Annotated in this window: 54 protein-coding genes (2 of these 54 running past the window's edge); 30 read left to right on the forward strand and 24 right to left on the reverse strand. The window is 57.1% G+C overall.

The window, feature by feature from the left end; genetic code table 11:
* Positions 1–907: the beginning of a cation-transporting P-type ATPase gene (locus tag KB892_RS18850; protein ID WP_004152949.1), read on the reverse strand. Its footprint begins 1,817 nt before the window's first position; the window shows 907 of its 2,724 coding nt (coding positions 1–907); its start codon is at positions 905–907; its stop codon lies beyond the left edge, outside the window.
* Positions 908–1,409: 502 nt separating this feature from the next.
* On the opposite strand from KB892_RS18850, the gene KB892_RS18855 reads away from it, so the two are divergent.
* Positions 1,410–1,658, forward strand: coding sequence for a DUF1158 domain-containing protein (locus KB892_RS18855; RefSeq protein ID WP_002893037.1), 249 nt, complete (start codon positions 1,410–1,412; stop codon positions 1,656–1,658).
* A gap of 17 nt (positions 1,659–1,675) precedes the next feature.
* On the opposite strand, the gene KB892_RS18860 is transcribed toward KB892_RS18855, so the two are convergent.
* Both KB892_RS18860 and KB892_RS18865 read right to left on the reverse strand, forming a co-directional pair.
* Positions 1,676–2,017 carry a RamA family antibiotic efflux transcriptional regulator gene (locus KB892_RS18860; RefSeq protein WP_002893035.1) on the reverse strand — a complete coding sequence of 114 codons (342 nt, stop codon included), beginning with the start codon at positions 2,015–2,017 and terminating at the stop codon, positions 1,676–1,678.
* Between the two features lie 30 nt (positions 2,018–2,047).
* A complete protein-coding gene (locus tag KB892_RS18865; RefSeq protein WP_004217548.1) occupies positions 2,048–3,163 on the reverse strand; it encodes an MBL fold metallo-hydrolase in 1,116 nt (371 codons plus the stop codon).
* Between the two features lie 179 nt (positions 3,164–3,342).
* Here KB892_RS18865 and KB892_RS18870 point away from each other — a divergent pair, with 179 nt between their 5' ends.
* The 9 genes from KB892_RS18870 to KB892_RS18910 all read left to right on the forward strand — a co-directional run bounded on the left by KB892_RS18870 (position 3,343) and on the right by KB892_RS18910 (position 9,955).
* Complete coding sequence (locus tag KB892_RS18870; protein WP_002893026.1) at positions 3,343–3,927, forward strand: TetR/AcrR family transcriptional regulator; 585 nt, start codon at positions 3,343–3,345, stop codon at positions 3,925–3,927.
* Positions 3,924–4,292 carry an MmcQ/YjbR family DNA-binding protein gene (locus KB892_RS18875; RefSeq protein WP_002893024.1) on the forward strand — a complete coding sequence of 123 codons (369 nt, stop codon included), beginning with the start codon at positions 3,924–3,926 and terminating at the stop codon, positions 4,290–4,292. The genes KB892_RS18870 and KB892_RS18875 overlap by 4 nt, the downstream gene beginning before the upstream one ends.
* Positions 4,293–4,411: 119 nt before the next feature.
* Complete coding sequence (gene nfsB / locus KB892_RS18880) at positions 4,412–5,065, forward strand: oxygen-insensitive NAD(P)H nitroreductase (protein WP_002893020.1); 654 nt, start codon at positions 4,412–4,414, stop codon at positions 5,063–5,065.
* A gap of 247 nt (positions 5,066–5,312) precedes the next feature.
* On the forward strand, positions 5,313–5,747 hold the full coding sequence (locus KB892_RS18885; RefSeq protein WP_002893017.1) for a PTS sugar transporter subunit IIA: 435 nt from the start codon (positions 5,313–5,315) through the stop codon (positions 5,745–5,747).
* Entirely contained in the window at positions 5,740–6,210 is a 471-nt protein-coding gene (locus KB892_RS18890) for a PTS sugar transporter subunit IIB (protein ID WP_002893014.1), read from the forward strand. The genes KB892_RS18885 and KB892_RS18890 overlap by 8 nt, the downstream gene beginning before the upstream one ends.
* Positions 6,211–6,224: 14 nt before the next feature.
* Positions 6,225–6,968: a PTS mannose/fructose/sorbose/N-acetylgalactosamine transporter subunit IIC gene (locus tag KB892_RS18895; RefSeq protein ID WP_002893012.1), complete on the forward strand. Its 744-nt coding sequence runs from the start codon at positions 6,225–6,227 to the stop codon at positions 6,966–6,968.
* 2 nt (positions 6,969–6,970) lie between these two features.
* On the forward strand, positions 6,971–7,825 hold the full coding sequence (locus KB892_RS18900) for a PTS system mannose/fructose/sorbose family transporter subunit IID (RefSeq protein ID WP_002893008.1): 855 nt from the start codon (positions 6,971–6,973) through the stop codon (positions 7,823–7,825).
* Between the two features lie 17 nt (positions 7,826–7,842).
* A complete protein-coding gene (locus tag KB892_RS18905) occupies positions 7,843–8,904 on the forward strand; it encodes an SIS domain-containing protein (protein ID WP_002893005.1) in 1,062 nt (353 codons plus the stop codon).
* A gap of 64 nt (positions 8,905–8,968) precedes the next feature.
* Positions 8,969–9,955: an SIS domain-containing protein gene (locus KB892_RS18910; protein ID WP_002893003.1), complete on the forward strand. Its 987-nt coding sequence runs from the start codon at positions 8,969–8,971 to the stop codon at positions 9,953–9,955.
* A 52-nt stretch (positions 9,956–10,007) separates the two neighbouring features.
* On the opposite strand, the gene KB892_RS18915 is transcribed toward KB892_RS18910, so the two are convergent.
* The 3 genes from KB892_RS18915 to KB892_RS18925 all read right to left on the reverse strand — a co-directional run bounded on the left by KB892_RS18915 (position 10,008) and on the right by KB892_RS18925 (position 15,400).
* Positions 10,008–12,737: a sigma 54-interacting transcriptional regulator gene (locus KB892_RS18915; protein WP_002893000.1), complete on the reverse strand. Its 2,730-nt coding sequence runs from the start codon at positions 12,735–12,737 to the stop codon at positions 10,008–10,010.
* A 96-nt stretch (positions 12,738–12,833) separates the two neighbouring features.
* Positions 12,834–13,868: a DUF2157 domain-containing protein gene (locus KB892_RS18920; RefSeq protein WP_002892998.1), complete on the reverse strand. Its 1,035-nt coding sequence runs from the start codon at positions 13,866–13,868 to the stop codon at positions 12,834–12,836.
* A 665-nt stretch (positions 13,869–14,533) separates the two neighbouring features.
* Positions 14,534–15,400, reverse strand: a complete 867-nt coding sequence (locus KB892_RS18925; protein WP_004151823.1) for a helix-turn-helix transcriptional regulator — start codon at positions 15,398–15,400, stop codon at positions 14,534–14,536.
* A 108-nt stretch (positions 15,401–15,508) separates the two neighbouring features.
* On the opposite strand from KB892_RS18925, the gene KB892_RS18930 reads away from it, so the two are divergent.
* Together KB892_RS18930 and KB892_RS18935 are read left to right on the forward strand one after the other, a co-directional pair.
* Positions 15,509–16,936, forward strand: a complete 1,428-nt coding sequence (locus tag KB892_RS18930; protein ID WP_062955048.1) for an MFS transporter — start codon at positions 15,509–15,511, stop codon at positions 16,934–16,936.
* 70 nt (positions 16,937–17,006) lie between these two features.
* Positions 17,007–18,251 carry a mechanosensitive ion channel family protein gene (locus tag KB892_RS18935; protein WP_002892943.1) on the forward strand — a complete coding sequence of 415 codons (1,245 nt, stop codon included), beginning with the start codon at positions 17,007–17,009 and terminating at the stop codon, positions 18,249–18,251.
* A gap of 3 nt (positions 18,252–18,254) precedes the next feature.
* Here the strand turns inward: KB892_RS18935 and KB892_RS18940 are convergent, their stop codons facing one another.
* On the reverse strand, positions 18,255–19,235 hold the full coding sequence (locus tag KB892_RS18940) for a LacI family DNA-binding transcriptional regulator (RefSeq protein WP_002892939.1): 981 nt from the start codon (positions 19,233–19,235) through the stop codon (positions 18,255–18,257).
* A 261-nt stretch (positions 19,236–19,496) separates the two neighbouring features.
* On the opposite strand from KB892_RS18940, the gene KB892_RS18945 reads away from it, so the two are divergent.
* From KB892_RS18945 to KB892_RS18975, 7 genes are all read left to right on the forward strand, one after another.
* Positions 19,497–19,895 carry an NUDIX hydrolase gene (locus KB892_RS18945; RefSeq protein WP_002892937.1) on the forward strand — a complete coding sequence of 133 codons (399 nt, stop codon included), beginning with the start codon at positions 19,497–19,499 and terminating at the stop codon, positions 19,893–19,895.
* 680 nt (positions 19,896–20,575) lie between these two features.
* On the forward strand, positions 20,576–21,193 hold the full coding sequence (locus tag KB892_RS18950) for a LuxR C-terminal-related transcriptional regulator (protein ID WP_004151821.1): 618 nt from the start codon (positions 20,576–20,578) through the stop codon (positions 21,191–21,193).
* A gap of 70 nt (positions 21,194–21,263) precedes the next feature.
* Entirely contained in the window at positions 21,264–21,842 is a 579-nt protein-coding gene (ecpA, locus tag KB892_RS18955) for a common pilus major fimbrillin subunit EcpA (RefSeq protein ID WP_004151820.1), read from the forward strand.
* A gap of 64 nt (positions 21,843–21,906) precedes the next feature.
* Positions 21,907–22,584, forward strand: a complete 678-nt coding sequence (locus KB892_RS18960; RefSeq protein WP_004152948.1) for an EcpB family pilus assembly chaperone — start codon at positions 21,907–21,909, stop codon at positions 22,582–22,584.
* Between the two features lie 8 nt (positions 22,585–22,592).
* Positions 22,593–25,130: a TcfC E-set like domain-containing protein gene (locus tag KB892_RS18965; RefSeq protein ID WP_004153314.1), complete on the forward strand. Its 2,538-nt coding sequence runs from the start codon at positions 22,593–22,595 to the stop codon at positions 25,128–25,130.
* Positions 25,120–26,739, forward strand: a complete 1,620-nt coding sequence (locus KB892_RS18970; protein WP_004151817.1) for a hypothetical protein — start codon at positions 25,120–25,122, stop codon at positions 26,737–26,739. The genes KB892_RS18965 and KB892_RS18970 overlap by 11 nt, the downstream gene beginning before the upstream one ends.
* Positions 26,736–27,419: a hypothetical protein gene (locus tag KB892_RS18975; RefSeq protein WP_004153315.1), complete on the forward strand. Its 684-nt coding sequence runs from the start codon at positions 26,736–26,738 to the stop codon at positions 27,417–27,419. Before KB892_RS18970 ends, KB892_RS18975 begins: the two co-directional genes overlap by 4 nt.
* A 6-nt stretch (positions 27,420–27,425) precedes the next feature.
* Here the strand turns inward: KB892_RS18975 and KB892_RS18980 are convergent, their stop codons facing one another.
* The gene (locus KB892_RS18980; RefSeq protein ID WP_004228166.1) at positions 27,426–28,121 is read right to left on the reverse strand and encodes a helix-turn-helix transcriptional regulator; all 696 of its coding nucleotides are present in this window, start codon (positions 28,119–28,121) and stop codon (positions 27,426–27,428) included.
* Positions 28,122–28,784: 663 nt separating this feature from the next.
* Between KB892_RS18980 and KB892_RS18985 the strand changes: the two genes are divergently transcribed.
* Positions 28,785–29,201, forward strand: coding sequence for an Exc2 family lipoprotein (locus tag KB892_RS18985; RefSeq protein WP_004151814.1), 417 nt, complete (start codon positions 28,785–28,787; stop codon positions 29,199–29,201).
* A 19-nt stretch (positions 29,202–29,220) separates the two neighbouring features.
* Here the strand turns inward: KB892_RS18985 and KB892_RS18990 are convergent, their stop codons facing one another.
* From KB892_RS18990 to KB892_RS19020, 7 genes are all read right to left on the reverse strand, one after another.
* Complete coding sequence (locus KB892_RS18990) at positions 29,221–30,372, reverse strand: Gfo/Idh/MocA family protein (protein ID WP_004151813.1); 1,152 nt, start codon at positions 30,370–30,372, stop codon at positions 29,221–29,223.
* Between the two features lies 1 nt (position 30,373).
* Positions 30,374–31,396, reverse strand: a complete 1,023-nt coding sequence (locus KB892_RS18995) for a sugar phosphate isomerase/epimerase family protein (RefSeq protein ID WP_004151812.1) — start codon at positions 31,394–31,396, stop codon at positions 30,374–30,376.
* A 16-nt stretch (positions 31,397–31,412) separates the two neighbouring features.
* Positions 31,413–32,618 (reverse strand): MFS transporter, encoded by a 1,206-nt coding sequence (locus KB892_RS19000; RefSeq protein ID WP_004198867.1) that lies wholly within the window; start codon positions 32,616–32,618, stop codon positions 31,413–31,415.
* 188 nt (positions 32,619–32,806) lie between these two features.
* Positions 32,807–34,183, reverse strand: a complete 1,377-nt coding sequence (pheP, locus tag KB892_RS19005; RefSeq protein WP_004151811.1) for a phenylalanine transporter — start codon at positions 34,181–34,183, stop codon at positions 32,807–32,809.
* A 107-nt stretch (positions 34,184–34,290) separates the two neighbouring features.
* Complete coding sequence (locus KB892_RS19010) at positions 34,291–36,489, reverse strand: TonB-dependent receptor (protein ID WP_002892882.1); 2,199 nt, start codon at positions 36,487–36,489, stop codon at positions 34,291–34,293.
* A gap of 59 nt (positions 36,490–36,548) precedes the next feature.
* Positions 36,549–37,631: a YncE family protein gene (locus KB892_RS19015; RefSeq protein ID WP_004147457.1), complete on the reverse strand. Its 1,083-nt coding sequence runs from the start codon at positions 37,629–37,631 to the stop codon at positions 36,549–36,551.
* A 395-nt stretch (positions 37,632–38,026) separates the two neighbouring features.
* Complete coding sequence (locus KB892_RS19020) at positions 38,027–39,511, reverse strand: aldehyde dehydrogenase family protein (RefSeq protein WP_004151810.1); 1,485 nt, start codon at positions 39,509–39,511, stop codon at positions 38,027–38,029.
* 158 nt (positions 39,512–39,669) lie between these two features.
* On the opposite strand from KB892_RS19020, the gene KB892_RS19025 reads away from it, so the two are divergent.
* The 4 genes from KB892_RS19025 to KB892_RS19040 all read left to right on the forward strand — a co-directional run bounded on the left by KB892_RS19025 (position 39,670) and on the right by KB892_RS19040 (position 43,793).
* Positions 39,670–40,971 (forward strand): NAD(P)/FAD-dependent oxidoreductase, encoded by a 1,302-nt coding sequence (locus KB892_RS19025; protein WP_002892826.1) that lies wholly within the window; start codon positions 39,670–39,672, stop codon positions 40,969–40,971.
* A gap of 13 nt (positions 40,972–40,984) precedes the next feature.
* Entirely contained in the window at positions 40,985–41,350 is a 366-nt protein-coding gene (locus tag KB892_RS19030; protein WP_002892824.1) for a cupin domain-containing protein, read from the forward strand.
* A 372-nt stretch (positions 41,351–41,722) separates the two neighbouring features.
* Positions 41,723–43,222, forward strand: a complete 1,500-nt coding sequence (locus KB892_RS19035) for an APC family permease (protein WP_002892820.1) — start codon at positions 41,723–41,725, stop codon at positions 43,220–43,222.
* On the forward strand, positions 43,200–43,793 hold the full coding sequence (locus KB892_RS19040) for a DUF3156 family protein (protein ID WP_002892818.1): 594 nt from the start codon (positions 43,200–43,202) through the stop codon (positions 43,791–43,793). Before KB892_RS19035 ends, KB892_RS19040 begins: the two co-directional genes overlap by 23 nt.
* A gap of 6 nt (positions 43,794–43,799) precedes the next feature.
* On the opposite strand, the gene KB892_RS19045 is transcribed toward KB892_RS19040, so the two are convergent.
* The 3 genes from KB892_RS19045 to KB892_RS19055 form a co-directional block, all read right to left on the reverse strand.
* Positions 43,800–44,915 (reverse strand): class II histone deacetylase, encoded by a 1,116-nt coding sequence (locus KB892_RS19045; RefSeq protein WP_004151809.1) that lies wholly within the window; start codon positions 44,913–44,915, stop codon positions 43,800–43,802.
* 16 nt (positions 44,916–44,931) lie between these two features.
* Complete coding sequence (locus KB892_RS19050) at positions 44,932–46,104, reverse strand: MFS transporter (protein WP_004151808.1); 1,173 nt, start codon at positions 46,102–46,104, stop codon at positions 44,932–44,934.
* A 117-nt stretch (positions 46,105–46,221) separates the two neighbouring features.
* The gene (locus KB892_RS19055) at positions 46,222–46,905 is read right to left on the reverse strand and encodes a helix-turn-helix transcriptional regulator (protein ID WP_002892774.1); all 684 of its coding nucleotides are present in this window, start codon (positions 46,903–46,905) and stop codon (positions 46,222–46,224) included.
* Between the two features lie 425 nt (positions 46,906–47,330).
* On the opposite strand from KB892_RS19055, the gene KB892_RS19060 reads away from it, so the two are divergent.
* The 4 genes from KB892_RS19060 (at position 47,331) to KB892_RS19075 (ending at position 51,977) form a co-directional block, all read left to right on the forward strand.
* A complete protein-coding gene (locus KB892_RS19060; protein WP_002892766.1) occupies positions 47,331–48,518 on the forward strand; it encodes an anaerobic sulfatase maturase in 1,188 nt (395 codons plus the stop codon).
* A gap of 44 nt (positions 48,519–48,562) precedes the next feature.
* Positions 48,563–50,296 (forward strand): arylsulfatase, encoded by a 1,734-nt coding sequence (locus KB892_RS19065; protein ID WP_002892764.1) that lies wholly within the window; start codon positions 48,563–48,565, stop codon positions 50,294–50,296.
* An 87-nt stretch (positions 50,297–50,383) separates the two neighbouring features.
* Positions 50,384–51,160 (forward strand): SDR family NAD(P)-dependent oxidoreductase, encoded by a 777-nt coding sequence (locus KB892_RS19070; protein WP_004151807.1) that lies wholly within the window; start codon positions 50,384–50,386, stop codon positions 51,158–51,160.
* A gap of 25 nt (positions 51,161–51,185) precedes the next feature.
* On the forward strand, positions 51,186–51,977 hold the full coding sequence (locus tag KB892_RS19075) for a MoaF C-terminal domain-containing protein (RefSeq protein ID WP_004151806.1): 792 nt from the start codon (positions 51,186–51,188) through the stop codon (positions 51,975–51,977).
* Between the two features lie 668 nt (positions 51,978–52,645).
* Here KB892_RS19075 and KB892_RS19080 read toward each other — a convergent pair.
* The 4 genes from KB892_RS19080 to KB892_RS19095 form a co-directional block, all read right to left on the reverse strand.
* Positions 52,646–53,599 carry an aldo/keto reductase gene (locus KB892_RS19080; protein ID WP_004147443.1) on the reverse strand — a complete coding sequence of 318 codons (954 nt, stop codon included), beginning with the start codon at positions 53,597–53,599 and terminating at the stop codon, positions 52,646–52,648.
* 128 nt (positions 53,600–53,727) lie between these two features.
* Positions 53,728–54,504 carry an ABC transporter substrate-binding protein gene (locus KB892_RS19085; protein WP_002892707.1) on the reverse strand — a complete coding sequence of 259 codons (777 nt, stop codon included), beginning with the start codon at positions 54,502–54,504 and terminating at the stop codon, positions 53,728–53,730.
* A 19-nt stretch (positions 54,505–54,523) separates the two neighbouring features.
* Complete coding sequence (locus KB892_RS19090) at positions 54,524–55,702, reverse strand: M20 aminoacylase family protein (protein WP_002892704.1); 1,179 nt, start codon at positions 55,700–55,702, stop codon at positions 54,524–54,526.
* A 215-nt stretch (positions 55,703–55,917) separates the two neighbouring features.
* Complete coding sequence (locus tag KB892_RS19095) at positions 55,918–56,055, reverse strand: hypothetical protein (RefSeq protein ID WP_004217907.1); 138 nt, start codon at positions 56,053–56,055, stop codon at positions 55,918–55,920.
* On the opposite strand from KB892_RS19095, the gene KB892_RS19100 reads away from it, so the two are divergent.
* Positions 56,018–56,143 carry a hypothetical protein gene (locus KB892_RS19100; protein WP_002892703.1) on the forward strand — a complete coding sequence of 42 codons (126 nt, stop codon included), beginning with the start codon at positions 56,018–56,020 and terminating at the stop codon, positions 56,141–56,143. The two genes, KB892_RS19095 and KB892_RS19100, sit on opposite strands and share 38 nt — an antisense overlap.
* Before the next feature lie 64 nt (positions 56,144–56,207).
* On the opposite strand, the gene KB892_RS19105 is transcribed toward KB892_RS19100, so the two are convergent.
* A complete protein-coding gene (locus tag KB892_RS19105; protein ID WP_002892701.1) occupies positions 56,208–56,663 on the reverse strand; it encodes an RcnB family protein in 456 nt (151 codons plus the stop codon).
* Positions 56,664–56,831: 168 nt separating this feature from the next.
* Complete coding sequence (locus KB892_RS19110) at positions 56,832–57,221, reverse strand: hypothetical protein (RefSeq protein ID WP_002892699.1); 390 nt, start codon at positions 57,219–57,221, stop codon at positions 56,832–56,834.
* Positions 57,222–57,492: 271 nt separating this feature from the next.
* Here KB892_RS19110 and KB892_RS19115 point away from each other — a divergent pair, with 271 nt between their 5' ends.
* Positions 57,493–57,671, forward strand: partial view of an ABC transporter substrate-binding protein gene (locus KB892_RS19115; RefSeq protein ID WP_004151804.1) — the beginning only. 940 nt of this gene lie beyond the right edge of the window; only the first 179 of its 1,119 coding nucleotides appear in the window; its start codon is at positions 57,493–57,495; its stop codon lies beyond the right edge, outside the window.

Genomic DNA, 57,671 nt, shown 5'->3' on the forward strand with positions numbered 1-57,671 from the left:
GTCCTTCCGGTACCGCGGCTACCGCCAGGCTAATCAGCGACAGCAGCAGCTCGCCCATCGGGATATCCCGCAGCGCGAGGCTGAAAATAAACAGCGCCACCATCATGGCGAGAATAATGGCGAAAATCGCTTTGCCGAGCTTATCCATCTGCACCAGCAGCGGGGTACGGTGCTTCTCAATACCCGCCATCATCTGGTTGATATGGCCGAGTTCGGTCTGCGCGCCGGTGGCGGTCACCACGCCGACGCCGCCGCCGGCGCTGACGGTGGTCCCGGAGAAGACCATGTTCACCCGGTCGCCCAGCGGCAGATCGCCCTCCAGCGCGTCGGTGATTTTATCCACCACCGTCGACTCGCCGGTGAGGATCGCCTCTTCCACCCGCAGGTTGTGGGTTTCAATCAGGCGCATATCCGCCGGCACGCGGTCGCCGGCGCGCAGGATAACGATATCCCCCGGAACCAGGTCGCGCGTCGGGATAGTCTCATGCTTGCCGTTACGCTGGACGCGGGCATCGCTGGAGAGCATGTTGCGGATCCCCTGCAGCGATTTTTCGGCGTTGCTCTCCTGAATATGGCCGATCAGGGCGTTAATCACCGTCACGCCGAGGATCACCAGGGTATCGACCCAGTGACCCATGATGGCGGTCAGCGCCGCGGCGGCCAGCAGCACGTAAATCAGTACGTCGTTAAAGTGGGCGAGAAAGCGCAGCCAGCCCGGTTTGCCTTTCTTTTCCGGCAGCGCATTCGGCCCACAGGTATTCAGGCGCTCGGCGGCGTCTGCGGAACTTAACCCAGCGGCCTGGCTTTTGGTCTGCGCCAGCACTGCGTCAACGGTCTGCTGCCAGACCTGCCGTGGCGCGGTGTCGCCCGAGGGCGTCGTAAACTTTGGGTTATTCATCTTGGTCAATTTACATTTTCCTTATAAATTCCGTGAGTCGGAAAGCCTGAAATCATTCCTGGCCAATGAAGTAAAAGAGGGCAAAAATGCCGATAAAAATGTGAACCAATACAAGTCTAAATTTTTCGCAAAATAAAAATTTTGTGATAAGTTAATTCCACAAACCAACTATTACAGAATATTAATAAACCAAAACTAAACGAGGTAAAATATGTTTGGAATCTACCGCGGGCGCCGTCTGGCGCTGTACATCGCGTTAGCCATTATCATTGCCACGCTGGTGGGATATAGCACTTACAGTTTTGTAAAAGCGCTGGCATAATAATGACGTTAATTTACATCCGGCTGCAATTAACTTAATTACAAATTATTTCAGATTAATTAACATGAGAGCGAAAGGTAGGCGGTAATATTTAAAATAGTCGTGTTATAGCGAGTAAAAAAACAAAGCATATTGCGTTAAGCATTATTTTACCGGACAATATGTTTTTTAACTGATGATTAACATGACATGAAACATCCACTGGAAACGCTGCTCTCCGCCGCCGGGATCTTACTGCTGGCCCTGCTCTCCTGTTTGCTGTTGCCCGCGCCTTCGCTGGGCCTGACGCTGGCGCAAAAGCTGGTTGAGACATTCCATATGATGGATCTCAACCAGCTCTATACGGTGCTGTTTTGTCTGTGGTTCTTAGCGCTGGGCGCCATTGAGTATCTGGTGCTGCGCTGGGTGTGGCGTCGCTGGTTTTCCCTCGAGCGGTAAACCAGGAGAGGCGCGCCTCAGTGGGCGCGACTGTGGTTCTCTTTGCGGTAGGCGCCCGGCGGCTGATTGAAGGTCCGGGTGAAGACGCGGGTAAAGGTCTGTTGCGAATCGAAGCCATACTTCAGGCAGATATCGTAGACCCGCTGATCGGTGTCGCGCAGATCGCGGGCGGCCAGCAGCAGCTTCCTTTCGCGAATATAGCGCCCCAGGCTCTCCCCTTTGTACTGTAAAAACAGCCGTTGCAGATGCCATTTCGAATACCCGGCATGGCGAGCGATATCATCAATACGCAGCGGTTGATGCAGGTTATCATCAATCCACTCGACGATAGTATCAATCACCTGAGCGGAAATCGTCATATGCTCTCTCCTCTGATACTGCACTGGCGCTTAGCGCCACCAGGCGTTAAATGATTGCGTCTTATCGGCGACCCACACCGGCTCGCCCTGCACAGGCGTCAGCAGACGCCAGGCCCTTCCTTCGCTGGCAGCCGCCAGCCGTTGATACGGTTCATCCCAGCTGTGTTTCGCCAAAACGAATCGTCCAGCATGTCCAGGCAGCACCGCGCGAGCGCGCAGGTCGTCGGCAGCCTGAGCCGTTTCATCCGGCATCATGTGGATATATTTCCAGTCCTGGTCATACTGCCCGTTCTCCATGATCGCCAGATCGACCGGACCGAACTCATCGCCTATCGCTTTAAAGTGCGGCCCATACCCGCTGTCGCCGCTGTAATAAATCTTTTGCTGCCGGGTAACGAACAGAAAACTGGCCCACAGCGTCTGGTTACGCTTCAGCCCACGGCCGGAAAAGTGCCGCGCCGGCAGCACGTGGACGGTGAGCTCGTCGCTGGCCGGTACCGCCTGCTGCCAGTCCGCTTCGGTAATCAGCGCCCCGTCCATTCCCCAGTAGCGCAGATGCGATCCGACCCCCAGCGGCGTAATGACCCGCTTAATTTTCGGCAGTAAGGCGCGAATGGTGGCGTAATCCAGATGGTCGTAGTGATCGTGGGAGATGATCAGCAGATCGATCTCCGGCATCCCTTCCGCCCGCCACGGATAGTCGCCGGGGAAGGCTTTATTGATAAAAGAGAACGGCGCCGCGTAATCGCTGAACACCGGGTCGATCAGGATGCGTTTTCCCGCCAGCTGCAGGTACCAGGAGGAGTGGCCGAGCCAGACCATCACGTCCTGCCCGAGGGGCAGCGTCGCCAGATCGGTCTTCACCAGCGGCAGCGGTTGCGCGGGACGGGCGTTTTCCCGTTTGGTCATCAGGAAATCCCACCACGCCGCCAGCATATTTTTCTGCCCGGTGAACCCTGGCGTGGGCAACTGGTTATGGAACTGGCCGTCCCGGTAGTGGGGAGACGCTTCCACCTGGCTAAGCTGTACCCCCTGCGGCGCCTTACCAAAACCGGCATTAAGAACAAACGGCAATGTCGTTGCTGCTGCGAGTAACATGATGGCGACCACGCTGAAAGTGACACGGTTCATATCCTGACCAGACAAAAGCCCCCATCCCGGAGGCTTTATGATATAACTTGATTATGAGTGAGTACGCACTCATTATTAGGAAAGCGATGAAAGTCGTCAAGACGATTTTCAATTTTTGCGTTCCGCCGTTGCAGCGACCTGGTCAGACGTGCCAAGATCGGCGGTTTGTTTAAACCTGCGTGAGGAAAAAAGTAGTGGCTCGTCCAAAGAGTGAAGATAAAAAGCAAGCGTTACTGGAAGCTGCCACCGCGGCTTTCGCCCAGTCCGGCATAGCCGCCTCGACGTCGGCCATCGCCCGCAGCGCCGGTGTGGCCGAGGGAACGCTGTTTCGCTATTTCGCCACCAAGGATGAGTTGCTCAACGAGCTGTACCTCGCGATTAAGCTGCGCCTGGTGCGCACAATGATCGCCGGGCTGGATCCGGACGAGAAGCGCCCGAAAGAGAACGCGCGCAATATCTGGAACAGCTATATCGACTGGGGCGTGCGCAACCCGATGGAGCACAAAGCGATCCGCCGGATGGCGCTCAGCGAGCGCATCACCGACGAAACCCGCCGCCAGGTAAAAGAGAGCTTTCCGGAGCTCAACGAAATGTGCCAGCTGTCGGTGAAAGAGATATTCCTCAGCGAGGCGTACCGCGCCTTTGGCGACGCCCTGTTTCTGTCGCTGGCGGAAACCACCATCGAATTCGCCAGCCACGATCCGCAGCGCGCCCGGGAGATTATCGCCCTCGGCTTTGAAGCCATGTGGCACGCCCTGCATGAGGCGGACGCCAAATGACCCCTGAGATGCTGCATCCCTGCGCTCACCGTATCGCCCTGACCTACCCGTTTACCGAACACTGCTGGCCCTTTGGGCCAGAGTACGACGTGTTTAAGGTCGACGGCCGCATCTTTATGATCACCATGACTATTCGCGGCCGGGCGCTGGTCAATCTCAAAGCCGAGCCGCAGAAGTCGCTGCTGAATCAGCAAATTTATCGCAGTATCGAACCCGGCTACCATATGAACAAGAAACACTGGATCACGGTGGTGCCAGGAGAGGATATTAGCGAGGATCTGCTGGCCGAGCTGATTGACGATTCGTGGCATCAGGTGGTGAACAAGCTGAGTAAAAAGGCCCAGCAGCGCCTGCGTCCGCGCTGATTTTCAGCCAAATGCGATAAGTGTTATCGCATTTTTCACCCTTATCATTTTGCGATCTTCGCTGTACTCTTCCTCTCCTGAACGCACCGGTAAGGTGCTGTAAACTGTGAGGAAGAGTTATGGATATCGTATCGGTCGCTTTGAAGCGCTATTCCACCAAGGCCTTTGACGCCACGAAAAAGCTGACTGCCGGGGAAGCGGAACAGCTGAAAACGCTGCTGCAGTACAGCCCGTCTAGCACCAACTCCCAGCCGTGGCACTTTATTGTCGCCAGCACCGATGAAGGGAAAGCTCGCGTGGCGAAAGCCGCCAGCGGCACCTACGTGTTCAACGAACGTAAAATTCTTGACGCCTCGCACGTGGTGGTGTTCTGCGCGAAAACCGCGATGGACGACGCCTGGCTGCAGCGCGTGGTGGATCAGGAAGAGGCCGATGGCCGTTTCGCCACCCCGGACGCAAAAGCCGCTAACCACAAGGGTCGCACTTTCTTTGCCGATATGCACCGCAAAGAGCTGAAAGATGACGATCAGTGGATGGCAAAGCAGGTGTATCTCAACGTCGGCAATTTCCTGCTGGGCGTAGCGGCGATGGGTCTCGACGCCGTGCCGATTGAAGGGGTCGATTTTGCGATCCTCGATGAGGAATTTGACCTGAAAGCCCAGGGCTACACCAGCCTGGTGGTGGTCCGGGTCGGCCACCATAGCGTAGAAGATTTCAACGCTACCCTGCCGAAGTCGCGTCTGCCGCAGTCGACGACCATTACCGAGATTTAATTCCCTTCTGCCGGGAACGCCCGGGCCATGGCGCAGCAGCGTCTCGCCCGGGACTTTCTTCACCCACTCTTTCCCCCTCTTTTCTGCCGTTTGTGCCAAGTTTCTGGCGCTCATAATCCCGCTTGTGCCAGGAATAACGACTTTAGTGTGAACCAGACGATTTAATTAATTGATAAATAATACTTTTCATTTCTGGCACGCCCTTTGCTCTTAACAGATACCGCTATCTGGATGAAGGAGAAACCGGGTGAAACATATCTATGTGGCCAGCCACGGCCATTTTGCTCGCGGACTGGTGAACAGTTTGTCGCTGCTGATTGGCGACGAACACGGCGTTATCCCGGTCTGCGCCTATGACGAAGATATCGTGACCACCGAACAGCTGGAGCAAACCCTGGAGCATCTCATCGTCCAGGCGAATGGTGATGAAGTGGTGATCTTCACCGACCTGCTTGGCGGCAGTATCAACAATAGCGCCGTGAGCGTCTTGATGCGACATCGCAACGTTTTCGTGGTCGCCGGCATCAATCTGACTCTGCTGCTGGAGTTTCTGCTGTGCGAAGAAGCCACTACCGAGGCCGCGATTATCTACGCCACCAGCGCGGCGCGTGAATCCATTGTTTTCATCAATCCTCTAATAACACAACCATCCTCTGACCCACAGGGAGAATCTCATGATTAAACTCGTGCGCATTGATTATCGGCTGCTGCACGGCCAGGTGGTTTTTGCCTGGACCCGAGCGCTGGATATCGACCATATCATCGTCGCCAACGCCAAAGCCGCGGCGGATGCCTTCATTACGATGTCGCTTAACCTGGCAAAGCCAGCGGGCGTCACGCTGGACATCGCCACCGTTGAACAGGCGGCGGAAAAGCTTAACAGCGGCAAGTTGGATCATAAAAAAGTCATGGTGGTCCTGGGCAATACTGCGGAAACCCTCGCGCTAGTGGAAAAAGTCCCAGGAATTAGCGCAATTAATTACGGCGGTCTGCCACAGAAGGAAGGGGCAAGACAATTCGGCAAGGCCATCTATCTGACCGAAGAGGAAATCGCCCATAGCAGAGTGCTAAAAGAAAAAGGTATTCGGCTGGAGATGCGTCAGGTACCCGCCCACTCGGCTGAACTCCTTAACGACCAACTTTAACTTCGGAGGTCACTATGTTGCTCACCGCAACGTTACTCGGACTGATCGCTGCCCTGGGGATACTTGATGGCCGCCTGCTTGGGGTATCAATGATCGATCGACCGCTGGTGATGTGCGCCCTCACCGGTCTGGTCTGCGGTAATTTACATGAGGGGATTCTGATTGGCGCTACGCTGGAGCTTATTTTCCTCGGCAACGTCGCCATCGGCGCCGCGCACCCGCCAGATATCGTGACCGGCTCCGTATTGGCCACCGCGTTTTCGATCATGTCCGGTCGTGGTCCAGAGGCTGCGCTCACCATCGCCATCCCTGTCTCAATGCTGGCGCAGACGCTGGGAATCCTGGTGCGCGTGGTGAACGCCCGCTTTGGTCATCTGGCGGACCGCTATGCGGCACAGGGTAATACCCGAATGGTCGGCCTGATGCACCTCGCCGGTCCGACGCTACTCTATTTTTTAAACGGATTTCTACCGGTATTTTTTGCCATTCTGCTTGGTTCTTCGGCGGTAAGCTGGTTCCTGGAGGCCATTCCACCGGTGATAACCAATGGATTGATCGTCGCCAGTAAGATCCTGCCAGCGCTCGGCTTCGCCCTGCTGATCAGCATGATGCTCAGCAGCAAACTGATGCCGTACCTCGGTCTGGGATTTCTGATAGCGGCATATACCAAACTGGATATTATCGCCATCGCGCTGTTCGCTGTGGTGTTGGCATTTATCATCAGCCAGTTCCTTAATCTTAATCAGCAGGAGAGCTAATCATGAGCGAAATGACGCAAACTGTGGCTGGCGCTACCCAGCCGCAAAGCGATGATGCAAGCCGCATCACCGCCCGCGATTTACGCAGCGTGTTCTGGCGCTCCTTTACGCTACAGGGCTCCTGGAACTACGAGCGCCAGCAGCATATGGGCTATGCCTTCGCAATGTCGCCAGCCCTGAAGCGCATCTATCAGGACCCAACGGAGCTGGGGCGCGCCCTGCAGCGTCATCTGGTGCTGTTTAACACCACGCCCCATCTCTCGACCTTTATCTTCGGCCTGTCGATTGCCATGGAAGAAGAGAACCAGCGTAACCCAGAATTTAATGAGGAGTCGATAAACGCGATTAAAACCAGCCTGATGGGGCCGCTGGCGGGCATCGGCGACTCCATATTCTGGGGATCATTAAAGGTTATCGCCGCCGGGATGGGTATCTATTTCGCCCAGCAGGGCAGCCTGCTGGGACCGATACTGGCGCTGTTAGTTTATAACCTGCCGCATCTTTTGTGCCGCTGGTATGGCCTGAAGCTCGGCTACCGGGCGGGTACGACCTGGCTGATGAGAATTTACCAAAGCGGCCTTATGGACCGGGTGACCTATATCGCATCAATTGTTGGCCTCATGGTCGTCGGCGCGATGACCGCCAGCATGATAGATATCACCACCCCGCTCAGCTTTACCGCCGGGCAGACCACCATGAAGGCGCAGGAGTTTATTGACAAAATACTTCCTTCGCTGCTGCCGCTGCTTTTCACCCTTGGGATGTACAAGTTGATCCGCAAGGGAGTCAATATTAACTGGATCCTGCTAGGAACCGTCGCGTTTGGCATGGCGGCCAGCGCGCTAGGCCTGCTTTAAGAAGAGGAATATCACCCATGCACGTAGAAGACTATATGAATGAAACACCCGCCTGTCTGCTCGCTATGCTGACGCAGACGCGGGAAGATCTCTGGCAGGCGGCAAAAGCGCTAACGGAGCGCGGCGTCACGCGTATTATCCTGACCGGCTCCGGTACCTCTTATCACGGCGCGCTGACCGCCCGCTCGTTTATGCAGCAGTGGTGCGGGCTACCCGTTGATGTCTACTGGCCTTTTCTGCTGGATGATTCGGCGCTGACCCTCAGCGACAAAGCGCTGGTCATCGGCATTTCTCAGGGAGGCGGCAGCCTCTCTACCCTCGCCGCAATGGAACGCGCCCGGGCAGCCGGGCATCTTACCGCTTCCATGGCCGGGGAAGCGCCAGCCGTTATCGACCGGGCGGCAGATTTGGTCTTAACAGTACCCTGTGGAGAAGAGCGGGCTGGCGCCAAAACCAAAGGGTATCACTGCACCATACTTAATCTGATGCTGCTGGGGCTTGCTGTCGCCAGTCGCCAGCGGCGCCTGAGCGATGAGGAGCGCAAGGCGCTACTCGTCCGCATGGATACCACGTTTAATCATTTGCCTACGCTCATTGAGGCCTCGCAGGCGTGGGTTCTCAATCATGCCCGACCGCTTATCGACAGCGCGGACATTCGCCTGACCGGTCCGGCAAGGCTGTTTGGCACCGTTCAGGAAGGTGCGCTAAAGATGCTTGAAACGCTACGCTGTCCGGTTGCCGGTTACGAATTTGAGGAGTTCATCCACGGGATCTATAACGCCTTCGACGAGCGCTCTACCCTGATCATGCTCGATCCGTTTCCCGATGAGCGTCAGGATCGCCTGGCGGAAATACTTGGCGGCTGGACTCAGCATATTTATCGCATTGGTCCACAAGTCGAAAATAACGGCAAAAATATGCCCTTCGCATTTATTAACGATCCCGACTTTGCGGTCTTTGAATATATTATTCCGTTACAAATGGTTTGTGCCCGACTGCCGCCAGTGAAGGGCATCGATCCCGCAATACCGAAGGATCCGCATTTCCACCAGAAAATGAAAAGTAAACAACTCAATTAATTGACGCATAGTAAAAGTTATCCGCGTTTCAGCGGAGGACCCGTTACATCCCAAGGAGACCAATATGTCTATAGCTCATCAAAACGCACATACTATTATTCGCGATATTTTATCTAAGCAGCACATTGAGCGCGTATGGTTTGTTGGCTGCGGTGGTTCATTAACCGGTTTCTGGCCGGGGAAATATTTTCTCGATTGTGAAGCTAAAAAGCTGGCCGTCGGCTATGTTACCAGTAATGAATTTGTCCATGCGACGCCGAACGCGTTAGGTAAAAACAGCGTAGTGATCCTCGCCTCGCAGCAGGGCAACACCGCTGAAACGGTGGAAGCCGCCCGCATCGCGCGTCAGAAAGGCGCCGCCACTATTGGACTGGTATATACCCCCGGCACGCCGCTGTGCGAACACAGCGATTACACTATTGAATACTGCTGGGCGCGCTATCCCGAAACCGTCGATCCGACGCAGCAAAAAGCGGCATACAGCCTGTGGCTGGCGCTGGAAGTGCTTGCGCAAACTGAGGGATACGCCCATTACGATGAGATGGTCAGCGCCTTTGCCAGTTTTGAATCCGTGGTACGCGGCGCTCAGCAGCAGGTTCAGGCGGATGCGCGCCATTTTGCCGAAGCCTGGAAGAGCGAAAAAGTCATCTACATGATGGGCAGCGGCCCCTCATTCGGCGCCGCGCATCAGGAATCCATCTGTATTCTGTTGGAGATGCAGTGGATTAACTCCGCCAGCATCCACAGCGGCGAGTATTTCCACGGCCCCTTTGAGATTACCGAAACGGGAACGCCGTTTATTTTATTAAAAAGCAGCGGCCGCACCCGCCCGCTGGATGATCGCGCGATCCGCTTTATCGAACGTTACCAGGGAAAACTGCAGATTATTGACGTGGAAAAGGTGGGAATCGACGCACTGCACGCCAGCGTGCGCGAATATTTCTGCGGCCTGCTGCACAACTGCGTACTGGATGTTTACAACCTGGCGCTGGCCACCGCTCGCAACCACCCGCTGACCACCCGCCGCTATATGTGGAAAGTCGAATATTGATTCGCTAACCGCCTGCCAGCCCCGGCGTAATTCTCCGGGGCTGCGTTGAGGATTACCAGCTAAAATCTTCAATACGTAATTCAAAAATATCGTGAATATAGCCAATTTCCGCTACCGGTAGCGCCACGTTATAGAGTATTTTCAGGCGCTGGAACGAGTGATTCACCATGGCAATAAATTCACCATGCTGGCGGGTAAATTGCTCAAGATCTTTATAATGGCTAATTTCATTACGCATTACCAAACGCTCAATCATACAGCTGAGATGCACATATAAACTGATAATTAAGTTATTATTAAAATGAAAACCAAGCGTATTTTGCCACTCAGCGATAATGGTTTCGATATGGCCCATGGTTTTTCCAGCATTCAGTATCGTCAGAGAGTTGACAACGTTATGCAGTGAAAACTCACGAACCATATTTTTATTAATCAGCGCAATTTGCTTTTCATTAAGATAGCCGCTTAAGAGCTGACTCAGATGTCGATGCCCCTGCTCGCCAAGTAGTTCCTCAATGCCAACCCAGGGCACTCCGGCCAGCTGCGGGTCGTGGGTACCCACGACCGCAATAACTTCATACTGGTGGAGCAACGATACCGCCGTACGACTGTTTTTTAAGCGCGTATACTCGCAGGCGATGATGTTAATATCAAAATCGTTGAGCAGGCTCTTCTCCATCAGATTTTTAAATTTAAATGCGGTACCGATACCTGTAATACAGGTCACCAGCAGCACACGCTCTTTTTTTTCTGCGGGCCAGAACACATCCCAACGCGACTGATTAAGCGGCACGATCTCTTCGGCGATTTGTTCGATGTTTTTTCCCAACGCGATCTCGCTGGCAACGTTCAGCGCCATGCGGGTCGTGACGTTATCCACCACTACCAGCGGGCCGTTAATCACCGACAAAAGCGCATCGGCAATCTCCTTGGTGTAGCCCATATCAATAAGCACCATCACACCCGCACGCGTGTCCGTATGCTGGAGATAATCAACCACGGCGCGACTGACATCGTTAAACGCCACCTCCATCGGCATATCCATGGCCTGGTAGATCTTCTCGCCAATCAGGCGGTTGGCAACGCCGGCAATGCTGCTGGCGGTCGAATAACCGTGGGCGATTATCAGCGCTTTCACTTTTCCGCCGCTGGTCGCATCGATAGCATTACTGACAATGGCGGTAATCGCCAGACGGTCAAGCGTATCGATGAGCAGATCGTATTTATTATTGACGACATCCAGTAGTTTCTCCGCGATGCGTTGCGCCAGCCCCGCCGAGGAGTCCAGCCAGCGCTGCATCACCAGACGCACGGGCTCAGCAACGCTGCGCGGCGCCAGAGGGAGGCTGGTGAGGTAGCGGCCGGTAAGATAAGCGAATTCGACATTTAGCTGAAGGTCATAATTGACAGCGATTGCTTTGCCCACATCTTCAATAAAGCGCAGCCGTTTGTCCTGCAGAGAGACCGTACTCTCCTGATTCATCAGCGCATCAAGATAGAGCGTCACGTTCTGATAAATAAGCTTTTCAAAGGTCCGCACGCTAATATTATCCTGAGCCAACTCCTCGCACAGGCTACAAATATTTTCCGTTAGCCGTTGGTATTCATGGTGACGACCAGAAAAAAGAGGCTGCGCGTCGCCATCGCGGTAAATCATAACCCGCTCGCTATTTTGCTGAAGGGTAAAAGGCGCATCCGCCAGTAATCGGTCGGGCAGCAAACCCGCTTTTATATGTAAAAGACCGCTATCACGTTCGCCAAATGTCCAGGCGCTGGCGCAAATATTGCGAATCAAATTTTCCAGCCCACCGACATTTCCTTCAAGCGTTTCACGCATTAGCTGGCTGACGATTTCGCCATCCAGCGCCAGATCGTGGTTCAAACGCTGGGCTTCACGGCGGAAAAAGTGGTGGATAAACGCCAGCCGCTCGAATTGGCCGCGTTCAGCGATCGGCAGAATTTTTACAATCACCGGAATACGGCGAATAAAGGTCGCCAGGAAGTGTTTTTCCAGATCCTCGGTTGAAGCAAAAATTAGCCGCACCGTGGCGCTGCGCTCGTCGGCGCTCTCCCCCAGCCGGCGCCAGCTACCGTTATCCATAAAATGAAACAACTTTTCCTGGCCTTCGGGCGGCAGCCGATGAACCTCATCGATAAACAACACCCCGCCGTTGCTGGTCTCGATAAGACCAGGAACGGCCTTATCGGCGCCGGTAAAGGCCCCCTTCGCATGACCAAATAACTTCGAGGTCAGTAGTTCTGGATTATTCGCGTACTCGGCGCAGTTAAATACGGTAAAAGGCGCATCGGCAGGTAAAATACCTTCATCTATTGCGTAGTGCCAGAGCTGGCGAGCTAGAAAACTTTTCCCGGTGCCAGTAGGGCCCCGCAGCAGCAGCGGCAGACCTGCGCCAGGGTAGCTGATGGCAGCCTTGCACTGGCGCAATGCTTCCTGCAGGCTGCCCTGCGCGCCAATCAGCTGCGCCAGACTATCCTGACGATCCGCGCACAGCGCCTGAATGGAGGCGTATTCGCCGTGCCGAACCGCCAGGCGGTGATGATCGCGCAGAACGGTAACGGGTAAAAACAGCACCGGGCGACCGTTCACTTTGACCACCCGCTGCTCGCGATGGAGATTATTCAGATGATGGCTGATGATGCTGCGTTTTTGCTTCAAGCTATCGGCGATGGCCATAGCGTTAAACTCGCCCAGCGCTTCCGCCGTCAGCGCTCGCCCGGCGATCCGTTGTTCTAGTTGGCGAAAAATCGACTCCTTATTCATCTCGCTCCCCTGTCAAAAGCGTAAAATTCGCTTATACGACAATTCGCGCAGGACGTCGCTGCCGCCAGCCACACTTCTTTAAAAACGCTTAATTTTTCATGGCTTAACGTTCCCCGCATGCCAGATGCGCTCGGCATAGCGGCCAATCACCGCCAGCGAGACGGCAAGGATCAGGAAAAACAGCACTTTGTGCATCCCGTTCCAGAAAAACTCAAAGAAACGGGTATAGAGATTGATCGCCAGGAAGGTTAGTCCGAAGCCGCGCAGCATTCCGTCATCGGTTTTCAGGCTGATAAAAATGCAGACGCCGGCCGCTACGGCAAACAGCAGCCCCCACGGCAGGAGTCGCGCCTGGCTCACCTGGTACCAGCTGTCTGCGTCGTAATTGCCGAAAATCGACATGATCCACAGCGCAATAAACAGGTACGTGAGGCCCATCGCCTTGCTGACGGTAAACAGCTGCCGCTGGCGAAGCAGGGATTGCGCGCCGTAGCAGAGCGCCAGCAGCGCGCCGCCGAACAGGACGAAGCGAATCGGGTAGTTCATGCCCAGCCAGTAGGCGCCCCACCCCGAGACGTAGCCGGTTTCCGCGCCGAACCAGTTGCCCAGCGCCAGCAGAAAAAAGAGCCACACCAGCCCGGAGCGGGCAATATAGCCAATGGCACCGTAAATCACGCATCCGGCCAGAAACAGCGGTGCGATATGGCCGCTGCCGTTATCCAGCCGTTCGCCAAGCTGCCATAGCGCCACCGCGGTAAAGACGACGCCCAGAAACAAAATCGCCTCGGTGCTGTAGTGCCACTGCGTCTCCCGCCGCTGGCGGCGAAAACCCCAGCCGTAGCAGACGACTGCCAGCAGCGCAGGCAGCAGGATCCGCATCAGCGCCGAGTGGCTGAACAGGCTCAGCAGCCACGCCACCAGCTCGCTGTCGGCGAACAGACTGCCCAGGGAAATCAGCACGCAGGCCAGCGCGGTCCAGAAGGCATAGCGGCTCAGGCGCCGCCAGTCGAAGGGGGAGACGCGCATCGTTTGCGCCAGCCGCTGGCTGTCCGAGGGGGTTAACTCCCCGCTGGCCTGCCAGGCATTCAGCGCGCGCTGAATAATGCGCTGCTCTTTTCGGGTTACGTTCATAGGCATTCCTTGAGACTGATGACAAACCTGTTTTCGCTAATATGCTCGCCTTTCTGCCGGGCAGCGGCTGTCGCCCTCCCCGGCCTACTTAACCATTTATATATCAGATTGTTACTCCTTACCGTAAGCCCGCGTAAGCGCAGCGCCGCCGAGCATGATATCAGGCACGGAGCCGCTTTATTGCCGGGTGGCGGCTGGCGCCTTACCCGGCCTACGGTCCGTATCAGCCAGCCGTTAACTTACCCACTTGTGCGACTGAAACTGCCGGTGTTGCGGCCTCAACATCGCTGAGACGTTCCCGGCAGGCCGGGGCAGCCCGCATGGATGCGGGCTGAGGGCCGTGTTTTGCATGGACGCTGCCTCGGCCCGACCCGAAGCCTGCAGGGATAAGTCGAAGGCACCGCGCAGCGGCGATGTTGCTGGCCGGAGCCCGGGGGTACAGGGGGCGGCGGCGACTGGTGCCCCCTGTGCGCTCCCTGCGCCATGAGTGACATAACGCAGAAGGCGTATCGGGAGCGCAATGTGTGCTGAAGTCGTAGATCACATACAGGACTTCCCGACAGTGCTTTCCCTCCCCTACTCCCGGAGGGAAAGGGAACCGTCCAGCAGCGCCGGCCGGGCAATACCCGAAGATGGCACATTGCCAGCCATCTGATTCCCTGTGATTAATGTTGGTCCAGCCACGCCAGCGCCTGCTCGCCCGCCTCGTCCATCGGCAGGTAGACCAGCAGGCGCGAGCCGTTGCGCGGCGCCGAATACCAGTACATCTGCTGCAGGCTGAATCGCCCGAGCTGCGGGTGGTTAAAATGTTTAATCTGGTTTTCCACGCCGCGCACCTCGTAGCGCTGATGCCACAGCGCTTCAAACTCCGACGAGGCGGCGAAAAAGCGCGCCAGTTTGTTTTCCCACGCCGGATCGCCGCGGTGCTCGGCCATCGCGGCGCGGAAATAGGAGACGAAGGTCGGCAGCACATCGCGATTTTCGATCCGGCTGCGCCAGGTCTCATGGGTCAGATAGAGATAAATGCAGTTGCGATCTTCTTCCGGGAGGGTGGCGAAATCGATGCCCATCAGGCGGCAGAAGCTGTCGTTCCACGCCACAATATCAAAGTTCGGTTTCTGAATGCTGGCCGGCTGCGGCATCAGGCTGTCCAGCATCCGGCGGGTCCCTGGGCTGATGCCTTCGCACACCGTCACCTGGGTGGCTTCCGGCGGGGTCAGCCCGGCGAGCACGAACAGATGCCGGGTCTCCAGCGGACTGCACTGCAGGGCATTCGCCACCCCCACCAGCACCGCCTCCGACGGATTCACCTCCCGCCCCTGCTCCAGCCAGGTGTACCAGGTAACGCCGACGTCGGCGAGCATCGCCACCTCTTCCCGGCGCAGACCCGGCGTGCGCCGGCGGCCCACCCGGGGCAACCCCAGGCGCTGCGGATCGAGGCTTTCACGGCGGGCGCGCAGAAAGGCCCCCAGCTGTTTGCGTCGATCGTCCGGCACGGCGATCGTCGACTCCCGTTGCGGCATCGTGGTCATCACCCCTCCAGCATAGTAGTGCCAATACCAGTATAGACAGGAACTGGTACCCGTTTAATTTATCGGTAATGCTACGTCGGTCTGCTGAATGACGCAATGGAGAATCCCATGAATACGTCTGCTGTTTCACCCGGCCGCGCCGGTCTGTTGCTGCTGCTGAGCGGCCAGATGCTGCCGCTTATTGATACCTCGATCACCAATGTGGCGCTGGACGCCATCACCTACACCCTGGCGGCCAGCGCCACGCAGCTGGAGCTTATCGTCGCGCTGTACGGCGTCGCCTTTGCCGTCTGCCTGGCGATGGGCAGTAAGCTTGGCGATAACTATGGCCGCCGGCGCCTGTTTATGTGGGGCGTCGCCCTCTTTGGCATCGCTTCCCTGCTGTGCGGGATGGCGAACAGCATCGGCGCCCTGCTGGCGGCCCGCACCCTGCAGGGCGCCGGGGCGGCGCTGATTGTGCCGCAGATCCTCGCGACCCTGCACGTCACCCTCAAAGGCCCCGCCCACGCCCGGGCCATCAGCCTGTATGGCGGGATCGGCGGGATCGCCTTTATCGTCGGTCAGATGGGCGGCGGCTGGCTGGTGTCGGCGGACATCGCCGGGCTGGGCTGGCGCAACGCCTTTTTTATCAATGTGCCGATCTGCCTGCTGGTGCTGGCTCTGAGCCGCCGCTATGTGCCGGAAACCCGTCGCGAGACGCCGTCGCGGATTGACTGGCAGGGTACGCTGTACCTCGCGCTGATCCTCTGCTGCCTGCTGTTCCCGATGGCCCTCGGTCCGGAGCTGCACTGGCCGCTGTGGCTGCAGCTGATGCTGGTGGCGGTCCTGCCGCTGCTGTTCGCCATGCGTCAGAGCGCCCTGCGCCAGCAGCAGCGTGGCGACCATCCTCTGCTGCCGCCGCGTCTGCTGCAGTTGACCAGCATCCGCTTCGGGATGGCCATCGCCCTGCTGTTTTTCGGCGCCTGGTCCGGCTTTATGTTCTGCATGGCGCTGACCATGCAGGAGGGGCTGGGGATGGCGCCGTGGCAGTCCGGCAATAGCTTTATCGCCCTCGGCGTGGCCTATTTTATTTCGGCGCTGTATGCCCCGCGGCTTATCGCCCGCTACAGCATGGGGCGGATCCTGCTGACCGGTCTGGCGGTGCAGATCGCCGGTCTCCTGCTGCTGTGCGCCACCTTCTCCCGCTTCGGCGTCGCCACCAACGCCCTGACGCTGGTTCCCGCCACGGCGCTGATCGGCTATGGCCAGGCGCTGATCGTCAACAGCTTTTATCGGATTGGTATGCGCGATATCAGCGCCAGCGACGCCGGGGCCGGGAGCGCAATCCTCAGCACCCTGCAGCAGGCGACCCTCGGTCTCGGACCGGCTATCCTTGGTTCGCTGTTCCTGGCGCTGGCCCGTCGCGGCGGCGGAAACTATCCGCAGGCGCTGATTGATTTTCTGCTGGTCGAGGTGGCCATGATGCTGTTGCTGGGGGCGATAGCGCTGTGGCTACGCCATCATCTCAACCGACAGCCGGCGACGGTGGCCTCGTAATACCGGCGGCGGTAATTTGCATAATAGCTATCCAGCGGTCATCATACCCGCTGGATATTCAGGAGACGTTATGCAGGAATTAATATCGCAAATTGCCGCCTTAGGAATCGAAATAACCCCCACCCGCTCGCTGATGATTATCTTCGGCATTATCTTGTTCACCGCCGTGGTCGTGCATCTGATATTGCACAAAGTGGTCCTGCGCGCATTTGAAAAACGGGCGCTGGCCAGCAGCCATCTGTGGCTGCAAATCATCACGCAGAATAAACTCTTTCACCGACTGGCCTTTACCCTGCAGGGGATCATCGTCAACGTCCAGGCGGTGCTGTGGCTGCAAAAAGGCAGCGAGGCCGCGGAAATATTAACCACCGTGGCCCAGCTATGGGTGATGATATATGCCATGCTGTCCTTCTTCTCGCTGCTGGATGTCATTTTAAAGCTGGCGCAGAAATTTCCCGCCGCCTCACAGCTGCCGCTGAAGGGCATATTCCAGGGGATTAAGCTGGTGACGGCGATTATTATCGGCATCCTGATTATTTCCCTGCTGATAGGCCAGTCACCGGCGATCCTGATTAGCGGGCTCGGCGCGATGGCCGCGGTGCTGATGCTGGTGTTTAAAGATCCGATCCTCGGTCTGGTGGCCGGTATTCAGCTCTCGGCCAACGATATGCTCAAGCTTGGCGACTGGCTGGAGATGCCAAAGTACGGCGCCGACGGCGCGGTGATCGATATCGGCCTCACCACGGTCAAGGTGCGCAACTGGGACAATACCATCACCACCATTCCGACCTGGTCGCTGGTCTCTGACTCGTTTAAAAACTGGAGCGGCATGTCGGCCTCCGGCGGCCGCCGCATCAAACGCAGCCTTAACATCGACACCACCAGCATTCATTTTCTTGATGAACAGGAGCAGCAGCGCCTGATCCGGGCGAAATTACTTAAACCCTATATGGATTCACGCCACGAAGAGATAAGCGCCTGGAACCAGCAGTACGCCGGGGAACAGTCGGTTCTCAATGAGCGGCGAATGACCAATGTCGGCACCTTCCGCGCCTATCTGCAGGAGTATTTACGCCATCATCCGCGCATCCGCCAGGATATGACCCTGATGGTGCGCCAGCTGGCGCCGGATGCCAACGGCTTGCCGATCGAGATCTACTGCTTCACCAACACCGTGGTATGGGCGGAATATGAAGGGATCCAGGCGGACATTTTCGACCATGTCTTCGCTGTGGTGGATGAGTTTGGCTTACGCATTCATCAAACGCCCACCGGCAACGATATTCGCGCGCTGACCGGCGCCTTCTCCCGCTGATCCTCAGACGCTGGCGCGGTCTATCACGCGCCAGTCCATCATCACCCGCTCGACGGCAGCGTCGGGATCGTCGATGCGTTTCATCAGTAGAGACACCGCCGTACGGCCGATCGCCCGGGAGGGCTGTTCGACGGTGGTCAGCTGCGGGGAGACCACTTCCGCCAGCTCGGTGCCATCGAAGCCGATCACCGCGATATCCCCCGGCACCCGTAGTCCGGCCTGGGCGATAGCCCGCAGCGCCCCGGCGGCGAGGGAGTCCGAAACGGCAAACACCGCATCGGGCTTCTCGTCTTGCGACAGCAGTTGCTCCATCGCCCGTTTACCGGCCGCCGCGCTAAGATCCTGCGCGTAGGTCACCTGCTGATACGCCAGACCGTGCACGTGCAGCACGCTTTTATAGCCGCGCTCGCGCAGACGGGCATAGCGATAGCTGAGGTCGTGATTAATGAGCGCGATGCGGCGGCGGCCGCTATCGGCCAGTCGGGACACCGCCCCCTGAGCCGCCTCGACGTCGTTAATCCCGACGCAGGAGATGCTGCCGGTGTCGGCATACTCCGCGCACTGCACCCAGGGCGCATCGCCAATCATGGTGGTCAGTTCCGGCAGGCTGGAGAGCGCGTTCATGGTAATAATGCCGTCGACCATTTTGCCGGAGAGCAGCTGCAGGCCCGAGGTCGAGCGGGCCAGATCCGACCCGGAGTTACACAGCAGAATGCGGTAGCCATTCTTCTCCGCCTCTTCTTCTATCCCCTTCACCACCTCGGCGCAAAAGGGGTTAGCGATATTGGAGACCATCACCAGGATCATATTGCTGCGGGCGGTTCGCAGCTGACGCGCCAGCAGGTTCGGCTGATAGTTGCTCTCTTTGATCGCCTGCAGCACGCGCTCACGGTTTTTGGCTTTTACCGTATCGCTGTTGTTCAGCACCCGCGACACCGTGGCCACCGAGACGCCGGCCAGACGAGCAATTTTCTGAATAGACATAAACCCTGCACTTCCTGCGATAGAGGTGGATCCTGCAGGCTATCATAAATGAGCGCAGCCCGCGCCGCTAGCCGGGCTGCGTGCGAACTGGGAGCCTTACGCTTTTGCGATGCCAGGACGTTAACCGCTTTTGCAAAACATGACGGGATTGATTAGCACGCTTAGCGGGCTATCATGGTGGCGCTGATGTAATTTCGCAAAATGCAAAACTCACTCGAGTATGCTACGGCATTGGTATAGAAATGGGGTATTTTGAGCGCAATGAAAATGATTATTATCGCAGCGGCAATTATCACCGACAGTCAGGGACGCTGTCTTTTAGTGCGTAAGCGGGGAACTGAATATTTTATGCAACCCGGCGGCAAGCCTGAAATCGGCGAGACCCCGCACGCGGCGCTGATCCGCGAGCTGGAGGAGGAACTCAACTTCAGCGTCTCACCAGAAGAACTGGTCCAGGTAGGCCGTTTCACTGATGCGGCGGCAAACGAGCCAGGTCATCTTGTCTCTGCGGATGTCTTTCTGATAGCCACGAACAGGGTAAGCTTTACACCGACGATGGAAATAGAAGAAGTGATCTGGTTTACGCCGGGTCAGGATCGGCATATTAAGCTTGCTCCCCTTACCGAAAACCACCTGCTCCCTCTGCTGAAAGGGGTGTAACCACCCCAAACGCATCGAAAGTTTTGGCTCATTTATCTGCAAGTAAAAATCCACACCATCCTCGTCTTGAAGTATTTACGGCTACCTGTAGGCAGAGCCAATCCATGCGGCCCCCCTAACTCTCTCCGTGACCTGTTTGTCCGCTTTGTACCATCACTATTCCGCACAGACTGCTGACGAGTTCTCCTTAAACATTAACGCGTCTTTATGCATGGGCCTCTGCTGTTTTGTACGCCAGATCATATTTTGCCCGCGCCTTCTTTCACTCTGAGCATCAAACAGCGCAACTTCACCTTACAAAAAAGGGAATATCCGCCTGAAAAAACACAAATTAAAAAACAAATTTAAAACAAAATGTTAACAAAATAGTGTGTGGCTGCGCTTTTTTTGACTTATTGTGCTGTTTTTTTTAACCAATTACTGCTCATTCAGCGAGAAAATTCCTGGTCGCAATGGATAATTCTTAAGCTGCGTTCGCTATAAAATTCTGCCCATTAAGATTTTTCTTATTAATAAGAGCAGGTTAGTATGATTCGCAGTATTTTTTGACTTTAAGAATTTACACATTTTTCAGCAAAATAACCACCTTGAAATTAAAGTTGTCACATTTATTAACTAGTCATAATATAGCCACATCATTGAACGATAAGGTAAGACAATATAGGGAAATAAATCGACACATGGTTCCACAGAAATATGAGAAGGCATACTGTATTAGCTGCCAGTATCAGTGCGAAATCTATCCACGACCTACGATAAAATCGATTAGATGTATTGAAACTCACTATTGCGTATGGCCTGATAAAAACATCTACTTAAAAAATGGCGTGCATTGTTTTTTAATTAACAAGCATTACAACTTCTCTAATTCTGGATATGTTTTTGTTGATTTTTCTCGCTACAACATCAGATTATTCACCAATGATAAATGGATTGAATATCTGATCAAAACAGGATTGCGGATAGTTTTGATTGCCGACAGATTAGCGCAACCACTGGCGTTGTACTGGAAACACCGTTGTCAGCAAATACTTTCAATTATCTATACCAGCGATACCCGAAATGAGATTGAAAGGAAAATACATCTTTCCTTTCTCGGCCAAAAAGATGGACGCGGCTATCGTCAGAAACTAAGCGCTCAAGAGGTATTGGTACTCGATCTTTTACTTGCAGAGAAGTCAGTTAAAGAGATAGCACAAGAATTGCAGATGGCAGAAAAAAGAATCTACGCAATCAAGCTCAGCTTGCAGAATAAGATGGGAGGCAGAGGGAAGTTAAACATTATTTTATCTGGATAAAGTCATTATCAGTATTTATAGCAATAACTCCATAAATGGAACTAACTTAATTATTCTCAGGAAATTGAAAATGAAAAAAATCGTATTAGCAGGTGTTGCGGCTGCGGCTCTTATCTCTTCCAACGCAATGGCTGACGTAACTGCTTCCGCCACTGCAAGCTGGGATGCAAGCGCAACGAAAGACACCACCAGCGCGCTAGTTGTCACTCCGCTGAAATCCCTGAATTTCCAGTACGCGGAAGGGATTAAAGCGTTTAACTCTCAGAAAGGCGCTTTTGACATCACCATCCAGGGCCAGTCTGGCGCGACTGACTTTACGCTGACCTCTCAGATCGTGAGCAACACCCTGAGCCGTACCACTGACGCCTCTACTCTGGCCGTCGGTGTGAACTGGAACGGCAACGCGCTGAACAAATCCACCCCGGTAACGATGATTGATACTTCCAACAACATTTCCGCGGGTCTGGATGCGCTGGCTGTCGCGACCGCCTTCGCAGGCGCCGATCGCGTCAGCACTCAGGGTAACTTCGATTTCACTATCGACTCCGCGACTTCTGACGGCAGCACTGCCGCTGAGTTCAAAGATTTAACCGACGGTTACTGGAGCGGCGACGTTCGCGTTCAGTTTAATGCGGTCTGGACTATCTAATCAGGTGTAGCCAACACCTGTCCGGTAAGACAAGGAGGCCTCGGCCTCCTTATAAGGATGCGCCATGAAACTGAATCCATTATTCCTCTCTCTCTTTTTATTCACCGTGACGCCCTCCTCCCATGCGATTAATGTCGGAGACGTCACCTCAATAATGGGGCCGGATGCCTCGACTCTGGCAAAAGAAATCATTAATACCACCGATACGGCGCGTTACGTTAGCGTCAGCGTGGAGCGTATCTCATCGCCTATGGCCGGTGGCACGGTTATCCCGATGGCGAACAGATCGGAATTATTATCAACACCCGCCAGCCTGATATTACCCGGCAATGCTAAAGAGAACTTTCGTTTTTTTTACAAAGGACCTCAGGATAACCAGGAACGTTACTACCGAATATCCTGGACCGATGAGCCGGTAACCGAGTTTGAAGCCAGTAAAAAGAAAAAACAGGGCGAGGCAACGACTTCAGCCATTATTGGTACCATTCTGGTGGTCGCGCCGCGAGAAGAAAGATTTGACTATCGTCGCGATAATGACACGGTAACCAATACTGGTAACGCTTCATTCCGTGTGATCTCCTACGGTCCCTGTCGTGATAAAGCGAAGGATGAGGGACAAGGCTGCCGTGAGCGATATTATGTCATGCCTGGTGTCAGCGTAAAAATAAAGCATACCGATCTCACCAATAAAAAAACGCGAATTGGAATATGGCACGGTGAGCAATATATAAATGTAAACTGAGTAACATCATGGATAATCTTGGTTATGTCAAAGGGACGTTGTTCGCTGGGTTATTGATTACAGTAAACCAGGGTTGGGCAGCTAATGCTACAGCGCCAGTCAAAGTCAGTAACTATATTATTCCTTCGGTATTTGCTAACGCGTTATATCAGGGCATGTCGGTCCCTGTTTTTATTCGTTATGAAGGCGATAATAGTACCCAACGCAGTCAGCAAAAAATCGCTGATGCCATCCTGACCATCAAGGATAATGAGTTTCGCCTGAATCAGATCGCGCTCAGCGATCTGCCGGAGCGAACCGAACTATCACCTCAGATTAAATCATTGCTCAACGAGATGCAGGATAAAAGCATCGGCGACGGTCAGCGCGTTTATATCAACAAAGACGCCTCACTTTCACTTGATACGCGTTCCTTTTATCTCGAGCTGACGGTTAACCGGGCAGCCATGCAGGCCGCTATTTTGCCGCGTACCAATATGCTTGGAGAATCTACCGCCCAGAATCTCTCGAGCGTGCTGAATTACTCGATGGGGAGCTATTACAACAAATATGAGAATACCGATAACGCCAGCAGCTATCTGACGCTGGATAATACCTGGTCGCTGCGGGAACACCATCTGAACTTTAACGGTTCTCTTTACGGGATAGGTACCGGCAACCAGGAGAGTAAACTGTATCGCTCGATGTACGAACGTGACTATCAGGGACGCCGCCTGGCAATGGGTATGGTGGATACATGGAATCTGCAATCGATTGCCAGCATGAGCGCCCTGAATTCCAGCCGTATTTACGGCGTCAGCTATGGCAATAAAAGCAGTTCACAAACGCAGGACAATACGCTTGCTCTGGTGCCCGTCACGGTGTTTCTCCCGGCCGCTGGTGAAGTACACGTCTATCGTGACGGCAAACTGCTCAGCATTCAAAACTTCTCGATGGGTAGCTACGAGCTCGATACGTCGCGTCTGCCATTTGGCATCTACAACGTTGATATCCAGGTGGTAGTTAACGGGCGCGTGGTCAGCAGCCGGACGGCGAACATCAATAAAACGTTCGCCCGTAAATCGAGCGTGACCGGCGATCTCTCGTGGCAAACCTTCGGCGGCAGCCTCGAATACAACAAGATGGACTATCGCCACAAATACAACATCAATTATGGCACAAAGAATACATGGATAGCCGGGATCGCCGCGGCAACCAGCCAACCCTGGCTTTCCGGCGTCAATCTGAAAACCACGCTCTACGGTTTTGACACTAACGGCGTCAATGAAACGGAAGCGAACGTTATTTTCAACGACGCGTTCAGTTTTAACCAGCAGGGGCTGCTCGCTACCGACGGCAGCTGGCAGAGTACCTCCACCTTTAATATGAGTTTACCCGACGGTTACGGCAACCTGTGGGGGTCGCGCCAGTACAGTTCCATCGGTAACGCGCTCCCGATGCAGCAGAATGACTACGTGACCATCGGCGCCAATGCCAATCTGCGCAAAATCGCGCCGTTCCTCGGTACGCTGAGCGTCAGCCGAACCAATAACAAATATACCGGCAGCACCTATACCAACGTCGATTACGACCAATCGCTGTTAGCCAATCGCTATGCGACCGTGTCGCTGCGCGCCGGTATTCAGAACTATCAATACAACAACCATGAAAATCTGCGTGATAAGTACGTCAATATTGATGTCTCTATCCCCTTCTCTACCTGGCTCAGCACCGGCGTGTCCAGCCAGAATGGAAACATGCTGGCGAACGCCACGCTGCGCAAAAGCTTTGACGACAGCGCTATTACCCAGGTGGGAGCATCGGTTTCGAAGCAGATTAAACAGAATAAAAATGACGATAGCCGCTATCGTTCCGACGATTACGCCGCCAATGGTTACGTCAGCTATGACACCAAATATAACGCTGGCACCGTCTCCGTTAGCCGCTCATCGCAGCACAGTTCAAACTACAGCCTGAGCTCGCAGGGCAGCCTGGCCTGGACGGAAAAAAATGTTTATGTCGGCAAAGGCACTCAAACCGCAGGCCTGGTGGTGAATACCAATTTCAGCGGCAAGGGGAGGATGATGGCGCAGATCAACGGCCAGAACTACCCGCTGACCGGCAAAAGCAACTTCATCAGTCTTCCGCCCTACGCCGAATACAAGGTGGAGCTGATGAACGACAAAAATTCGGAAGACAGCGTCGACATCGTTAACGGCCGGCGGAACAAAGTCGTGCTCTATCCCGGCAATGTCAGCGTGATTAACCCGGAAATCAAACAGCTCGTCACCGTATTTGGCCGGGTGAAAGATCGCCGCGGTGGTTACTACGCCAACGCCGATATACATAACCACATTGGTAAAACACGCACCGACGAACTCGGCGAGTTCGCCATGGACGTTGATAAGCGCTATCCGGTGATTACCCTGGTCGATAAATTCGGCGGTATTTGCGAAGTGGATTTGGATCTGCGAGAAGCGAAAGGTGCCGTATGGGTCGGTGAGATCCCTTGTGAGATCCAACAACAAACGGCATCAGTGACTGGAGATATTAAGAATGTCTATTAAACCCCAGGCCATCATGCTGCTGGCCGGCTGGCTGCTAGCCGCGCCGGCTATGGCACTTACCGCTACTAACGACGGGAGCGGCAGCAACACCTATATGTTTATCGACAACGATGTCGATGATGAATATTTCATCACCACCAGCTCCCTGTCCCCGCGCTTCACTGGAGCCAATATCTGGACGAAATATAAAACGAACCAGCGTAGTCTGGGATACATGGGCAACTCAGGCTGGAGTTACAGCAACCGCTATTTTGACCTCTGGATAGACAACTCCCCGATTAACCAACCGTTTCTCGGGCTCCGCTGCATGTCAACGGGCGCGAACTGCCCGGCTTCGGGCTATATCCCCGCCGATGTACTCGACAAAGACGGCTTCTATCACGCGATGTCCGGCAACAGCGTGGCCAATGGTTACTACGGCGCCGGGGTGCTGAGTCAGTCGGCATATGAGTATTTTCGTAATCGGCCGGTGGGAACCATCGATAATTTGCAGTTGAATCTTTGCTATATGGACTCCAAAGCTGATTATGACTTTGCTTCCGGCGTTCGCTGTAAAGATCTCCCCAGCGGAGGAAAGTGGGTTTACTACACGATGAACCTCGAAAAGGTCTCGCATCTGACCTTAAACAGTACCGGCGCGATGGCGGAAGTGTGGATTGCCAGCGACGGTACGCCAAGCGTCAACCTCGGCTCTGAATTGTGCCAGATGGGGGTGGTAGGGAGCGCTTCGGGGATCATTTGTAAAATGGTGTCTTACAGCTTTCAGGAAACCAAAACCCTCACCACTTCGCTTGATTTCCGGATGGTTATCGATACGACGCTGCTGGGATTTTCCCCTTCTTCGTCTGACGTCAAGTACAGCGGTGATGGCGCCAGCTGGACCAATTTCGGCTCGACTAGCACCTATAACAAGGTCTTCAAACCGTCAGGGGAGTACATCTATGTCTTTCTGTCCAACGCTTTTTTCAAAAAAGCTCTCAAGGCGGGCACAGATTTAACCAACAAAGATGAGCTGTTCACCTTTTATTTTGATAACTCCGTGACTCCTCAATCAGGTTATTATCAGTTTACGCCATCAACACTAATTAACATCATCCCGCGTGAATACGGCATCAGCATTATCGCCAGCGACGGGAGTGCTCATCCAAAAGCATCTGGCAAGATCGGTAGCGAAACGCCCATCACCTTTGAGTATAAAGTTACTACCTCCGCGTCGCGTCAGGCGGACAGCATCACCGCCCAGGTGACTGGCGACGCCATCAACATATATGGTCAGCCATACTGTCTGTTTACCTCAGCAGACGAGACGCTAAAAGTGCCGGTCCCGGCCTTCCTCGAATGGACTTCCGCTGCCGGTAACGCGGTAAGAGTGCGCAACAGCTGCGGTGAAAACCCCGTTGATATGACCAACGCCGCCTGGGTTCAGACGGCCTGGAACGCCAACGTCAACGATGGTTTCTTTTTTACCACCACGCTGAAACTGCTGTTTCCGATGGATGACTCGCATTCACAGTTCACTACTGATGGTCATGACTGGATGGGAACCGTCAGCGCCACCGGGGATGTAAAAGTGACCGCCACCTGGGTTGGCGTCGATCGGGGGGTATGATGAAGAAAATGCTTTTCATCGGATTGTGCGGGCTGTGTATTCAGCCCGCTTCCGCGGTGTACTTTGATTCCATCATTTATGATATGGATGCCAGTAAAGATTTTATCTCCCGGCCGTTAGTCAATGATACAAGCAGCAATAACTTATATACCATCTCGGCTTACAAAATCGCCAGGCCGGGCAACGGTAATGAACGGCCGGTGCCCGGTCAGGACAAAGACCTGGTCTGGTCGCCGCTGCAGTTCACCGTACAGGCCAATGGCCAGGAGTATTTTAAACTCTATTACCGTGGGCCTGGAGATGACATTGAGCGATATTATCGGGTGATCTTTAAAGAAACGCCCGTCACGGTTTTTCCCTGGCGCATGGAGCAGAAAAAACTGAATATTGTCCCTTCGGTATCGATGAGCACCATTCTCATTGTTCGCCCTCGAAAAACGCGTTTCCAGTATGAGATCAACGAAGCCACGGGCACCATTAAAAATACCGGCAATACCTATTTCAGAGTCATTCTCCAGAAAGGTTGTAATGGTGATGATGAAAGCTCTACACAGTTTTATATGCTGCCAGGGGATAGCTGGACAGGCCCTGAGGCGAAGAATAGCAACAGGAAATATATCGTCGCATTAGGCCGTTATCATAAATTAGGTGATGGCTGTTTCATGGATGCGCCGGGTTAATCACGGCTAATCCAGCGCGGGGATAGTATGCCTGAAGCGCAGATTGCGCAGGCGATTGAGCCCGCCGAACTTCTTGCATAAAGAGTATTGAAAGCGGTAGACGCTGCGGGTATCGCACGCCATGATACGGGCGATATCCTGGCTGGAATGCCCCTCTGCAAGCAGGCACAGCGTCTTCATTTCATGCTCCGTCAGCGACGGTGTGCGCCTGCACAGAAGGTTCCGCCCCAGCATAACGCGTTTTATTTTATTAATTAAGTTGCTTAAGTCACTATTCACTTCCACTACTGCCCAGGAAAACCCGGAACGCAGCCTCCAAAAATTAGCCATTGGCAGCATGTTTTTATCTGCTATCAGAATGATTTTCAGACCACTATCCCGCAATTTCCTGGTCCAGCACTCATTCAGAAAGTACAATATATTTCCCAATGAAAAATCCACCACCACTATACCTTCAGGTACAAAACAGGTGAGTTCACGGAAAACCAGATCATTTACTGCCCGTTTAAAAAAATAGTTCCTGTCTGGCCACACAGAAAATTTCTTCTCTCCACAGAGAGTGCGCTCTATTTTATTTTTCGCTTCAATCCGGCAGTTTAATCCACAGGCGATACATTTAATCTCACAGTTACACCCTCTCATTATAATCACCTCGCAAGTCATTAAAAAATTTAGTAAAGATACATAAGCAATATCAAACACTCTGTAAACAATAAACCCAAGGTGTATTTTATTTACTATAAAATAATAAAATAAAGATTAATGTATAATACCCTTGCACAAGCAGATAAATATCAACGCAAGCAATCAAAAGTTTAAAAAAAAACTGAAATTTAACCTCATACTGTTCCTATGTTTAGCTGCCATGCTTATGCATTACAGCTAATAAATATCATATTTATTATTTTGATGCCTGTCAGTAAAGATAAACGTGATATGCAAACCAGCGGCTAAATCAGTCTGGGCCTGCTGTCGGAGCGATGGAGGATGTGAAGAGTAAATAAAATTTGTTTCTGCCGTAGCGAACTGTGCGAGGAATGCCTGAATCATTGTGAATTCAGCATGAACGTTGCTTATAGGGATAAGGATCCCCGCCGTAGCCCGATAAACACGTCTAAGGGTTGCCAGCTTATCCGGTGTGGAAGAGCGCAGCCATAGAGGTGGATCCTGCAGGCTATCATAAATGACCTCTGGTCAGCCTGGCGCGAAAGCGCGGGAACGCGCGAGAAAACTATTAATAATCAGGGCTTCTCTCCCGCCCCGTTAACGCGCATCCTTTTGCCGTTTCATATTCTCATTAGCGCAGGAGGCGCAACAGACCGCCTGCGCCCCATTTTTTCTTTTATGATTAAGGATGATATCCCCATGAGGCTCACCACCGCGGTTCTCGCCCTCAGCTGTGCCCTGGCAACGATCACCGGCTGCACCTCGTCAAAATCGTCACCGGAACGCCATGCCTACGCCTTCGTCGCCCACCGCTCCGATTTTGTCGGCGGCAACTTCACCGTCAACCGCCAGGAAAATTACCGTTTAAACCTGCCGACCTTTACGGCGATGTATGCCCGCGGACAGCAGGATAAAGCCGCTGGCATGAGCGAAAGTGATGCCCGCCGCACCGCGGAAGCCATCAAACAGCAGGCGGCGCAGGGCACCCGCACCGAGCACGCCTTCACCGGCAATGCCAGCGACAAATGGGATAATGCGATGGAAAATAAAGATGCCGTCCTGTTCGGCAACGAGCTCTCCGGTGCCTATCTCGACGGCTATCTTGGGGTGAAATAATCCTGCGCCCCGCCTGCGCTCAGCGTTCGACGCTGACCCAGCGCTGTTCCTGATGGCTTTTGACGATCGCCTCGATGATGTACATCACATCGGCGCCGTCGTCGAAAGCGGCGAAGCGCCGGGCCCCGGCCGCCGGCATCTTCCCGGCGCGCACCGCCTGATAAAAATGCCCCATCATATTCTTAAAGGCGTCCGGCCAGCCCTCAATGTGGCCGCCGGGGTAATGGGCGCTGTCAGCGATTTCCGGCCGCAGCAGGCTCGGGTCATCGCTGAGCAGGCGATCCGGCTGCTCGCGGTGGCCGATCCACAGCCGCTGGGGCACTTCCTGATCCCAGGCCAGAGAACAGAGGCTGCCGTTAATCTCCACCGCCAGACGGTTTTTCCGCCCGGCGCTCACCTGAGAGACCATAAAGCTGCCCTTGCTGCCATCGTCAAAACGCAACAGCACCGAGCCAAAGTCCTCGGTATCGACAGGCCGCGTTTCATATGCCTGCGCCTCGTGAACGGCGCTGAAGGTCGCTTTGCCATTGACCGGCGCTTTACGCGTTGGCCAGACGATAGACAGATCCGCCATCACCTCGACAATCCGCCGACCGGTCATAAACTGCACGGTATCGCACCAGTGGGAGCCGATGTCGGCCACCGTCCGCGACGCGCCCCCCTGCGCCGAATCGACCCGCCAGTTGTAGTCGGTCTCCAGCAGCATCCAGTCCTGTAAATAGCTGCCGTGCGCCGCGAAGATTCTGCCGACCTCGCCATGGCGGATCATCGCCGCCGCCTGCTGGACCATAGCGAACTGGCGGTAGACGAAGCTGACGCCATGCACCACGCCGGCCCGGGCGGCAAGCGCCACCAGCTCCCGCGCCTCCTCCGCCGTCATACACAGCGGTTTTTCGGAGAAGACGTGCAGCCCGGCGGCGAGGATCTGCCGGTTAATCTGGGCATGTAGATGGTTGGGCGTACAGTTATGCACCACCTGCAGCCCCGGATGGGCCAGCAGCGCCTCCACGCTGTCGTAGGCATGGGCAATGTTCAGCGCTCGCGCCTTGCGCTGCGCCGCCTCAAGGCGGCTGTCGCACAACGCCACCACCTCGACATCTCCCAGCCGCCGCAGCGCCTCCAGATGCGCCGGGCCAATAAACCCTGCCCCGATAATCGCGACCTGAATCATGTTACTCCCTCCCGCCGGCGGCAAAGTCATCGAAGGCCCGTCCGGCAACGGGAATGATATGGCGGCGGATAAACTCGCTGCCCTCGCGCGCGCCGGTCTCACTATCCTTCAGGCAGCACTCCCACTCCAGCACCGCCCAGCCGGCAAAATCATATTCGGTCAGCTTACTGAACACCCCTTTGAAGTCGATCTGCCCGTCGCCGGGAGAGCGGAAACGCCCGGCCCGCTGCTGCCAGGGCTGGTATCCACCGTAGACGCCATTGCGCCCGTTGCGGCGAAATTCGGCGTCCTTGACGTGAAACGCTTTAATACGCGCATGATAGATATCGATATAGGTCAGGTAGTCCATCTGCTGCAGATGCAGGTGGCTCGGGTCATAGAGCATATTGCAGCGCGGATGGTTATCCACCAGCGCAAGAAAACGCTCAAAGGTCACGCCATCGTGCAGGTCTTCGCCGGGGTGGATCTCATAGCAGACATCGACCCCCTGCTCGTCGAAGAGGTCCAGCAGCGGCCGCCAGCGCCGGGCCAGCTCGGCAAAGGCCTCATCCAGAAGCGGCTGATTGTGCGGCGGCCACGGATAAAAAAAGGGCCATGCCAGCGCCCCGGAAAAGGTCGCGTGCGCCTGCAGCCCCAGGCGGCCGGAGGCTACCGCCGCCTGGCGCACTTTCTCCACCGCCCAGCGCTGGCGCGCCTGCGGATCGCCATGCAGCGCCGCCGGGGCAAAGGCGTCAAACGCCGCGTCATACGCTGGATGCACCGCCACCAGCTGTCCTTCAAGGTGAGTGGACAGCTCGCTGATCACCAGCCCATGCTCCGCCAGGATGCCGCTGACCTCGTCGCAGTAGGTCTGGCTCGCCGCCGCCCGCTCGACATCAAAAATCGCCGGGTGGTTGCAGGGGATCTGCAATGCCTTGTACCCCAGGCCGGCGGCCCACTGCGCTATCCCCGCCAGGGTGTTGAACGGCGCCCGCGGCCCGATAAACTGCGCCAGAAAAATGCCCGGTCCCTTAATCGTTTTCATACCCCCTCCTGAAAAATTAGTGCGGCTCTTTCTCGTTGTACTGGAAAGAGAAAAGGAAAATCAGCGCGATAACCGCGGCGGCCACCGCCGGGATCCACCAGAAGGTCACCCAGGCCTGAGGCACGCTCTGGCCGGCCACCAGATGGTTATACAGCGCGCCGGAGATCTGCGAGCCCAGCAGCATGCCGATCCCGTAGGTGAACATCACAATCATGCTCTGCGCCTGGCCTTTTACCTTCTCGCCCGCCACGCGGTCGGTGTAGATAAAGCCAACGACAAAGAAAAAGTCATAGCACACGCCGTGCAGCAAAATGCCCAGATAGAGCAGGAAGCGCCCCTCCTCGCTGACTCCGAGAGCGAAAAAGGCGTAGCGGACGAACCACGCCGCCATGCCGATGAGCAGCATGTATTTCACCCCGAGGCGACGGAACAGCAACGGGATCACCAGCATAAAGACGATCTCTGACATCTGACCGAAGGACATCGCGGTGCTGACATCTTTGACGCCGGCATCCGCCAGATACGACGCGGTATAGGCGTAATAGGTGCCTAACGGCACGGAAATTAAGGTGGCGCAGAGGGAGAAAATCAGGAAATGGCGGGTTTTCAGCAGCGCGAAGGCGTCCGCGCACAGCAGGTCGCGAAACTGAACCGGCATGCCTTTGGCCGGCGCCGGGGTGTGCGGCAGCGTCAGGCTGTAGAGCGCCAGCGCGACCGAACAGAGCGCCGCCAGCGTGAAGATGCCGGTGGTATCAGAGATACCGGTCACCCCGATGCAGATCCCGGCGATAATCCAGCCGATGGTGCCGAACACGCGGACCACCGGGAAGGTTTTATCGACATTGGCCAGGCTGTGGAAGGCGATATTGTTGGTCAGCGCCAGGGTCGGCATATAGCACAGCGTATAGCCGAACAGCAGGCCAATCAGCAGGGCGCCGTTCTGCGCCACCAGCGCCTGCGGGACAAACCACAGGATCGCCGCCCCGGCCAGGTGCATCACCGCCATCACCTTCTGCGAGGCGAAAAAGCGATCCACCAGCATCCCCAGCACAAAGGGAGACAAGATGGAGGCGATCGGCCCGGCGGAGAACGCATCGCCGATCAGCAATGACATCTCATAGCGGGTCATCACCAGCCCCAGGGTCACCGACCAGCTGCCCCAGATAAAAAACTGCATAAACATCATTAACGACAGCCGCGGCACCAGAAAACGGTGGCTCACGCGGACACTTTCCCGACCTTCTGTTGTTGTGACCATGTTGCTCGCCCTCAGAAAAGTAATCGATTACAAAACCACTCAAAAACAAAAGTAATCGATTACAAAAAGAAGATCGCCAGGCAAATGCGCCGCCTGCGAAGAGGATCACAATAAAAAGGCAGGCAGCCCCGCCGGACGGCGGGGCATCTCGCTTACGCCGGGCGGCGCAGCAGTTTGAAGGCGATAAACAGGAACAGGATCCACACCGGCAGCAGGATCGCCGACAGACGCATGCCGTCGATAGTGCACATCAGCGCCAGGATCAGCCCAAGGAAAGCAATGCAGAAGTAGTTGCTGGCGGGCGCCAGCAGCGCTTTGAACTTCGATTCGCGCCCTTTGCGGCGCTGGGCGGCGCGGAACTTAAGGTGCGCCATACAGATCATGATCCAGTTCAGCAGCAACGTCGCCACCACCAGGGCCATCAGCAGCCCCAGCGCTTCATGCGGCAGCAGGTAGTTCAGCACCACCACCAGCGAAGTGATAATTCCGGAGAGCAGCAGGGAGTTCACCGGCACGCCGCGCTTGCTGACGCGGGCGAGAAATTTCGGCGCATTACCCTGCACCGACAGGCCGAACAGCATCCGGCTGTTGGAGTACACGCCGCTGTTATACACCGACAGCGAGGCCACCAGAATGACGAAGTTCAGCGCGGAGGCCACCAGGTTGCTGTCCAGATTATGGAAAATCATCACAAACGGGCTGCTGTCGGATTTGATCTCCACCCACGGGTAGAGCGCCAGCAGCACCACCAGCGAACCGATATAGAACAGCAGGATACGATAGACCACCTGATTGACTGCTTTGGGAATGCTCTTTTCCGGGTTTTGCGCTTCGGCGGCGGTGATGCCGATAAGCTCCAGCCCGCCGAAGGAGAACATGATCACCGCCAGCGACAGAATAAGTCCGTGCCAGCCGGTGGCGAGGAAGCCGCCGTGTTTCCACAGATTGTCGAACCCGGCTTTGCTGCCGCCGTGGCCGCCGAACAGCATCCACAGGCCGAAGGCAATCATGCCGATAATCGCCAGCACCTTGATCAGCGCGAACCAGAACTCCGCTTCGCCATACAAGCGTACGTTGACCAGGTTGACGGCGTTAATAATGATGAAGAAAGCCGCCGCCCAAACCCAGGTGGGCACGTCGGGAAGCCAGTACTGCATATAGATCCCGGCGGCGGTCAGCTCCGCCATCCCTACCAGCACGAACATCACCCAGTAGTTCCAGCCGGAGAGAAAGCCGGCGAACGGCCCCCAGTATTTATAGGCAAAGTGGGCAAAGGAACCGGATACTGGCTCTTCCACCACCATTTCGCCCAGCTGACGCATGATCAGAAAAGCGACAATCCCGGCCACGGCGTAGCCCAGTAAGACCGCCGGACCGGCCATCTGGATAGCGGGACCAATGCCGAGAAACAGGCCGGTGCCAATGGCGCCGCCAAGGGCGATAAGTTGAATGTGTCGGTTCTGTAAACCGCGATGAAGCGTCGGGCCACTTTCCGTGACGGTCTCCGACGACGTTGACGCGTCTTTCACGTCGTTCCCCTGTGTGTTTTTGTGAAGGGGCACCTTTTATCACTTAGGGGGGATTGTCGCAAGTTGCGTGGGGCGAGCGTCAGCCGCCCGCCCCGCTTTTTTTAGCGTCAGAAGTCGTAGCTCATTGAGACGCGGACGGTACGCGGATCGCCTTCGAACAGGTAAGTACCGGTATCGTCAATGCCAGACCAGTACTTCTCGTTGGTCACGTTGGTCACCCCGACGCGCCAGATCATTTCGTTCTGGTCGGCGTTCAGACGCATACGATAGCGCAGGCCTAAATCCAGGGTGGTGTAGCTATCCAGCTTCTTGGTATTGGCCGCATCGGCATACTGCGAGCCGCTATGATTGACGCGCGCGGTGGCGGTCAGGCCTTCCACCGGCTTGATGTCATATTCGGCGCCGAGTACCGCGTAGAAGTTAGCCACCCCGATGGCATCTTTACCGTCGGTTGCGCCTTCAGCGGTTTTAGTCTGTTTGGCATCCAGCCAGACGGTACTGGCGTTAAGACGCAGTCCCAGCATCGGCTCGCCAAAGACGTTCATCTCTACGCCGCGGTTACGCTGCTCGCCGTCGAGGCCGTAATTGCCAGCGGTATCGGAAATGGCGTTCGGTTTTTTGATTTCAAACAGCGCCAGCGATCCTCCGATCGTACCGTAGTCGATCTTGACGCCCACTTCGTCCTGCTTCGAGTGCGCGATCCCGGTACTCTGCCCGGCATTGGCCGCCGTCGTCGGCGCCACAGAGCCCGGCTGCAGCGCTTCGGTATGGTTAGCATACAGCGACAGCTGCTCCCACGGCTTGTACACCAGGCCAAACGTCGGCATCCAGCGGCTTTGGGTATAACGCGAAGAGGTATCTTCCAGCCCGGTGGCGTTGCTGTAGTTGCGCACAACCACTTTCTGATGACGAGCAGCGGCGGTAAACAGCACTTTATCGTTAAAGAAGCCGAGGGTATCACTCAGCAGCCAGCCCTGCGTACGGCTGCGCGAGGTGACCAGCGGATCGTGGTAGTTGCCGCCAAAATAGGCGTTATCCGGCATCGCCACATCATGGTTGTCATAGATATTAGTGGTCGGGTTCCTGGCCGACATCCGCCAGGCGGTCGCATCGGTATGCACCTGCGCCGCATAGCCGAGGTTCACCTTATGCGAAATCGCGCCGGTATTGAAATCGCCGCGTACCCCGCCCATGCCGCTGATCGCGTCGATAATGCGGTTAGTATCCAGGCGGCCCACCGTCGCATCGCCGTTTTTATTCAGAAGCTTCGGCGCGCTGTAGGTACCAATTTCATGCGAATGCTGGCCGCCGAGGGCGCTGTATACCGTCCAGCTATCGGTCAGGTCATATTCTGCCTTCGCCATGCCGAACTCGCTTTCAATATCGCTATAGCCCCACTTCTGGCTGTAGTTTTTGCTGTTGTCCGGCAGCGCCGGAATGAAATCCACGCCGCTGATATTGACGCCCATCGTACCGCCGTGGAACGTTTTCTTCTGATAGCCGAAATCGAGCGAGGAGCGGAAACGGTCGCCGCGGTAATCAAGCCCCAGCGAAGCCAGCGTGGTACGGCGTTTATCATTATCGATAGCGCCTTCACCCTCGCGGTGCACCAGGTTGACCCGGGCGCCGAACTGGTTGTTGTCGCCGAAACGGCGCCCCAGGTCGAGGGTGCCGCCCACCTGAGAATCAGAGGTATAGTCGACGCCAACGCGTGCGGTCGGCAGATCTTCCGCCCGCTTCGGCTCGAGGTTAATCATCCCGCCGACGCCGCTGCTGGCCGCGCCGTTAAGCAGGCTGTTAGCCCCTTTGAAAATTTCAACGCGCTCCAGCATCTGGGTGTCCATCACCTGACGCGGCACCACGCCCGCCAGGCCGCCCATCGTCATGTCATCGCCATCGAGCTTAAACCCGCGGATTCGATAGGTCTCGGCGAAGTTGCCGTAGCCCTGTACGGCCTGCACGCCAGCGTCGTTACTGACGACATCGGCGATAGTTTTCGCCTGCTGATCCTGAATCAGCTTCGAGGTATAGCCGATGACGTTAAACGGGACGTCCATCGCTTTTTGTTCGCCAAGCATCCCCAGACGGCCGCCGTGGGCGATCTGGCCATCGAGGAATGCCGGAACCACCAGGTCGCCGCCGGATTTAAAATCGCTGGTTTCGTTAGCCTCGACGATGAGGGTCTCTTCGCCAGGCTGCTTCGCGGCGGCAGCGTCCGCGGCCATCGCCGTTTGACTGGCGGCGCCGATGGCTAAGGCCAGCAGCGTTTTACGCAGCGGGAAGGATGAATAGTGCGTGGTGTGCATAATTTGCCCCATGGATGAGGATAAATGAATCAAAGGGCCCGTCGCCGGACCCGTTATTTTTATTGCGCGTTCAGGTCGATACGTACGACGCTGTCCGGGCCTTTAGTGGAGTGGTCTTTATTGAAGGGCTGTTTGACGGTGACAAACAGCGTCTGACCATCGGCGGAAAGCAGCAGGCTGTTGGGATTGGCCGGCAGCGCCCAGCTTTTCTTCAGCGTGTAGCGGCTGGCGTCAAGGCTGATGACCTTGCCGGATTCACGCTGTGAAATATAAATTTCGTGGCGTTTCTTATTGAACTGCACCGCCAGCGAATCGCCGACGTCGAGCTGTTTAAGCAGCTTGCCGCTGTGGATATCCAGCACCAGAGTGGTTTTCGCTTTCGAGTTGTCGGTCACGAACAGACGGCCGGTGTCGCTATCTTCGGCCATATTAAGCAGCAGCGCCGGCTTGTCGCCCAGCGGCTTCCAGCGCTGTTCAATGCGTTGGTTACGCGGGTTGATCACCAGAATTTCACCGCTGCCGTTAGCGGCGTACACGCGACCGGTTTGCGCGGAGTAGTGCAGGCCGGTCATCCATTTACCGGTATTTTTAATCCGCGTTTTCAGCTTCAGGGTAGTGGCGTCAACCACCCAGATTTGCGCCGGGTCGGCGACCGCGCCAACGTAGAGAGTATTATTCAGCAACAGCAGCTGACGGGCCCCATAAGGGCGACCTTTTTCATTGCGCTCGCTGAACAGCAGGCGGTTTTTTACCTTGCCGGTGGCGGTGTCGATAGCGCTGATGCCGCCGTCCAGCGAATTGCTGACATACAGCGTTTTACCCTCCGCAGAGAGCTGTAAAGCGAAGTTTTTCAGATCGGTATGCGTCAGGCCGATGGTATTGAGGGTGTGCGGATCCAGTGTGTAAACCGCCCCGCCCTGTACATTTTTAAAGCCTTCAGCGCTGGCGACGTACAGCGCATCACCCTGCGGGCTTAACGCCATCTCGTACAGCCCTTCCGCTAGCTGGCGCTGCAGCGGTTGCGCCACGTTAGGGACTGGCGAGTCGACAACCGGTTGGGAAACGGCAGAGGAATGAGGCGTCGCGCAGCCGCTTAACGCCGCGCTGATGGCCAGCGTCAACGCCGGAAGTGTGTATTTCATTGGATCAACCCTATAAAAAATCAATGACCCGATGGACGCGCAGCGGCCGATATTGTGTGTTTCCAGCCTGCTGTCTTTACGTCACCCTACGCCTTCGCGACTCTTAGTGAACGACTCACTGGCGCAGCTCGAACCTTGCCAAAATTACGAATGAAAAAGAGAATGAGAACTATACTCATTATCTAATGTCAAACAAGTCCTGGCGGGCAAAAAAGATAATCTGCTGATTTTTTTTACGGCAATGGCGGATTAGGAGGGGAAGAAAGGATCCGTGACGGGAAAAGCGTCCCGGAAGCGATGCCGTGCACCGCCCGGGTTGCGGGCCAGAAGGCACACAATGTGTTGCCTATCTGGCGCAAAGCGACACATGACAGCGCTATGTCGCTGAACGGCGATTAATATCGCACCATCACCGACTTCAGCTCCGTATAATCATCGATAAACGCGCTGCCGAATTCGCGCCCGATGCCCGAGCCCTTCATGCCGCCGAACGGTACCGCCGGGTCGAGGAAGGTATGCATATTGACCCATACGATGCCGGCCTCAATCGCCTCCGAGTAGCGTAGCGCCTGACGAATATTATCCGACCAGACGCTGGCCGCCAGTCCATACGGCGAAGCATTAATTCGTGCCAGCGCCTCTTCTTCGCTGCGATAGCCGATAAAGCTGCATACCGGGCCGAAGGTCTCCTCGCGCATCAGAGTACTCTCTTCGCTGCGCACTTTAACCGCGGTCGGCTGCAGGAAATAGCCCTCCCCCGGCAGCGCTTCGCCGCCGCAGACGATGGTATCGCCCTCGTCGCGGGCGGTCTGAATGAGCCGCAAAACTTTGTCATACTGCTGGCGGTTGGCCAGCGGCCCCATCAGCGTCCGTTCATCCAGCGGCGACCCCGGCGCAAAAGCGCTGAGCTTGTCTTTCAGCAGCGCCAGTACCGCATCCAGTTTTCCCTGCGGCAGATAAAAACGTTCCGCAGCGGCGCAAATCTGCCCCTGGTTCAGGTAGCCAGCTTCAATAATGCCGTTGACCATCGCCTCCGGCGTCAGGTCATCGAGGAACAGCGCGGCGTTTTTGCCCCCCAGCTCAAGGGTCACCCGTTTACCTGACGCACTGGCCGACTGCTGGACTTTTTCACCGGTGGCCACCGAGCCGGTGAAGCTCACCTTGGCGCAGGCCGGATGCGTAATCAGCCGTTGGGCAATCTCGCCGCCGGCGCCGTTGACCACGTTAATCACCCCATCCGGGATACCCACCGCTTTTGCCAGCTCCGCCACGCGCAGCAGCGTCAGCGGCGTATATTCGCTCGGCTTGAGGACGATGGTGCAGCCGCAGACCAGGGCCGCCGCCAGCTTCCAGATGGCAATCATGATGGAGAAGTTCCACGGCACGATGCCAACCACCACCCCCAGCGGCTGGCGGCGGGTAAAGGCGGTATATTTCTCCCCGGCCATCGATGGCAGCGAGACATCCAGCGTTTCACCGGTGACTTTCCCCGCCCAGCCGGCGAAGTAGCGCAGGAACGCCACCGACTGGTCCAGCTCGAGCATCCGCGCCAGCGTGATAGTTTTGCCGGAACAGAGACTTTCCAGCTGCGCCAGCGCTTCGCGATGCTCTGCCAGCGTGTCCGCCAGCTTCAGCAGCAGCGCGCCGCGCGCCAGCGTCGGCATCTCGCGCCACTGACTAAACGCCTGGCGGGCGCTCTCCATAGCGCGATCCGCCTGGTCACTATCCGCCGCGGTGACCTCGGCAATCGCCCGCCCGGTCGCCGGGTTGATCACCGCGAACGGCGCGCCGCGGCCCGCCTCACGTTGACCGGCAATAAACTGCCCGTGCGGCTGGCGTAAGAAGGCGGTCACTTCCGCCAGTAAGGTTATCTCGCTCATCGTCAGCACCCGTTTTTCAGCAAAGTTAACCCATCACAGCACGGCTTCCCGCCGCAGCCTATCGTTCTAAAGAACGTCATTCTTCCGGACGATATTCAACGCCCGCGCGGCGTGCTGTGATGAGGGTCTTGAGCCAGGCAAGACCACAGGGTAACGCGATGAACATCAAGATCGATGCGCTGAACTACTACGGCGCGACGAAGAAATATCACCTCCATTTCCCGGCGCTACGGGAAGATATTGAAGCCGATGTGGTAATTATCGGCGGCGGCTTCTCTGGCATTAACACCGCCCTTGAGCTGGCGGAACAGGGGATCACCAACGTGGTGGTGCTGGAGGCGCGCCATCTCGGCTACGGCGGCACCGGGCGCAACGGCGGCCAGGTGATGGCCGGTATCGGCCACGATATCGAAGCGGTAAAAAAGCACGTCGGCAAAGAGGGGCTGGAGACGCTGTTTAAAATCGCCAACCTCGGCGCGGGCATCATTCGCGAACGCATCCGCAAATACAACATCGACGCCGATTTCGTGCCCGGCTACGGCTATCTCGCCTATAACCAGCGACAGCTTAAAACGCTGCGCCAGTGGGAGAAGGAGTTTAAAGCCGCTACCCCGGATGAAGAGATCGAACTGTATACCGGAAAAGAGGTGCAGCAGGTGGTGGGCTCCGAGGTCTACTGCGGCGCGCTGAAACATATGGGCGGCGGCCAGATCCATTCACTCAATATGCTGCTCGGTTCGGCGCAGGCCGCCCACTCGCTGGGGGTCAAGATTTTCGAATCCTCGCCGGTGGTGGAGGTGAATTACGGCAAACAGGTGCGGGTACGCACCGCGATGGGCAGCGTCAAAGCCGCCAAACTGCTGTGGGCCTGCGACAGTTTCCTCAACAATATGGAGCCGGAGATCTACAACAAGACGCTGGTCACTTACTCCTACCAGGTGTCGACCGAGCCGCTCTCCGATGAACTGATCGAGCGCATCAGCCCGCTGCGCGGCGCCTTCAGCGATATTCGCCCGGTAATTAACTACTACCGCGTCACCCGGGAAAACCGCCTGCTGTTCGGCAGCGCCACCCGCTTTGTGGAGTATACGCCGAACGATTTCGCCGCCTGGAATCGCACCTTGCTGGCGGAGGTCTTCCCCTATCTCAGGGATGTGAAGATCGATTTCGCCTGGGGCGGGCCGATGGCCTGTAGCGCCAATCTGTTCCCGCAGATCGGCACCCTACGCGATCACAACAACGTCTTTTACGTCCAGGGGTACTCCGGCTTCGGCGTCACCCCGTCGCACATCGTGTGCAAAATCCTCGCCGAAGGGATCGACGGCGGTTCCGACCGCTATCGCCTGCTGAGCAGCATCCCCCACGCGACCATCCACGGTCGTGACAGTCTGCGCTTGCTATTAGTCACGGCCGGAAAACTGATGCATCAAACCGCCGGTTTCTGGAAAGGCCGGAGTTAACCAGGAGAACGCTATGCACGCTTTTAAACTTAAACACCCGGTACCTGATCTGCAGCCGATCGGCAGCGTCAGCCTGCTCGGCGCGACGCCGACCGCCGGCGACCCGCAGGTAGCGGGCGCGATGATCTACGGCGAGCCGCAGGACGCCTTTACCTGCGGACTGTTTTCGTCCACTGAGGGGAGCTTTACCATGACCTATCCGTTTACCGAGCACGCCACCGTGCTGGAGGGCGAAGTGGAGCTGACCGTCGCCGGCGGCGAGCCGCAGCGCTTTGCGCCGGGCGACAGCTGGTTTGTTAAACAGGGCACCGAAGTGGAGTGGAAAATTCTGACGCCGCGCTTTGTGAAGCACTACCTGGCGAACGTCGAGACCCGCTAACAAACTGATAATGCCCGGCGGCGCATTACGCCTTCTCCGGGCTACCAAATCGCGCAGCGCTGTAGCCCCGGTAAGCGGCAGCGCCACCGGGGGGTTTGAGGCCAAATTAAAGGCAGGCCGCACGGACCGTAGGCCGGATAAGGCGCAGCCGCCATCCGGCAGAAACAGGCGCAACGTGGCAAGACGGATGGCCCCGGTTTTCGGGGTCATATTGTTTATCCGCCGCGACATTCATCGACTGCGTCACAGAATCATGCGCCGCCCTCCACCTTCCGGACGATATTCGTTGAGCAGGATGCCCGCCTAAATTATGACTATCCGGGAGTGGCGCTGGCTATTCCCTGCTACCCCATTATTGTGCAGAGGTTGACTATGTTTAGTAACAGACTCGCCAGCCATCTTGAGCGCGGCGTCGTCGGCTTCCCGACCACCCTCGCCAGCTCCGTCGGGCTGATCATGGCCAGCCCGGTGATCCTGACGGTCACCAGCGGCTTCGGCATGGGCGGCGATACCTTCGCGCTGGCGGTGCTGCTGGCCTTTATTATGATGCAGGCGCAGGTCACCACCTTTGCCGAGGCGGCGACGCTCATTCCCACCACCGGTTCGGTGTACGACTATATCTCCTGCGGCATGGGCCGCTTCTTCGCTATCACCGGCGCGCTGTGCGCCTATCTGATCGTCCATATCTTCGCCGGGACGGCGGAGACGATCCTGGCGGGCATTATGGCGCTGGTGAACTTCGAGTCGATTAACGCCCAGATGGCCGCTCACCAGAATACCTGGATGGTGGGCGTCGGCATGGTGGTGATTTTCGGCTTGCTCAACGCCATCGGCGTGGAAATCTTCGGCAAGGTCGAAGTGGTGCTGACCTTCGGCATGTGGACCACGCTGACCATTTTCGGCCTGTGCGGCATTTTTATGGCGCCGGTCACCCATCTGTCCGGCTGGTTCGGCACGCCGCTGAACGTTAGCGATATCAACGGCCTGTTCGGCTATATCGGCATGGCGATGTTTATGTTCGTCGGTTGCGAACTGGTGACGCCGATGGCACCGGAGATCAAACAGGCCCACCGCACCATACCGCGGGCGATGGCGCTGGGCCTGCTGGGGGTCGCCAGCTGCATGTTTATCTACGGCGCGGCGATCAACCGCCAGGTGGAGAATACCGTGCTCGACGCGGCCAACAACGTCCATCTGCTGGATACACCGATGGCGATCCCGGCCTTCGCCGAACGGGTGATGGGCCACGCCGGCCAGTACTGGCTGGGGGTCGGGCTACTGTTGGCCGGCTGCGCCACCATCAATACGCTGATGGCCGCCGTGCCGCGTATTATCTACGGCATGGCGCTGGACGGCGCGCTGCCCCGTTTCCTGACCTGGCTGCATCCGCGCTTTAAGACGCCGGTGATCGCCATTGCCATCGGGGTGGCGATCCCCTGCCTGCACGCCTGGTATCTGAACGGCGATCTGGACCGCATCGTGCCGCTGATCCTCGCCGCGGTCTGCGCCTGGGGCGTCGCCTATCTGCTGGTTACTCTGTCGGTGGTGATGCTGCGCATTCGCCGCCCGGATCTGCCGCGCGCCTACCGCTCGCCGTGGTTCCCGCTGCCGCAGATTATCTCCAGCGTCGGGATCATCATCGCTATCGTCAATATCACGCCGCCCGGGATGGACAGCCGCCAGGTGCTGGTGCCGTTCGGCATAATGCTCGGCCTGACCGCCGCTTACGCCCTGTTCTGGACGGTGTGCGTGCAGCGCGTCAATCCGTTCAAGCCGCTGGTAGTGGAAGAGGTGGTGGAGCGCGCCATCAACAATTATGAAAAACAGACCCGCGGGGAGATGACGCCAGATGTCCTCCGTCCCCTGGTTTGAAACGCCGTTAATGAACGCGGTGCAGCGCGATCTGGCGGGCTGGCCCAGCGAAAAGCTGAGCGAACGCAGCGCGCTGCTGCGCTTGAACGACGCCATCGCCGTCACCTTCAGCGTGCGTCAGAAGCGGCTGTTTATGGCCAGCATTCACAGCTGCGAGTTTGTCGTCGAGGGGCCGGTGACCCGGCCCGCTCGCGGCAAGATCCGCGCCCACCAATCCGGCTGGCTAAAACGCCTGCCAATCCGCTTTATCGGCAATAAAGAGAGCGCGGAACTCGCTGGCTATCTCAACGGTTTTCCTAATCTCCAGCAGACCTTAAGCGAGCTGGACTACCGCCGCTTTTCGTTGACCTTTGACGATAGCGGCTGGCGCTGCGGCATTGAACCCTGGGCCGCCAGCGAAGTGGTCTGTAAAATGCCGCCGCTGCGCCGTTATCTGCGGCTGGAAGCCCAGCAGCGGATGCTGCTGCTCAGCGTGCTGGCGATGATTAATCAGGCGGTAAGTCAGTGGATGCGCGGTGAAATCGCAGAAGAGAAAGCATTGACTTCCCCGCCATCACCGCGGGGAAGCTGAGGTGGTTTATAGCAAACCAAACTGCTGCGCCAGCCGATCGATGGCCTGGCGCTGGAACTGCGCGAACGTGGCGCGCGGCTGCTGCTGTTGAATAAATTCCAGCAGCGGATCCTGGACCTCGGTGCGGATGCCGCTCAGGGCTTCCATCACCGCCAGGCCGCAGAACGGCACGTAGGATTCGGCGTAGCCGCCCTCGTGCACCATTACCAGTTTCCCGCCGCACAGGCGATCCGCCGCCTGCTGGACCTGTTCGGTCATCGCCCGGAAGCTATCGCTGTGCAGCTGCATCCGCGCTAATGGATCCATGGCGTTGGCGTCATAGCCGCAGGCGATGATGATCAGCTCCGGCTCAAAACGCGCCAGCGCCGGAATAACGATAGTTTCCAGCGCATAGCGCCAGCTGTCATCCCCCGCCCCGGCCAACAGCGGAATATTGATGTTGTAACCTTCGCCCGCGCCCACGCCGCGATCGTCCTCGCCGGCGTAGCCCGGCGGGAAGCAGCCGTCCTGATGCAAGGAGATAGTTAGTACGTCGTCGCGCTGCAGGTAGATATGCTGGGTGCCGTTACCGTGGTGAACATCCCAGTCAATGATCGCCACCTTGCCCAGCCCCAGCTGCGCTTTCGCTCGCTCGACGGCAATGGGAATATTGGCGAGGAAACAAAATCCCATCGACTGGTCCGGCAGGCAGTGGTGTCCGGGCGGGCGCGACAGCGAATAGGCGTTATCCAGCTCCCCCTTCAGCACCGCTTCCACCGCCGCACAGGCCAGCCCGGCGGAAAGACAGGCGATTTCATAACTGCCCGGCCCCAGCGGCGCCTCTTTGCCGAGCATGCCGCCGCCGTTATCGCTTATCGCCTTGAAGCGCTCCAGATAGCTGTCGGGGTGGATCCGCCGCAGGTCCTCAAGGCTCGCCGGCGCCGCGCTGCGCAGCGCCAGCTGCGGCGTCAGCCCGGAGACATCCATCAGGTTTTTCATCCGCCGTTTGGTCTCTGGCGATTCAGCATGACCGCCGCCGGCGGGCGGCTGTACCCACCCGCCCACCGGCAGCGTCACCGCGTGCAGACCGGTACTGTGCCAGAAACAACGTTCATCAAAAAAGAAACCGGTTTTTCTTTTCACTCTATCCTCCCGTGGGCTAAGCCTTCCCGGCGGCGGATGCCGCCACAATTAAAATCAGTGACAGCAGCGCGCAGACGCCTGCCGCCGCCAGCAGCGGGTCGGCGCTGGCGAAGTGTTGCAGTAAGGCCCCCGCAAGCGCCGGGCCAGCCGCCATGCCGCCGCCGATCACCAGATTGATGCTGTTCATCAGCCGACCGCTGTTATCGAGCCCGGCCACGCGGGCGAGAATAAAGGGCAGCACGAAGGTCCAGGTGAACTTAAACAGCAGCGCCGCGATGGCGTAACGCACCAGCAGCGGCTGGCCGATCAGCAGCCCAACGCTGACGATCAACAGGCCGTAGCCCAGCCACACCGGTAAACGATCGGCCCGCCGGGTGCCGCGCAGGGCCGCGCCGCCGGCGCCGATAATGCCGCAAACCGTCGCCGCCGCCAGCACCAGACCGACCTGCGTCGGGCTCAGCCCCGCCGCGCTGCCGATGGTGCCGATAAAGGTCCACACGGCGCTAAGGCTGATATAGAAAGTGAGCACCGCCAGCACCGCCAGCGCCTGACGCCACAGCGCCGTCGACGGCTGCTGGCGGGAGACTGAAAGCGGTTGAAAGCGCGGAGGGAAAGCGGATACCAGCGGCAAACAGCAGAGCATGATGGCGGCGAGGATCAGATACACCACCTTCAGGCCAAAGGTCGCGAACAGGCCGGGCAGCGCCAGCAGGCCAAGCATCCCTAACAGCAGTTGCCCGAGCACCCAGAAGGCGTAGACCCGCGACGGGTTCGGCGTTCCGGCCGCGCAGCTGATGCACAAAATCATCAACGTGCCGCCCGCCAGCGAGGCGATAAAGCGCGCCGCCAGCAGCGTCTCATACTGGGTGACCACCGCCGAGGCGAGGTTGGCGGCCAGAAACACCACCCCGGCCGTCAGGGCAACCCGCCGCCAGTCGAGGCGGCTCATCCACCACCACGCCGGGAGCGTCGCCAGGCTCATCGCCCCCAGCTCCGCTGAGAACAGCCAGCCGATCTGCCCGGGTTTTAGCTGCCATTCGCTGGCCAGCTGCGCCGCCACCGCCGGCGCGGTCATCAGAATACCCGGCGCAATAGCGGCAAAAATCACGATCGCCGCCAGCAAACGCAGGGACACCACCAGCCCGGCGGGCCGGGAAAGCGCATTATCAGTGAGAGGTGTACTCGACATCGTAGGGCGTGCTCCGGTCAAAAAAGCCTCCCCCCGGGGGATCCTCCAGGGAGTGATACCCACAGGCATCAGGAAAACGCCGTGCTGCCACGGCGCGCGCGGGATGCGAAAGTCAGATTACAGATGCAGCGTACGCTGAGCGGCCGGCATCCAGGTTCGGGAAACCAGTTCGGTACGATTGACCACTTCGGTCTTGGCGAAAATATTGCGCAGGTGCGTTTTTACCGTCGAGAGCGAGATATCCAGCTGGCGGGCAATCAGCTTATTGCTGGCGCCTTCGCGCACCATGCCGACGATTTCCCGCTCTTTCGCCGTCAGGATGGCGGGCAGATCATCTTCTTCCTGCAGGCAGTCGCGAATGGCCAGCTCTACCAGCGGCAGCACCGCCTGGGCCCGCTGGCGCTCTTCGCTGGAGAAAGGCACGTCGCGCATCAGCGAGATACCGGCGACGATCCGCCGCTCGCGGCGGATAAAGATCTCGGTCATGTCGCGCACGTTATTCGGCAACATAAATTCATGATAGTAATGCCGGTTGCGGTCGCAGAGCCGCGGCGTCATCGCCGCCACGGTGGTGTTCTGGTGGCTAAAGTGCGACGGCAGAAGCGGATCCAGCGGCTGGAAGTTTTCCAGATATTGTTGGTGCGTATTATCGGAAATATTATGCAATATATAGTTTTCGGGTTTTAAACGATTATTTACTCGATAAAACACCGCTGAAGTTAGTGGAATTAACTGGGAAATAGTCTGTAAACAACGGGCTATTATCGCATCATTACGGCTGGCTTTTAACAAAGCAGACATGATAGGGCCTCCCCGTCGAGATGATGGTACATGACACATGGATGACTACTGATAACTGAAGCATACATTTCACATTTAAGTAACACAATCATTAACATATTAACAATGTGATAGCCGTTACAAAATTTTCAGCAATACATTGTTATATAAAGCATTTAAAAAACACCCCGGCCATGCTTTACGATAGCGGCGTTAAAACATAAACAAATAAGATTAACACCCGGCGTACCTGCCCCTGGTGATAAAAAAACCCTATTCCCGACGCGTGATTCTCATCCTAAAGAACGATGGATTTTTGTTTTTTTTCACTTATACCCTTATCAGGATGCAATTAATTTTCGCCGCGGCTTAATCATGTGATTACGCCTGACCCGCTGTTGCCAAAATAATATCAACAGTACCGGTCATTAACCGAGGATAAGCCGATGCTGAATATCGCCGCCCTGCGCCAGCAGCAAATTCCGCTGGCCGCTGAGCCGCGCTCGCCGGTGCCGTTTCATATTCTGATGAAGCCGATTGGCCCCGCCTGCAATCTCGCCTGCCGCTATTGCTATTACCCGCAGGACGAAACGCCGGTCAACAAGATGGATGACGCGCGGCTGGAGCAGTTTATCCGCCGCTATATTGCCGCCCAGCCCGCCGGCGCGCGGGAAATCAACTTTGTCTGGCAGGGGGGCGAGCCGCTGCTGGCCGGCCTGAGCTTCTACAAAAAAGCGCTCGCCCTGCAGGCGCGCTATGCCCCCGACGGCGTGACTATCAGCAACAGCCTGCAGACCAACGGGACGCTGATCAACGACCCATGGTGCCGACTGTTCCGCGAACATGGCTTTATTATCGGGTTGAGCCTCGAAGGCAACGAAGCGCTGCAGGACTACCATCGTCCGGATAAACGCGGCCGGTCGACCTGGTCGGCGGCGCTGCGCGGCATTGACCTGCTCCATCAGCATCAGGTGGACTTTAATCTGCTGGTGGTGGTGCATAACGAGATGGCGGCCCACGCGGCGGCGATTTATGACCGGCTGGTCAGCCTCGGCGCGCGCTATCTGCAGTTTCAGCCGCTGATGAGCGAAGGCGCGGCCCTGCGCGAAGGATACCAGCTCAGCGCCGATAACTGGGGACGTTTTATGGTCGGCATCTGGCGACAGTGGCGGAAGCGCTGCGATAGGGGGCGGGTGTTCGTTATCAATATCGAACAGGCGTGGGCGCAGTATTTCACTCATACCAGCGGCAGCTGCGTGCACAGCGCCCGCTGCGGCAGCAACCTGGTGATGGAGCCCGACGGACAGCTCTACGCCTGCGACCACCTGATCAACGCCGAACATCGGCTGGGCCGCCTCGATGAGCAGACGCTCGCCGCCGCGGTCGACGCCTCGGTGCAACTGCCGTTCGGTCAGCAGAAAAGTCTGCGCCGCGAATGCCAGACTTGCTCGGTAAAAATGGTCTGCCAGGGCGGCTGCCCGGCGCATCTCAACGCCGCAGGCAACAACCGCCTCTGCGGCGGCTACTACCGCTTCTTTAGCGACATCCTCGCGCCAGTACGCCCCTTTTCCCGCGACCTGAATGGCCTGAAGGCCTGGCGGGCCGCGTTTGTTGGGACTGCGCATACTGCGTAGCGCCTTACCCTGATGATATCCCCCTCTGAACAGGAGAGTCAGTCGTGAACAAAAAAGCCATGGCCGCGGCGGTCAGCATGATCCTCGCCGGTGGCGCGCACGCCGCGCAGCAGGAGCGTCCAAACGTCATCGTGATTATCGCCGATGATATGGGCTACTCGGACATCAGCCCCTTTGGCGGCGAGATCCCCACCCCCAACCTGCAGGCGATGGCCGAGCAGGGAATGCGCATGAGCCAGTATTACACCTCGCCGATGTCGGCCCCGGCGCGCTCAATGCTGCTCACCGGCAACAGTAACCAGCAGGCTGGGATGGGCGGCATGTGGTGGTACGACAGCACCATTGGCAAGGAGGGCTACGAGCTGCGGCTGACCGACCGCGTCACCACCATGGCCGAGCGCTTTAAAGACGCGGGGTATAACACCCTGATGGCCGGTAAATGGCACCTCGGTTTTGTTCCCGGCGCCACGCCGAAAGATCGCGGCTTTAATCACGCCTTCGCCTTTATGGGCGGCGGCACCAGCCACTTTAACGACGCGATACCGCTGGGGACCGTTGAAGCCTTCCACACCTACTACACCCGCGACGGCGAGCGCGTCTCCCTACCGGATGATTTTTACTCCAGCGAAGCCTACGCCCGCCAGATGAACAGCTGGATTAAAGCGACGCCGAAGGAACAGCCGGTCTTCGCCTGGCTGGCCTTCACCGCCCCTCATGATCCCCTGCAGGCGCCGGACGAGTGGATTAAGCGCTTCAAAGGCCAGTATGAGCAGGGTTACGCCGAGGTCTATCGCCAGCGCATCGCCCGCCTGAAAGCGCTGGGAATTATCCATGACGATACCCCGCTGCCGCATCTGGAGCTGGATAAAGAGTGGGAGGCACTAACGCCAGAGCAGCAGAAATATACGGCAAAAGTGATGCAGGTATATGCGGCGATGATCGCCAATATGGACGCGCAAATCGGCACCCTGATGGAGACGCTGAAACAAACCGGGCGCGATAAAAATACCCTGCTGGTCTTTTTAACCGATAACGGCGCCAACCCGGCGCAGGGTTTCTACTACGAATCTACCCCGGAATTCTGGAAGCAGTTCGATAACAGCTATGACAACGTCGGCCGCAAAGGATCATTTGTCTCCTACGGCCCCCACTGGGCCAACGTCAGCAACGCCCCCTACGCCAATTATCACAAAACCACCAGCGCCCAGGGCGGCATCAATACCGACTTTATGATCTCCGGTCCCGGGATCACCCGCCACGGTAAAATCGACGCCTCGACGATGGCGGTGTATGACGTGGCGCCGACGCTATATGAGTTCGCCGGCATCGATCCGAACAAGTCGCTGGCGAAGAAGTCGGTGTTGCCGATGATCGGCGTCAGCTTTAAGCGCTATCTCACCGGCGAAGTACAGGAGCCGCCGCGCGGCAACTACGGGGTTGAACTGCATCATCAGGCGGCCTGGGTCGATGGCGAATGGAAGCTGCGACGGCTGGTGCCGCGCGGCCTCACCGCCGGCGACGCGCCGTGGCAGCTGTTTAATCTGCACGACGACCCGCTGGAGACGCATGATGTCGCGGCCGAACATCCCGATCGGGTCAAAGCCATGAGCGAGGCCTACGAGGCATTTGCTAAGCGCACCATGGTTACCAAAGCGCAGGGCAAAATGATCGACTACGTCGGTATCGATAGCAAAACCGGGCGCTATCTGGCGGTCGACCCCGCCACCATGAAGCCGGTGCCTGCGCCGCAGGCGATCCCTGTGAGCGAGATCCATTAACCGCCACGGCTATCGTTCTTCCGGGCGATAGCCGGGACCTGACGCGCTTTTTAAGGTAATCGGAAACCCCATTACAGGAGAGTGCGGATGGCGAGAGTCGTGGTGATAACCGGCGGTGGAACCGGAATTGGCGCCGCCTGCCCGCGGCTGATGCGCGCCGCGGGCGACCGGGTGTTTATTACCGGACGGCGCGAAGCGCCGCTGCAGGCTGTCGCTGATGAGACCGGCGCCACGGCGCTGGTGGGCGATGCCGCCGACGGCGAGGTGTGGCGCCAGCGGCTGCTGCCGGCCATCCTCGACCAGACCGGCGGGATTGATGTCCTCATCTGCAGCGCCGGCGGGATGGGCAACAGCCCCGCCGCCGAGACCAGCGACCGCCAATGGCGCGAGGCGCTGGACGGCAATCTAACCAGCGCCTTCGCCAGCGTTCGCGCCTGTCTGCCTTCGCTGATTGCCCGCCGCGGCAATGTGCTGTTTGTCGCCTCCATCGCCTCTCTGGCCGCCGGGCCGCAGGCCTGCGGCTACGTCACCGCCAAACACGCTTTAATCGGCCTGATGCGCTCCGTCGCCCGCGATTATGGCCCCCAGGGGGTACGCGCTAACGCCGTCTGTCCCGGCTGGGTCACGACGCCGATGGCGGATGAAGAGATGCGCCCGCTGATGCAGGCGGAAGGGCTGTCGCTGACTGAGGCTTATCAGCGGGTCTGTCGTGACGTTCCGCTGCGCCGCCCCGCCAGCCCCGAGGAGATAGCCCAGGCCAGTCAGTTTCTCTGTTCGCCGCAGGCCGCCATCATCAGCGGCGCTACGCTGGTCGCCGACGGCGGGGCCAGTATCGTCGATGTTCCCACTCTGGCGTTTGCCTAACGCCCTACTCTGTTCAGGAGCCCCTATGACTTCAGAAGCCGTATTTATCCAGGTCGGCGCGCTGGCCGATGGTTTTGCGCCGCACGGTAACCTGCTGGCTACCGCCAGCCTGCCCGCCGGCGAAAACTTTACCTTTTATGTCGCCGGGAGCGAGCCGCAGCAGCTGGTTATCGAAGATGAGCAGACGCTAAGCTGGAACGGCAAGCGCGCCCCCTGGCGGGCGACCGCCCTGCGCCCGGACATTCTGTTTATCGACTTCCTTGACCCGGAGCGGGATAACGCCAGCATTAGCGCGGTATGCAACCTGACGCAGCGCAATGCCACGCTGGTATACGGCCAGCTGCCGGACGAAGCCGCCGCGCGGCTGGACGCCTTCAGCCGGGTAGAACAAGGGTTGCCGCTGACCGCGGTTGAGGCCCGTTTCGTCTTCGCCCGCCTGGATGCCCAGCCGGGGCCGTTGCCGGGCTTTACCGATGCGCTCATTGGCATGCGCAATCAGTACACCTATAGCCCGACCGAGCGCTATGAGCACATCTATCTCAACGATAATTTTTACGCCTGGCAGTGTCTGGACGGCGTGGAAAAGGGGCTGGCGGATGTCGATCGCTGCCACTATGTGCAGGTGGCTGAGGATCTCTATCTGTTCGTCTGGCGGGAGAAAATCATTCCCACGCTGGGGGTGATCCTCATCGATCTGCAGCAGATGCGCACTGACGGCAAGATCATGGGCTATCAGGGCAGCGATTTCGGCGCCCTCAGCAATTTTCCGGTCGGCGCCAGCGCGAAGATCCTCAACGTCACCCGCCATCAGGAATAGTAGGGCGCCGCCGGGCACGCTTTCAGGCACCGCACCCGTCATTTCGCCGGGTGGCGGCTGCGCCTTACCCGGCCTACCGGGGCCTCTCACAGGCTCACACCTCGCAGGCCCGGTAAGCGCAGCGCCACCGGGCGATGCTATCAGGCACAGAGCCGCTTTATTGCCGGGTGGCGGCTGGCGCCTTACCCGGCCTACGATTCGCGCAACCTGTCGTTAATTTATTCACCAGTCTTGCTGAAACTGCCGGTGTTGCGGCCTCAACATCGCTGAGACGTTCCCGGAAGGCCGGGGCAGCCCGCATGGATGCGGGCTGAGGGCCGTGTTTTGCACGGACGCTGCCTCGGCCCGACCCGAAGCCTGCAGGGATAAGTCGAAGGCACCGCGCAGCGGCGATGTTGCTGGCCGGAGCCCGGGGGTACAGGGGGCGGCGGCGACTGGCCGCCCCCTGTGCGCTCCCTGCACCATGACTGCCATAACGCAGACAATTAACCGGGAGCGCAATCGGCCCGGAAGTAACATAGAAGCTGTAGCCCTGCTAAGCGCAGCGCGGGCAGGGACATTTCCGGTTGCGCCGTTATTTTGCCGGGTGGCGGCTGGCGCCTTACCCGGCCTACGCTCCGCGTCATGTATAGCCTTCCCCCCTCTCCCCGCCGGGAAGAGGGATTGCCTCAGGCGCTGGCGCCGTCCAGCCGCGCCACTTGCTCCGCGCTCAGGCTCAGCGCCGCCGCGCGGGCAAAACTCTCCACCTGAGCCACGCTGGTGGCGCTGGCGATCGGCGCGGTCACCCCTTCGCGGCCGATCAGCCACGCCAGGGCAACCTCAGCCGGCTTCGCGCCCTGCTCGTCCGCGACCGCCGCCAGGGTATCGATAATCCGCATCCCGCGCGGATTCAGGTACTTACCAATCCCGCTTCCGCGCTGACTCTGTGTCAGATCCGACGGCTGGCGGTACTTACCGGTTAAGAACCCCGAGGCCAGGCTGTAGTAGGTCACCACCCCGATATCGCGGCTGACGCAGAGATCGCACAGCGCGCCTTCAAACGCAGAGCGGTGGTAGAGGTTATATTCCGGCTGCAGCACCTGCCACGCAGGCAAGCCGCCCTTACGCGCCACCTCCAGCGCCCCCGCCAGCTGCATCGCATCGAGGTTAGAGGCCCCCATCGCGCGGATTTTTCCGGCCTGCTGCAGGCTGTGGAAGGCCTCCAGCGTTTCCGCCACCGGGGTTTGCGGATCCGGCCAGTGGGAGAAATAGAGGTCGATATAATCGGTATTCAGGCGACGCAGAGAGTCGTCAACCGCCTGTTGGATCCAGGCTTTGCTGAGCCCTTTATGGCCGGGGAGGCCGAGATCGGAGCCGACTTTGGTGAAAATTTTGACTTTATCGCGCATGCCGGGGCGCGCCTGTAGCCAGCGGCCGATTATGGTTTCAGATTCGCCGCCCTGGTTGCCCTCCGCCCAGCGGGAATAAACATCCGCCGTATCGATAGCGTCAAAACCGTGGTCAACGAAAGCATCAAGAAGAGCAAAACTGGTTTTTTCATCGATGGTCCAGCCAAAGACGTTGCCGCCAAAGACTAATGGGGCGATGGAAAATCCGGTTTTGCCCAAAGGACGTGTCATCATGCCGAGTACTCCTTAGCTTATATTCTGCTTCCCTCAGGTAACCACAGGGGTCAGGAGAGGAGGTCGATTGGATAATCAGAAAAGGAATCTTACGGCGGGCGCTCCACGCACGCAGGTACACTCTGACATTATGTCCCGGAATAAACATCAAAGCTAAAATATTTGCCAGCTAATTTTTTATAGGTGCCGTCGGCAAGAATCTTCGCAATCGCGCCGTTAATTTCCTGACGCAGCGCCTCATCGTCTTTACGCAAACCTATCGCCGCCCCGGCGCCAAACAGCGTATCGTCCTGCAGATGGCCGCCGACAAAGGCGAATTCTTTACCCTGCGGCTGCTGCAGGAAGCTGTAGTCGGCCATCATCCCGGAGAGCACCGCGCCGTCGATGCGCCCCGACTCCAGGTCACGCACCACGCTATCGGCCCCCTGGTAGGCCACAATGTTTATCCCCTGCGGCCGCCAGTGCTGGTTAACATACGTCTCCTGCGCCGAGCCCTGCTCCACGCCGATGGTTTTGCCCTTCAGCTGTTCCGGCGTATTGCCTTGCAGGGTATTTTTACGCGCCACGAGGAACACCGGCCCGTTATACAACTTGTCGCTAAAGGCAATCTGCGCTTTGCGCTTCTCGGTCATATACATCCCGGAAAGGATCGCGTCGAATTTACGCGCCTTCAGCGCCGGGATAATGCCGTCGAAATTGCTTTCCACCCACACGCATTTCGCCTGCAGCTGCTGACAAATGGCGTTGCCTAAATCGATATCAAACCCCGCCAGCTTGCCCTGCGGATCTTTCCATTCAAACGGCGCGAAAGTCGGGTCGACGCCGAAGCGGATCTCCTTTCCCCCTTCGGCCAGCGCCGACGTCGACGCCATTAATGCCAGCCATAGCAACAGTGATTTTTTCATTCGCGTTCTTCTCCAGAGATTAGCGACAGTGTTTTTCCACCAGACGGGCGAACAGCGTCGCGCCGATGGTGATAATGTCATCGTTAAAGTCGTAGCCGGGGTTGTGCACCATGCAACCGCCCTTCTCCCCTTTCTCGCCATTGCCGAGCAGGAAGTAGCTGCCCGGGCGTTCGCGCAGCATAAAAGCGAAATCCTCGCTGGCGTTCATCGGCGAGACCGACTCCAGGACCCCTTCGCGGCCAAACACCTCCAGCGCCAGCGCCCGGGCGAAATCGGTCTCTTCAGGACTGTTGGTTAATACCGGATAGGAGTCGTAAACCTCCACTACGCTGCTGGCGCCATAGCTTTTGGCGGTAAAGTCAGCGAGCTCGTGAATACGCTTGATCAGCAGGTCGCGGATTTCCTGCTTCATCGCCCGCACGCTCAGCTCCATCACCGCGCTCTCCGGAATGACGTTGGAGGCGATACCGGCCTGGAAGGTGCCGACGCTGACCACTGCCGTTTCCCCCGGCGGCACGTTGCGCGCCACAATGCTCTGCAGGGCCATCACCAGCGCCGCACCGGCGACGATCGGGTCGACGGTGCGCTCGGGGTGGGCGCCGTGGCCGCCGTAGCCGGTAATCGTGATTTTGACGGTGTCCGCCGAGGCCATGAAGTTGCCGGCGTAGAAGCCCAGCTTGCCTACAGGCAGGCCTGGCATGTTGTGCAAGCCAAAGATGCGTTCGCAGGGGAACTGCTCGAACAGGCCGTCTTTAATCATTAAATCCGCGCCGCCGATAGCCTCTTCCGCCGGCTGAAAAATCAGATGCACCGTGCCGTTGAACTGACAGGCCGGCGAGGCGATATATTTCGCCGCCGCCAGCAGAATGGTGGTGTGACCGTCATGGCCGCAGGCGTGCATTTTTCCTGGCGCCGTGCTGGCCCAGGGTAAACCGGTGGTTTCCTCGATCGGCAGGGCATCCATATCGGCGCGTAAACCGATGGTGCGCGGAGAATCGCCTTTGCTCAGGCTGCCGACCACGCCGGTCTTGCCGAGACCGCGCGTCACCTGATAGCCCCATTCCGTCAGCTTGCTGGCGACCAGTTCGCTGGTATTAAACTCTTCAAGACTTAATTCCGGATTGGCATGTAAATAATGACGGATAGAAATCATTTCCGCTTCCGTCGCTTTAATTTCTGGAATTACATAATCACTCATGCCGCTCTCCGGGAAATAAATTAAGGACTTATCACGGTATCGCGATGAAAAGTTTATGCAAGCAGCATTTCTAATACCTGGAATGGACGCATCTTATTTAATAATTCACTCATCACAGCGCAATGAATAATAAAAATAGTGCAATTAAAAAATAAAAGTTTATTTTTTTGAGGATTTCCAGTTATTTACCCTACCGTGCACGGCCACATCCAGCGTTATATAAAATAAACGGGCAGGCAATTACAGAGGCTTTTCCTTCTCGCAATCGTTGCGCTGGCGGGCTGCAGCGCGCCGATCGCCGCCGCTTCCAGCGGCGTGGCGTCAGATACCGCCTCGTTGTCCTCGAAGGTCAACGTTTATCATCTGACCGAAAAAGAACTGTCCACCCAGGCAACGATCAATGGTTATAAATACTGGCCGGATGCTGCGCTGGATCCGTAGCTTTCCGCGAGTGCGCCATCGCCGGATCAGGCTTTTCCTGACCCGGCGTCGCGGAGCAGCGCATTTAGTGGCCGAGGGCGCCGCTCACCAGAATCGAGGTGATGATCCCGGTCGCCGCGGCGATCAGCACATAGTTACCGTCGATATAGGACCAGTGATGGCCTTCCGGCGGGGGCGGCAGGCCGCGGTCGCTCCAGTCGCGGACGCGATATTCATCGCCACGGAACGGCGCCGGAGCCGGGTGGCCTTTGCGGAAATCGTTCCCGCGCCAGGCGAAATGGTCCTGCTCATGACGTGCCAGATCGCGTTTGTCATGGCCGTCGCGATCCGGGCCACGCTGGTCATGGTCGCCCTGATGATGCGCGTCAGGTCCGCCCTGCGGTGCATGCCCGTCATGGTCCGGACCGTTCTGCCACACCGTGGGTTGCCCCGGACGATGGCCGTCGTTCGGGCCATCGGCAAAGGCCGGGACGCTCAGCACACAGGATAAAATTACTGCCAGAGAAATCATCTTTTTCATGGTACACCTCCTGATTCAGCTCCTTTGTACCGGGCAAATGTGAAGAAAGAGTGAGTAACTGGTTAACCAGGACGATTCCTGGCATCGGCAGTCGGGAAGAGGTTGTGCTGATGGCGGGGCAATAAAAAAGGCCGCTTTCGCGACCTTTATTCAGACAGGTTAAAGGACTTATTCAGTCACTTTATTTTTTAATTCTTCGGCGCCGGTTTTGGTTTTATCCCAGCCCTTTTCCGCACCGGATTTGGTAGCGTTCCAGCCTTTTTCACTGACCTCTTTGGTCTTATCCCACCCCTTCTCGGTGCCTTCTTTGGTCTTGTTCCAGGTTTTCTGCGCGCCTTCGCTCACCTGGCTGCCGACGCTGTCCTGCTTGCCTTCGGCGGCGTGTTTCGCCTTCAGCTGCTGCTCTTCGCCCTCGTGCTGGGCCTGATGCAGCTTCTCTTTAGCGGTGTTGGCGTTGGCATTCGCCGCCGCGACGGTATCATCTGTTGCATGTGTTGTCGCAGCAAAAACCGGAGCCGCAACCAGAATAGCCGATAACGCAATCATTGCTTTTTTCATAATATCCTCTCTCACGTGTCGTGTTATGAGTCGCATTCAGGATGGCACAACGAACCGGGGATGACATTAGGAATTAGCCTGAAAAACGTCTTCGACCTCCAGCCATGGCAGAAAATGCTGCCGCCGCGCGCGCCCTGTCGGCGTTGGCATAATTTCCAACATGTTTGTTACATTTTATGAAATTTGCCCTTGATATACTTGCCGTTGACGTTTACTCGAGAATAATTCTCAGAATCATTATATTTATAAATTGGCAAACGGAACTCATTTTATGGCAAGAAAATCAGTAAGATCGCTGTTACTTACTGCGCTGCTCGCGACGCCCCTCCTCAGCTATGCAACCCAATATCCCCTGACGGTCACGGACCTTGACGGCCGGCAGGTCACCCTCGCCAAAGAGCCGCAGCGTATTATTTTGCAGGATGGTCGCGACATTATGACCCTCGCCCT

Origin of the sequence: Klebsiella sp. P1927 (genome assembly GCF_018204675.1) — a bacterium.
Lineage (GTDB): Bacteria > Pseudomonadota > Gammaproteobacteria > Enterobacterales > Enterobacteriaceae > Klebsiella > Klebsiella pneumoniae.

What these genes read in the sequence shown, in the direction of transcription:
- KB892_RS18855 (WP_002893037.1), top strand. Translation starts at nt 1,410, where the DNA reads ATGAAACATCCACTGGAAACGCTGCTCTCCGCCGCCGGGATCTTACTG.
- KB892_RS18860 (WP_002893035.1), bottom strand. Translation starts at nt 2,017, where the DNA reads ATGACGATTTCCGCTCAGGTGATTGATACTATCGTCGAGTGGATTGAT.
- KB892_RS18875 (WP_002893024.1), top strand. Translation starts at nt 3,924, where the DNA reads ATGACCCCTGAGATGCTGCATCCCTGCGCTCACCGTATCGCCCTGACC.
- nfsB (WP_002893020.1), top strand. Translation starts at nt 4,412, where the DNA reads ATGGATATCGTATCGGTCGCTTTGAAGCGCTATTCCACCAAGGCCTTT.
- KB892_RS18890 (WP_002893014.1), top strand. Translation starts at nt 5,740, where the DNA reads ATGATTAAACTCGTGCGCATTGATTATCGGCTGCTGCACGGCCAGGTG.
- KB892_RS18895 (WP_002893012.1), top strand. Translation starts at nt 6,225, where the DNA reads ATGTTGCTCACCGCAACGTTACTCGGACTGATCGCTGCCCTGGGGATA.
- KB892_RS18900 (WP_002893008.1), top strand. Translation starts at nt 6,971, where the DNA reads ATGAGCGAAATGACGCAAACTGTGGCTGGCGCTACCCAGCCGCAAAGC.
- KB892_RS18905 (WP_002893005.1), top strand. Translation starts at nt 7,843, where the DNA reads ATGCACGTAGAAGACTATATGAATGAAACACCCGCCTGTCTGCTCGCT.
- KB892_RS18910 (WP_002893003.1), top strand. Translation starts at nt 8,969, where the DNA reads ATGTCTATAGCTCATCAAAACGCACATACTATTATTCGCGATATTTTA.
- KB892_RS18915 (WP_002893000.1), bottom strand. Translation starts at nt 12,737, where the DNA reads ATGAATAAGGAGTCGATTTTTCGCCAACTAGAACAACGGATCGCCGGG.
- KB892_RS18920 (WP_002892998.1), bottom strand. Translation starts at nt 13,868, where the DNA reads ATGAACGTAACCCGAAAAGAGCAGCGCATTATTCAGCGCGCGCTGAAT.
- KB892_RS18925 (WP_004151823.1), bottom strand. Translation starts at nt 15,400, where the DNA reads ATGACCACGATGCCGCAACGGGAGTCGACGATCGCCGTGCCGGACGAT.
- KB892_RS18930 (WP_062955048.1), top strand. Translation starts at nt 15,509, where the DNA reads ATGAATACGTCTGCTGTTTCACCCGGCCGCGCCGGTCTGTTGCTGCTG.
- KB892_RS18935 (WP_002892943.1), top strand. Translation starts at nt 17,007, where the DNA reads ATGCAGGAATTAATATCGCAAATTGCCGCCTTAGGAATCGAAATAACC.
- KB892_RS18940 (WP_002892939.1), bottom strand. Translation starts at nt 19,235, where the DNA reads ATGTCTATTCAGAAAATTGCTCGTCTGGCCGGCGTCTCGGTGGCCACG.
- KB892_RS18945 (WP_002892937.1), top strand. Translation starts at nt 19,497, where the DNA reads ATGAAAATGATTATTATCGCAGCGGCAATTATCACCGACAGTCAGGGA.
- KB892_RS18950 (WP_004151821.1), top strand. Translation starts at nt 20,576, where the DNA reads ATGGTTCCACAGAAATATGAGAAGGCATACTGTATTAGCTGCCAGTAT.
- ecpA (WP_004151820.1), top strand. Translation starts at nt 21,264, where the DNA reads ATGAAAAAAATCGTATTAGCAGGTGTTGCGGCTGCGGCTCTTATCTCT.
- KB892_RS18960 (WP_004152948.1), top strand. Translation starts at nt 21,907, where the DNA reads ATGAAACTGAATCCATTATTCCTCTCTCTCTTTTTATTCACCGTGACG.
- KB892_RS18965 (WP_004153314.1), top strand. Translation starts at nt 22,593, where the DNA reads ATGGATAATCTTGGTTATGTCAAAGGGACGTTGTTCGCTGGGTTATTG.
- KB892_RS18970 (WP_004151817.1), top strand. Translation starts at nt 25,120, where the DNA reads ATGTCTATTAAACCCCAGGCCATCATGCTGCTGGCCGGCTGGCTGCTA.
- KB892_RS18975 (WP_004153315.1), top strand. Translation starts at nt 26,736, where the DNA reads ATGATGAAGAAAATGCTTTTCATCGGATTGTGCGGGCTGTGTATTCAG.
- KB892_RS18985 (WP_004151814.1), top strand. Translation starts at nt 28,785, where the DNA reads ATGAGGCTCACCACCGCGGTTCTCGCCCTCAGCTGTGCCCTGGCAACG.
- KB892_RS18990 (WP_004151813.1), bottom strand. Translation starts at nt 30,372, where the DNA reads ATGATTCAGGTCGCGATTATCGGGGCAGGGTTTATTGGCCCGGCGCAT.
- KB892_RS18995 (WP_004151812.1), bottom strand. Translation starts at nt 31,396, where the DNA reads ATGAAAACGATTAAGGGACCGGGCATTTTTCTGGCGCAGTTTATCGGG.
- KB892_RS19010 (WP_002892882.1), bottom strand. Translation starts at nt 36,489, where the DNA reads ATGCACACCACGCACTATTCATCCTTCCCGCTGCGTAAAACGCTGCTG.
- KB892_RS19015 (WP_004147457.1), bottom strand. Translation starts at nt 37,631, where the DNA reads ATGAAATACACACTTCCGGCGTTGACGCTGGCCATCAGCGCGGCGTTA.
- KB892_RS19020 (WP_004151810.1), bottom strand. Translation starts at nt 39,511, where the DNA reads ATGAGCGAGATAACCTTACTGGCGGAAGTGACCGCCTTCTTACGCCAG.
- KB892_RS19025 (WP_002892826.1), top strand. Translation starts at nt 39,670, where the DNA reads ATGAACATCAAGATCGATGCGCTGAACTACTACGGCGCGACGAAGAAA.
- KB892_RS19030 (WP_002892824.1), top strand. Translation starts at nt 40,985, where the DNA reads ATGCACGCTTTTAAACTTAAACACCCGGTACCTGATCTGCAGCCGATC.
- KB892_RS19035 (WP_002892820.1), top strand. Translation starts at nt 41,723, where the DNA reads ATGTTTAGTAACAGACTCGCCAGCCATCTTGAGCGCGGCGTCGTCGGC.
- KB892_RS19040 (WP_002892818.1), top strand. Translation starts at nt 43,200, where the DNA reads ATGTCCTCCGTCCCCTGGTTTGAAACGCCGTTAATGAACGCGGTGCAG.
- KB892_RS19050 (WP_004151808.1), bottom strand. Translation starts at nt 46,104, where the DNA reads ATGTCGAGTACACCTCTCACTGATAATGCGCTTTCCCGGCCCGCCGGG.
- KB892_RS19055 (WP_002892774.1), bottom strand. Translation starts at nt 46,905, where the DNA reads ATGTCTGCTTTGTTAAAAGCCAGCCGTAATGATGCGATAATAGCCCGT.
- KB892_RS19060 (WP_002892766.1), top strand. Translation starts at nt 47,331, where the DNA reads ATGCTGAATATCGCCGCCCTGCGCCAGCAGCAAATTCCGCTGGCCGCT.
- KB892_RS19070 (WP_004151807.1), top strand. Translation starts at nt 50,384, where the DNA reads ATGGCGAGAGTCGTGGTGATAACCGGCGGTGGAACCGGAATTGGCGCC.
- KB892_RS19075 (WP_004151806.1), top strand. Translation starts at nt 51,186, where the DNA reads ATGACTTCAGAAGCCGTATTTATCCAGGTCGGCGCGCTGGCCGATGGT.
- KB892_RS19080 (WP_004147443.1), bottom strand. Translation starts at nt 53,599, where the DNA reads ATGATGACACGTCCTTTGGGCAAAACCGGATTTTCCATCGCCCCATTA.
- KB892_RS19085 (WP_002892707.1), bottom strand. Translation starts at nt 54,504, where the DNA reads ATGAAAAAATCACTGTTGCTATGGCTGGCATTAATGGCGTCGACGTCG.
- KB892_RS19090 (WP_002892704.1), bottom strand. Translation starts at nt 55,702, where the DNA reads ATGAGTGATTATGTAATTCCAGAAATTAAAGCGACGGAAGCGGAAATG.
- KB892_RS19105 (WP_002892701.1), bottom strand. Translation starts at nt 56,663, where the DNA reads ATGAAAAAGATGATTTCTCTGGCAGTAATTTTATCCTGTGTGCTGAGC.
- KB892_RS19110 (WP_002892699.1), bottom strand. Translation starts at nt 57,221, where the DNA reads ATGAAAAAAGCAATGATTGCGTTATCGGCTATTCTGGTTGCGGCTCCG.